This is a genomic window from Streptomyces sp. CA-251387 (assembly GCF_050936625.1).
Taxonomy (GTDB): Bacteria; Actinomycetota; Actinomycetes; order Streptomycetales; family Streptomycetaceae; genus Streptomyces.
The window spans coordinates 6,773,235-6,830,000 of record NZ_JBNJMJ010000001.1 but is presented as its reverse complement, the minus strand read 5'-3'; the positions used below and the strand labels follow the sequence as shown (position 1 = coordinate 6,830,000).

Genomic DNA, 56,766 nt, shown 5'->3' with positions numbered 1-56,766 from the left:
TGGGGGCCTGGGGGCCCGTAAGGGCGATCCCTTACAACACCCTTGTTCCGTACGGCACTTGCTCCGGGCTCTCCCAGGGTCCGAGCCCCTCCTCGCCGACGATCCGGCCGGGACCGCACCGCCCCCACGATGATCACGGACAGCCCGTCGACCTCAGGAGCAGCAGATGCCCGTACGCCCGCTTCCCGCCCTCCTCACCTCCGCGCTGGCGCTCACCCTCACCGCGCTGCCGCTGGCCGGGACGGCGTCCGCGCGCCCCGCGTCCTCGTCGTCGTGCAGCGCGCAGGCGATTGCGGCCGCCACCCAGGACGGCCCCGACGTCAAGGCCCTGTGCGCCGCACTGGAGGGGCTGCCCGACCAGGACGCGACGGCCGCGCTGATCCGCGTCGGCGGCAAGGGGAGCTGGCAGGGGGCGGCCGGAGTGCGTGACATGAGAACCGGGGCGCCGGTGCTGGAGAACGCCCGCTTCCGGGCCGGTTCGACGACGAAGATCGTGACCGCGGCGATCGTGCTGCAGCTCGCCGCCGAGAAGCGGATCTCCCTGGACGGCACGGTGCAGGAGTATCTGCCGGGTCTGCTCTCCGAGAAGTTCCAGCAGCCCATCACCGTACGGCAGTTGCTGAACTTCACGAGCGGTCTCCAGCCCGGCGCGTCCCTCGGCGAGGACGTCGACGACGGCTACGAGCACCGCTTCGAGACGCTGACCCCCGAGGAGGTGGTGGCCGCATCGGTCGCCAAGGGCCCCGACCCCGACCACGCCCCCGGCAAGCACCAGCGGTACGGCAACATCCACTACACCGTGCTGGGCATGCTGATCGAGAAGGTCACCGGCGACTCGTACGCCCACCAGGCGGCCGTACGGATCTTCCGCCCGCTCGGCATGCGGCACACGTCCTTCCCCAGCGGCCCGGACCCCCGTATCCACGGGCCGCACAACCGCGGGTACGACTGGATCGACGGCAAGCTGGTCGACGTGACCGAGTGGAACATGTCCGACCGGTTCGCGGCCGGCGACATGATCTCGACGACGGCGGACCTGGAACGGCTGCTGTTCGCCCTGTTCCGCGGCCGGGTCGTGCCCGAGCCGCAGCTGAAGGAGATGTTCACGGTCCCGGACATCGAGGGGGCCACCATGGGTGCCGCGCTGGAGCGGTACGAGCTGAATGGGAAGGTGATCTGGGGCAAGACCGGCGCCCGCCCCGGCTACCACACCGTGGTCGCCGCCACGCGCGACCTGTCCCGGACCGTCGTCTACTCCGTCAACTCCACCGACGCGAAGGGCGACGGCCTGGCCATCGTCCAGCGTTTCGCCTTCCCGGCGTTCAACCGCTGACGGCGACGGCGGCCGGCGGCGCCGACGGTGCTGTCAGCGCCTCCAGCCGCTTGATCTTCTTGCGTACGACGTACAGCGGAATCACTCCGAAGACGCCGAACGACATGTCGATCAGCGACCACCAGAAGGGGATGCCGCGGATCGGCCCGCAGATCAGGGCGAGCGGGACGATGCCCGCGCAGGCGATCATCCCGAACTCGACGACCCAGATGTTGCGGACCGGGTCACGGTAAGGGCCGTAGAAGGCGACCGCGATGACGAGGTGGGCGAAGGCCAGCCAGTCCGTGCCGTAGAGCAGGAACGGGTAGTCGGCGTCGGCGGTGTCGAGCCCGTGCCGGACGCGCTCGATCCAGTCCATCAGGCCGGGGAGGTGCTCCGGCACGGACAGGGCGCGCAACAGGTCCTCGGTCCAGCGCAGTTCGTGGACGAGAGGGAAAGCCGTGGCGCCGCTGAGCACCAGGCAGACGACGAAGAAGGCCAGCCAGACACGGATGCCCTTGAGCAGGGCGGCTCTGTCGCTCATGGGGGTAGCGTACGCCTGGAGTTGAACACGTTCAAAAGCGGATTCCGGTCAACGGCACCTCCGCGCTCCCGCCCGTGACGGAGCAGTCCTACGATGTCCGCCGGCGGACGGAGGAATCATGGGCCTGGACTTGAGCGGGCGGGCCTACCGGCAACAGCGGTGGGCGGCGCGGACGGCGTTGGCCGCGGGAGGGCTCGCGGTGCTCGTGCCGCTCGCCTACGGCGGTGTCGGCGGCGTCCTGCTGCTGGTGGCCGGCGCCGCGGGCCTGGGGCTCAGCGCGGTGGCGGTGTGGTGGACGCTGACCCTGCGCGGCCCGGTGCGCTGGGCGGCGGCCACTGTGGCCGTGGCGCTGCCGGCGGCGCTCGTCGCTCTGTTCGCGGCCACCCTCTTCTGGGCGCTGCTGGCGTCCGTGGCGCTGTGGACGGTGGCCGTCTGGAGCGGCCGGTACGCACTGCGGGGTACGGGCAGCGCGCGGGTGCGGGTGATGCGGGAGCGCAAGGCTGCGCCACCGAAGCGGGCGGTCCTGATCATGAACCCGCGCTCGGGCGGCGGGAAGGTGGACCGCTTCGCGCTCAAGGAGAAGGCCGAGCGGCTCGGCGCCCAGGTCGTCCTCCTGGACCCCGATCAGCCCCAGGACGTCACCGCTCTGGCCCGCAAGGCCGTGGCGGAGGGCGCGGACCTGCTGGGCGTCGCGGGCGGGGACGGCACGCAGGCGCGGGTCGCGGCCGTCGCCGCCGCCTACGACATCCCGTTCCTGGTGATCAGCGCCGGCACCCGCAACCACTTCGCCATGGACCTGGGCCTCGACCGCGACGATCCCGCTGCCTGTCTCGACGCGCTCGGCGACGGCGTGGAACTCCGAGTCGACCTCGGCTTCGCGAACGGCCGGCCCTTCGTCAACAACGCCTCCTTCGGGGCGTACGCGGCCATCGTGCAGAGCCCCGGCTACCGCGACGACAAGATCGGCACCAGCCTGGAGCTGCTGCCCGACCTGCTCACCCGGCAGCAGGGCCCGCGACTGACCGCCCGTGCGGCGGGCACGACGCTCGAGGCTCCGCATGCCGTGCTGGTCAGCAACAACCCCTACCGCACGGACGACCCGTTCGGGTTCGGCCGCCGCGACCGCCTCGATGCCGGCGTACTCGGCGTCCTGGGCGTCAGGGTGGACAGCGCCGCCGAGGCCGCGGCGCTGCTCCTCGACCCCGCGCCGGCCGGCCTCACCATTCTCACCGCGACCGAGGTGGTCATCGAGGCCGACCGCCCGGAGATCGAGGCGGGCATAGACGGCGAGGCCCTGGTACTCCCCGCCCCGGTCCACTGCCGCATCACCCCGGGCGCCCTGCGCGTCCGCGTCCCCCGCAAGCGCCCCGGCGTCCCGCCTCGCGCGCCACGCCTGGACTGGCGCCTGCTGCGCAAGCTGGCGGCGACGGTGGGGCGTACGGCGGTGCATCGGCGGGGGCCGTTCCTCTGAGGTGGTCGGTCCCTGAGCGGGCAGCGGCAGCGGTCGGACTTCTTGTCGATACGCCCTGACAAACCTATTGACATCACTCGGGGGGCGTTCACCCATCGGCTGCCGCAGACAACAACGTCTCCGCCGCACTCGGCGCCCTCAAACCGCCCGCCCGCCTCGCAAGACCGGTGAGGCCATTTGTCCGGGCCTCAAGGCCCCTGGCCGGCGCCCTGTTCGCCACTGGTAGAGCTCACCAACCACATGGCCGGCGGTGCCGAACTCGCAGCGCTCAAGCACGAGTTGAGTCAGGTGCGGGGGGTGGACGTCGAGGAGCTACCCGAAGAGGGCGACCTCACCGCACCCGTTGCGACCAGCGGCGAAGCGGCCTCCTGAAGGGCCCCTTCGGGTCCACGCACGGCAGCGACGTCCAGTTCACCTTCGGCAACTGGGGCCAGGGCGGCTTCAGCCTGCGTAGCTCGCTCCGGGGCTGCACAGCCACAGGACGGCCTGGGCGATCACGTCGCTGACCATCGAGGTGTCGATGGTGCCGGGGCAGACGGCGTTGACACGGATGCCGAACAGCAGGGTGCCGCGGCCGAGTTCGCGCATGCCGGGCAGGACGGCGTTGACCGCGGTGACGGGTGTGCTCCTGGGGTTCATCCCGGCCGTGCGGCAGGCGCAACTGCCCCCGGAGGTCGTGCTGTTGCTCTTCCTCCCCGTCCTGCTGTACTGGGAGAGCCTGACGACCTCCCTGCGGGACATCCGCACCACCCTGCGCGGCATCCTGCAGCTGAGCACCGTACTCGTCATCCTCACGGCCTGGGCCGCCGCCGCGGCCGGGCACCCCCTCGGGCTGCCGTGGGGACCGGCGTGGGTGCTCGGCGCGGCCATGGCGCCCACCGACGCGACGGCGGTCGGCGTCCTCGCCCGCGCCCTGCCGCGCCGCCAGGTCACCATCCTGCGCGCGGAAAGCCTGGTCAACGACGGCACGGCCCTGGTCGTCCACGGTCTCGCCGTCGGCATCACGGTCGGCGAGGAACACCTGAGCGTCCCGCACGTCGGCGGCCTGTTCCTGCTCGCCTACGGCGGTGGAGCGGCGGTCGGGGTGGCGGTCGCGTGGGTCAACATGAACCTGCGGCGCCGCCTGACCGATCCCCTGCTGGGCAACCTGGTCATGATCCTGGCGCCCTTCACCGCCTACCTGCTCGCCGAACTGGTCGAGGCCTCCGGCGTCCTCGCGGTGGTCGTCAGCGGCCTGATCATGTCCCAGGTCGCCCCGCGCATCATCCAGGCCGAACACCGCACGCAAGCACTGGCGTTCTGGCCGCTGGCCACCTTCATCATCAACGGGGCACTGTTCGTCCTGGTCGGGAACTCCAGTACGCCGTCCGCGACTTGAACCGTCCCGATCTCCAGGACGCGCTGATCGCGGTCGGTGTCCTCTGCGTGGTGCTCGTCGCCGTGCGCTTCGCGTTCCTGTGCGCCTCCACCTACCTGGTCCGCGCACTCGACCGCCGTCCGCGGCAACGCATGCTCCGCGTCGGTCACCGCACCCGGGTGGTCAGCGGGCTGGCCGGGTTCCGCGGCGCGGTCTCGCTCGCCATGGTGCTCTCGGTGCCGCAGACCCTGGACTCGGGTGAGCCGTTCCCCGACCGCAGCTTCATCGTCTTCGTCACCTCCGACGTCATCCTCGTGACGCTGGTGGTCCAAGGACTGCTGCTGCCGGTGGCGGTGCGCTGGGCGAAGCTGCCGCCCGACACCTCGGTCGACGAGGAACACGACCTCGCCGAGACCACCGCGATCGAAGAGGCGATCAAGGCGATGCCCCGGCTCGCCGCCGATCTGCGGAGCGATCCGAAGATCGTCGAGTGGCTGCGCCAGTACGAGGCCCACCTGGCGTCCGTCCGGGCCAGGAGCGCGGGCGCCCACGACGACCCGGCGGTGCTCCAGCACCAGGACTATCTCGCGCTGCGCCTGGCCCTCATCGCCGGCAAACGCGCCACTGTCGTCCGGCTCCGCGACGAGCGCCGGATCGACGACACCGTACTGCGCATCCTGCAGGCAGCCCTCGACAGCGAAGAGGTCCGCCTGTCCGGAGGCGCGGCGGTCGAATGACCTCTCGGCGAGCTCCGGATCGTACGCCGGGCATGCCACCGCGGTCCCGGACGGCAGTCGACCCGTCCGGGACCGCGGCGCCCTCAAGGGGCGAAGTACGACCTAGACGTCCAGGGACGTCATCACGTGCTTGATCCGCGTGTAGTCGTCGAACCCGTACGCCGAGAGGTCCTTGCCGTACCCGGACTTCTTGAACCCACCGTGCGGCATCTCCGCGACCAGCGGAATGTGCGTGTTGATCCACACGCACCCGAAGTCCAGCGCCTTGGACATCCGCATCGCCCGCCCGTGGTCCTTCGTCCACACCGACGACGCGAGCGCGTACTCGACACCGTTCGCCCACTCGACGGCCTGCGCCTCGTCGGAGAAGGACTGCACGGTGATGACCGGCCCGAAGACCTCCTTCTGGATGATCTCGTCGTCCTGCTTGACGCCGGAGACGACGGTCGGCGCGAAGAAGTACCCCTTGTCGCCGACCCGCTTGCCACCGGCCTCCACGCGCGCGTGCGCCGGCAGCCGCTCGATGAAGCCCTCGACCTGCTTGAGCTGGTTCGGGTTGTTGAGCGGGCCGAACAGCACGTCCTCGTCGTCCGGCTGCCCCGTCTTCGTGTCGGCGGCGGCCTTCGCGAGCGCGGCGACGAACTCGTCGTGGATGGCCTCGTGCACGAGGACGCGACAGGCGGCCGTACAGTCCTGCCCGGCGTTGAAGAAGCCCGCGACGGAGATGTCCTCGACGGCCTTGGCGATGTCGGTGTCCTCGAAGACGACGACCGGCGCCTTGCCGCCCAGCTCCAGGTGGACCCGCTTGAGGTCCTTGGACGCCGACTCGGCGACGGACATGCCCGCACGCACCGAGCCGGTGATGGAGGCCATCGCCGGGATCGGGTGCTCGACCATCAGGCGGCCGGTCTCGCGGTCACCGGTGATGACGTTGAAGACACCCTTGGGCAGGATCGAGCCGATGATGTCGGCGATCAGGACCGTCGACGCCGGCGTCGTGTCCGACGGCTTCAGCACGACGGTGTTGCCCGCCGCGATCGCCGGCGCGAACTTCCATACGGCCATCATCATCGGGTAGTTCCAGGGCGCGACCTGCGCGCAGACGCCGACCGGCTCACGGCGGATGATCGAGGTCATCCCCTCCATGTACTCACCGGCCGACCGGCCCTCCAGCATCCGCGCCGCGCCCGCGAAGAAGCGGATCTGGTCGACCATCGGCGGGATCTCCTCCGACCGGGTGAGCCCGACCGGCTTGCCGGTGTTCTCCACCTCGGCGGCGATGAGCTCCTCGGCCCGCTCCTCGAACGCGTCCGCGATCTTCAGGAGGGCCTTCTGGCGCTCGGCGGGCGTCGTGTCACGCCAGCCCGGGAAGGCCCGTGCGGCGGCCTCCATGGCGGCGTCCACGTCCGCCTGCCCGGACAGCGGCGCTGTCGCGTACGCCTCGCCCGTCGCGGGGTTGACCACCTCGGTGGTCCGTCCGTCGGCGGCGTCCCGGAACTCACCGTCGATGTAGTTGCGCAGACGACGCAGCTCGGTGCTCACTGCCGGCCTCCTGTCAGGTCTTCACTGCTGCTGGCTGTCAGTCCTGGTTGTCCAGTTACTGAGACACCCCACCCTAGTCGGCAGACCGACGTTTTCAACACCCCCGATCGCGCCAATGCTGCGAAATCCGCAAGTCTCAGTCACGTAAACAACGAATTTCATCGCTACGGCCTTGCGGAACTGTCGAGACGTCGTGCACAGTGACGTCGTGGCCAGTCGAAGCGCAGAGCACAGGGACTCCCGCGAGTCCAGGAACGGCGGTCCCCAGCTGGACGCCGTGTCCCTCGCCATCATCGAGCAACTCCAGGAGGACGGCCGCCGGCCGTACGCCGCCATCGGCAAGGCCGTCGGCCTGTCCGAGGCGGCCGTGCGCCAGCGCGTCCAGAAGCTGCTCGACCAGGGCGTCATGCAGATCGTCGCCGTCACGGACCCGCTCACCGTGGGCTTCCGGCGCCAGGCGATGGTCGGCGTCAACGTCGAGGGCGACGTGGAGTCCGTGGCCGACGCGCTGACGGCCATGTCCGAGTGCGAGTACGTGGTGATGACCGCGGGGTCCTTCGACCTGATGGTGGAGATCGTCTGCGAGGACGACGACCACCTCCTGGAGGTCATCAACAAACGCATCCGGGCCGTGCCCGGAGTGCGCTCCACCGAGAGCTTCGTCTACCTCAAGCTCAAGAAGCAGACCTACATGTGGGGAACCCGATAACCGTGAGGACCCGATAACCGTGAGCACCGACACCCCTCAGGACCTCAGCAGGACCGCGTACGACCACTTGTGGATGCACTTCACGCGGATGTCCTCGTACGAGAAGGCCCCCGTCCCCACCATCGTCCGGGGTGAGGGCACCTACATCTACGACGACAAGGGCAAGCGCTACCTCGACGGTCTGGCCGGCCTGTTCGTGGTCCAGGCCGGGCACGGCCGCGTCGAGCTGGCCGAGACCGCCTCCAAGCAGGCGCAGGAGCTGGCGTTCTTCCCGATCTGGTCCTACGCCCACCCGAAGGCGATCGAGCTCGCCGACCGCCTCGCGGACTACGCTCCGGGCGACCTCAACAAGGTCTTCTTCACCACCGGCGGCGGTGAGGCGGTGGAGACCGCCTGGAAGCTCGCCAAGCAGTACTTCAAGCTGGTCGGCAAGCCCACCAAGCACAAGGTCATCTCGCGTGCCGTCGCCTACCACGGCACCCCGCAGGGCGCCCTGTCCATCACGGGCCTGCCGGCCCTGAAGGCGCCGTTCGAGCCCCTCGTCCCGGGCGCCCACAAGGTCCCGAACACCAACATCTACCGCGCCCCGATCTTCGGCGACGATCCCGAGGCCTTCGGCCGCTGGGCCGCCGACCAGATCGAGCAGCAGATCCTCTTCGAGGGCCCCGACACGGTGGCGGCGGTCTTCCTGGAGCCGGTGCAGAACGCCGGCGGCTGCTTCCCGCCCCCGCCCGGTTACTTCCAGCGGGTCCGCGAGATCTGCGACCAGTACGACGTCCTGCTGGTCTCCGACGAGGTCATCTGCGCCTTCGGCCGCCTGGGCACGATGTTCGCCTGCGACAAGTTCGGCTACGTCCCGGACATGATCACCTGCGCCAAGGGCATGACCTCGGGCTACTCCCCCATCGGCGCCTGCGTCATCTCCGACCGCATCGCGGAGCCCTTCTACAAGGGCGACAACACCTTCCTGCACGGCTACACCTTCGGCGGTCACCCCGTGTCGGCCGCGGTGGGCCTGGCCAACCTCGACCTGTTCGAGCGCGAGGGCCTGAACCAGCACGTCCTCGACAACGAGGCCGCGTTCCGCGGCACGCTGGAGAAGCTGTACGACCTTCCGATCGTCGGCGACGTCCGCGGCAACGGCTTCTTCTACGGCATCGAGCTGGTGAAGGACAAGGCGACGAAGGAGTCCTTCAACGCCGAGGAGACCGAGCGCGTCCTGTACGGCTTCCTCTCCAAGAAGCTGTACGAGAACGGCCTGTACTGCCGTGCCGACGACCGTGGCGACCCGGTCGTCCAGCTCGCGCCGCCGCTGATCTCCAACCAGGAGACGTTCGACGAGATCGAGCAGATCCTGCGCGCGACGCTGTCGGAGGCGTGGACGAAGCTGTGACCCCCGGACCGTTCAGACGTCCGGCCCATTCCACGGAAGTTGATCTTCCGTCTGGATGATCAACACCGGCCCCGGTGCCGCCCGTTCGAGTGAGAAACGGTGGCCCGGGGCCGTGTGTTGTCCGGGGTCCGGGTGACGGCTGCCTAGCGTGCCTGTGACCGATCGGCCGAGCCTTCGTTCCCCCGCACGGGGGATCAGGTACGGGAAACGGATCAGAAGCGAGGTGTACGTCATGGTGGCCCCGCCGGACAACGACGTGCTCTGGGCACGCGCCCTGCACTTCACGTACAACGACGGCTCACCCGCGCTCAGCGGCGTCTCGCTCGGTGTCCAGGAGGGCGAGGTCATCGCCGTCATCGGCCCGCGCGGCAGCGGCAAGACGACCCTCCTGCGATGTCTGTCCGGGCTGCTTCCCGTGCGGCGCGGCGAGGTCTGGTTCAACAGCGTTCCGGTGCACAAGATGCTCCCGATGGCCCGCGAGCGGCTCCGCCGCGACCGCTTCAGCTGGATCGACCCGTGCCCGTCCCTCGTCCCCGAACTGAACGTCTGGGAGAACGCCGCCCTGCCCCTGATGCTGCGCGGCACCAGCCGCCGGCGCGCCAAGACGGCCGCGCTGGAGTGGCTGGAGCGCCTGGACGTCGGCGAGGTGGCCCGCAAGCGCCCGCACCAGCTGGTCCAGGCCGAACGCCAGCGCGTCTGCATCGCGCGGGCCCTGGCCCCCTCGCCCACAATCCTGTTCGCAGACGAGCCGACGGCACCCCTGCACCGCACCGACCGCACGCAGGTGCTGCGCACCCTCACGACGGCGGCCCGCTCGCACGGCATCACGGTCGTCCTGGCCACCTACGACGCGGATGCGGCGCCCCTCGCCGACCGCAGGGTCACGCTCCTCGACGGACGGCGCGTGAACACGGTGCACCTACCCCCGGTCGGGGAGACGGAAGGCCGGGCCGCGTGCTCGCTCTCCGTCTGACGCGTGGCGCCCAAGCGGCCGTACAGCTGCGCCGCCTCCTGGTGGCGACGGCGTCCGCGGGCACCGGCTTCCTGCTCCTGTGCGCCCTGGGCTACGCCCTGTCCCACCCGGACTCCACCGGCGCGTCCCTCCTGCGCCTGGCCTGGTGCGCACCCCCGCTGGCGGCGACCGTCCACTTCGCGGTGGCGGTCGCCCGCACGGACCCCGGCACCAAGCCCCGCCCCGGCCTCTCGGCGATCGGCCTGGGCCCGGCCCACCTGATGGCCATCTCCGCGACGACCACGGCCCTGTCCTGCACCCTCGGCTCGATGGCGGCCCTGCTGTTCTTCCTCCACCTCCGGGGCGACCTGACCGGCATGCCCTTCGACGGCGCGGCCGCCGAGTTCCTCGCCGCGGACACCCCCCTGCCGCTCCCGGCCACGCTGACCCTGCTGACACTGGTCCCGGTGATCGCGTCGGTGACGGTGGCATGGGCCCTGCGCCCGAAGGAGCAGTACGCCGAGACAAAGGCCGCGAGGCGAACGTACGGCCGCTTCGGCGGACACGGCAGATCGCTGACACGGGAGACGTTCGGGACGTACGGCAGGTTCGGGGCCCATTTGAGGAAGGGCGCACGCGGCCCCGCCGCGCCGTCTGCGGGCAGTCGTGCCGCTGGGGCGGCTCCCGACCCGAAGAGAGACGGCACCCCGCAAGCGCGGGCAAGCGAGCCAACCCCGACGCCGGCCCCCGCCCCTGGCGATCCGACAACGGACGGGACCGAAGCGGTAGCTGGCCCCGCCTCCGACACCGATCCGTACGTCGCTCTCCCTCCAGCCCCCCGCAAACCCCCCACCGGCCTCCCTTGGGGCATCACGGTGATCGCCGCAGGCCTGACCGTGGAGGCCTACGCCGTCCGCGCAGCGAACGGCACCGCCCTCGCCATGCCCTCCGCCCTCCCCACCGGCCCCGCCGGCGTCCTGGTCGGCTGGCTCCTCACCGCCCTCGGTCTCGCCCTGTCCGCCCCCGGCCTCACCCACCTCTGCGGCCGTCTCCTCCAGTCCGCCCGCCCCGGCGCGCTCCGCCTGCTGGCAGGCCGCGTGCTCATGGCGGAAGCAGTCCGCATCGGCCGCCCCCTCGGCATCGTCTGCGCCGCGTTCTCCGGCGCGTACGCCATGGCCACCCTCTCCGCGCCCGCCGCCACCTCCGCCTTCGGCCCCCTCACCACCGTCGGCGTCACCTTGGTCACCGGCTGCACCATGGCCACCCTCCTCACGGCCGCCGTGGAGTCCCGACAGGCCCGCTCCGACACCACGGCCGCCCTGCTCCGCCTCGGCGCCCCCACCTCGATCCTCCGCAGCGCGGCAGCCCTGCGCGTCGGCGTCCTGGTGGCCTTCTTCGGCCCGCTCACCCTCGTCGTGGCCGAGCTGGCGGCACTGCCCCTGGCCCGCTGAGGCCCCCAGGCAGCCCCCGTCAAAAACTCGGAGAAGAAAATCTCCGCCCGGCGATGAGTTCCGCCCGGCGCCCCGGTCTACCCCCTCGAACAGCAGCGAACCCGATGGGAGAGACCCCGATGACCGCGCCCACGTACCAGCAGATGATCTTCGTCAACCTGCCCGTGAACGACCTCGACGCCTCGAAGAAGTTCTTCACGGAGCTCGGTTACTCGATCAACCCGCAGTTCAGCGACGAGAACGCGGCCTCCGTCGTGATCAGCGACACCATCGTCGCGATGCTGCTCACCAAGCCGTTCTACGCGACCTTCACCGACAAGGAGATCGCGGACCCCACCAAGACCAGCGAGGTGCTGATCTGTCTGAGCGCCGAGAGCCGCGAGAAGGTCGACGAGCTGGTCGAGAAGGCCGTCGCCGCCGGCGGTACCGCCTCGTCCAAGATCCAGGACATGGGTTTCATGTACGGCCGCGCCTTCGACGACCTCGACGGCCACACCTGGGAGGTCGTGTGGATGGACCCGTCGGCCATCGAGGGCTGAGGTCCGGCGCGCGAAGGAGCAGGCGGGCCGCGCCCTGAAGGGGCGCGGGGCCGTATCGATCTGCGGCTCCGCCGCGCGGGCGCGACCAGCCACGACGGTGCCGCAGCCGAAAGACGGCATATCGCGGCACGTCCAGCGGAGCGCCCTAGCATGGGCGGGTGCAGACGATGCCCGCCCATGCGGCCCACCACAACGACCGTGAGATAGAGACGCTGGAGGAGTTCGACGCGACCGTCTCGGCCTACGGCACCCTGGCCGGATTCCGGGTCCAGGCCGTCGACCTGACGGACCGTACGCGCGAACTGCTCAGCTCGGACACGGCGGGCGCCGTCTTCCTCGGCTGCCCGATGCGCGAGGAAGCGGCCGCGAAGATCCGCACCGACGGCGCCCTGGTCTTCCCACCGGTCCCGGGTCTGCCCTTCGACCCGTACCGCGGCCTGGTCTACTCCCCCGACGAGCTCTTCGCGTCGCTGGCGAACGGTTACGAGGCCACGCCCGACGCCCGCGCCTATGCCTGGTTCCAGCAGACCAAGGCGGACGGCGACATATACGCCTCCATGCTCCGCGCGGTCCACGACGACTCCGTCTCGGACGCGCTCGACGAACTCCTGTCCGGCGCCCGGGTGGTGGGCGTGATGGGCGGCCACGCGATGCGCCGCGGCACGGAGGCGTACGAGGGTGCCGTGCGGCTCGGCCGGGAGCTGGCCCGCGCGGGCTTCACGGTGGCCACCGGCGGCGGACCGGGCGCGATGGAGGCGGCGAACCTCGGGGCGTACGCCGCCCCGTACGACGACGAGATGCTCGCCGACGCCCTCCAACTCCTGGCGAAGGCGCCCGGCTTCACCCCGTCCATCACCGAGTGGGCGACGGCCGCCTTCGAGGTGCGCGGCCGCTGGCCGAAGGGCGGCCGCTCCGTCGGCATCCCGACCTGGTTCTACGGCCATGAGCCGCCGAACCCCTTCGCCTCCCACATCGCCAAGTACTTCGCCAACGCCACCCGCGAGGACGGCCTCCTGGCCCGCTCGAACGCGGGTGTCGTCTTCCTGCCGGGCGCCGCCGGCACCGTACAGGAGATCTTCGACAACGCGACGCCGAACTACTACGAGTCGCGCGGTGAGCCCACCCCCATGGTCCTGGTCGACCGCACGCACTGGACGGAGAGACTGCCGGCGTGGCCCCTGCTCCAGTCGCTCGCACGGGACCGCTCGATGGAGTCCCGTATCGCCATGGTTGACCGGATCGAGGAGGCTCCGGCGGCGTTGAAACGTCTCGGTGGTTAATAAGAGGGCAAAGCCCAAGGGCTGTAGGCTGCCTACGCGTTGACACCGCTTATGTCGCGCTTATAAACCTGTGAGACTCCTGGGGTCGGTGATGTCACGTCACCGGCTCCGTTCAACCCCCCTCAGTGGTGCAACTCGTAAGGACAAACGTGTCCATAAACCGCCGTACTGTCGCGCGTTCCGTGCGCGCTCTGGGTGTTGCCTCCGCCTCGGCCGCGCTCGCGTTCGGTCTCGCGGGCAACGCGCTCGCGTGCGACATCAGTGAATTCTCCGCCGAAGCCAAGTGCGACGGCGACAAGGGCGTCATCACCGTCACCGACGTGGACCCCAGCGGGATCCCGGCGACCGTCAGCGTGTACCTGCAGAACAACGGCGCCGACCTGAAGAAGATCGGCGAGCAGGTGGTCAAGGGCTCGCGCGAAGGTGTCACCATCACCTTCGAGGAGAACTGGAAGCCGGACGCGGAGTACCGCGTCCACGTCAAGGCCGCCGGCTATGTCGACGAGGACATCAAGCCGAACCTGACGACGCCGTCCACGGCCTGCAAGAAGGAAGAGGAGGAGCCGCCGGCTCCCTCGGACGCCCCGACCCCGTCGGACTCCGCCTCGACCCCGGCCGAGGAGACCGACACCCCGGCCCCGACGCCTTCCGAGAGTGGGAGCACCGCTCCCGCGGACACCGAGAGCAACGCTCCCTCCCCGGCGGCCGGTGACTCCAACCTCGCCGAGACCGGTGCCAACTCCAACACCGGCCTGATCGCCGGCATCGCGGTCGCCCTGGTCGCGATCGGCGGCGGCGCGGTCTTCTTCGGCCTGCGCCGACGCGGGGCGAGCAGCGACCGCTGACGCACCCGCAGACCAACACCGCCGCGGCCCGTCCCCGTTCTCCGGGGGGCGGGCCGTGGCATGTCCGGTCGGCGTCAGGCGTCAGCCGAAGGTGGCCCGCTCCAACCAGAACTCCAGCAACTCCCGCTCGCCGAGGACCTCCAACTCGGGGCTGTCCAGCGGCAGTCGACGGTAGAAGGCGAGGAGTACGGCGGTGAGGGGCCCCCGGAGCGCGACCGTCGCCTTCTCATGACCGCGCCGCCAGGCGACGGCCTCCCCGGAGAGGTCGATCAACCTCCCCCACCCTTCGGGCGGGGGGACCCCCATCTCGCTTCGCTCGGCATGCACGTCAGGGGTGTTGTCGGTGGCGTGCAGATGGATACTGCTCCCCGGCCGGCGCAGCTCCCTCGCCGGATCGTCCGGCAGCGTCCGCTGGGCCCACTCCACGATCTCCAGCCACTCGTCGATCGCGTCGGCGGCCACATCGGCCGCGACCTCGTACGACAGTCCGGCGGCGAGGGTGGCGTCCGCACGGTGGACGGTGATCTCGTGCGTCATACGGCGGGCCCAGAAACCGGCGTTGAGGATCCCGGCCCACCCCCACACCTTCGCGTCCGGTCCCGCCTCCCGCAGCGTGCCGACGATCATCTCGCCGGTCTCCGCGAGCCAGGCGTCCAGCGCGGCGGCGTCGCCCTCGCCGTCGGGGCCGCCGACCCCGGGAACCCGCTCCTCCGGGATCTCCTCCTCGGCGCGTGTCCGCACCATCAGCTCCACCCAGCGCAGGGCGCCGCCCATGTGCCGTACGAGCTCTTCCAGCGACCAGTCGGGGCAGGTGGGCACGGTGGCCGAGAGGTCCGCCCCGGAGGTCACCACCGCCCTCAACTGCCGTACCTGGTGGGCGATCTCGTCGCAGTACCGGTCATGCGCAAGCAGGGTCATAGGGTGCACCCTAGGGGTGCACCCCTCAGCCGAGCACCACGATTTCGGCCGCCTCGAACTCCACCCCGACCTCGTCCCCCACCTCCGGAGCCGCCCGCAGCGCACACGCCGCTTCCAGGCGCGGGGCGTCCTCCGGCTGGAGGTGCACGGCGACATGGGTGCCCTTGAACGTCCGCGCGGCGACCGTGCACCGCAACCCGGCGTCGGCGGCCACGAGCCGCACCCCGGCCGGCCGTACGAGCAGCGTCCGCGTACCCTGCGCCGCGCCCTCACCCACCGGCACCTTCCCCCACGGCGTGTCCGCGGCCTCCCCCACGACCGTCCCCTCGACCACGTTGTCGAACCCGAGAAACCGCGCCACGAACTCGTCCACCGGCCGCTGCCACACCTCGAGCGGCGTCCCGGTCTGCGCGATCCGCCCGTCCCGCATCACCACGACCCGGTCGGCCAGCGCGAAGGCCTCGCCCTGGTCGTGCGTCACGGCCAGCACCGTCGTGCCCAACCGCCCGAACAGCTCCCGGAGTTCGACCACGAGCCGCTCCCGCAGCGAGCGGTCGAGTTGCCCCAGCGGCTCGTCCAGCATCAGCAGCCGCGGCCGGGGCGCAAGCGCACGGGCCAGCGCGACCCGCTGCTGCTCCCCGCCGGACAGGGAGGCCACAGCACGGCGAGCAGCCCCCGGCAGACCGACCAGGTCGAGCAACTCCCGTACCCGCTCGGCCTGTTCACCCCTCGATGCACCGTGCATCCGCGCCCCGAAGGCCACATTGCCGCCGACGTCCCGCTGTGGGAACAGCTGATGGTCCTGGAACATCAGCCCGACCCCCCGCTTGTGCGCGGGCACCCCGGCCTGATCCCGCCCGTCGAGCAACACCCGCCCGCCATCGAGGGGTTGCAGCCCGGCCACCACTCGCAGCAGCGTCGACTTGCCGCTGCCGCTGGGCCCGAGCACACACACGATCTCGTGCTCGGCGACATCGAGGTCGACCGCGTCCAGCGCGGCCCGCCCGCCGAACCGTACGGTCGCGCCCTCAAGGCTCAGCAGACCCGGCTTCCTGCTCAGCACCATCTAGAACTCCCCCGTCCGATCCGTACGAAGCCGCTCCAGCACCAGCAGCGCCACCGCGCACACCACCATCAGTACCGTCGAAAGAGCCATCGCCTGGCCGTAGTTGAGCTCGCCGGCCCGCCCCAGCAGCCGCGCCACGGCGACCGGCAGCGTCGGATTGTCGGGCCGCGCGATGAACACGGTGGCCCCGAACTCCCCCAGCGACACCGCGAAGGCGAACCCGGCCGCGATCAGCAGCGCCCGTCGCACCATCGGCAGATCCACCTCACGCCAGACCCGCCACGGCGACGCCCCGAGCACCGACGCCGCCTCCCGCAACCGCTGGTCCACGGCCCGCAGCACCGGCAGCATGGTCCGTACGACGAAGGGCACCCCGACCAGCGCCTGGGCCAGCGGCACGAGAATCCACGTGCTGCGCAGATCGAGGGGCGGCTCGTCCAGGGCGATCAGGAACCCGAAGCCGACGGTCACCGCGGACACCCCGAGCGGCAGCATCAACAGCGCGTCGAAGCCGCGTACGAACCCGCCCGCGTCCCGCCTGGTCAGCGCGGCCGCGGCCAGACCGCCGATCAGCACGGCGATGAGGGTGGCGACGACGGCGTACTGCAGGGAATTGCCGATCGCCTCGATGGGCGCGACGAGGAAGACACCACCGTCGGCGCTGGTCAGCGCCCGGTAGTAGCCGAAGTCCGGCGCGTCCAGCGACCGCTGCACCAGCACCGCCAGCGGCAGCAGCACGAGGACGACGATGACAGCCAGGACACCGGCCAGCAGCGCCCACTGGCCCGCCCCGCGCGGCCGCCGCGCGGTCACGGACGCGTCCACCAGGCGCAGGGTGCTCTCCCGCCGCCGTACCGTCCAGGCGTGCACGGCGAGGATCGCGCCGACGGCCAGGAACTGGATGATCGTCAGGACGGCGGCCGTGGACAGGTCGAAGATCTCTGAGGTCTGCCGGTAGATCTCCACTTCGAGGGTGGAGAAGGTCGGCCCGCCGAGGATCTGGACGACACCGAAGGAGGTGAAGGTGAACAGGAAGACCATGAGCGCGGCGGCGGCCACGGCGGGGGCGAGGGCCGGGAGGGTGACCGTCCGCCAGGCATGGAAGCGGGACGCCCCCAGCATCCGCGCGGCCTCCTCCTGCCGCGGGTCCAGCTGGGACCAGAGCCCGCCGACGGTCCGTACGACGACGGCGTAGTTGAAGAAGACGTGCGCGAGGAGGATCGCCCACACGGTGGTGTCCAGCCGTACGCCCCACAGCTCGTCGAGGAGCCCGCCGCGGCCGACGAGCGCGAGGAACGCCGTACCGACGACGACCGTCGGCAGCACGAAGGGGACGGTCACCACGGCCCGCAGGATCTGCTTGCCGGGCAAGTCGAAGCGGGCGAAGACATAGGCGCCCGGCAGCGCGATCAGCAGGGTCAGCGCGGTGGAGGCGAGCGCCTGCCAGGTGGTGAACCACAGGACGTGCCGGATGTCGGACTGCCCGAGCACGTCCGCGAGTCGCCCGAACTGCCATACCCCGTCGACCTTCAGACCGCGCGCGACGATCGCGGCGACGGGCCAGGCGAAGAAGACCGCGAAGAACGCGACGGGCACGGCGATGAGGCCGAGCCGCACCGCCGCGCTCCGCTTGCGTCCCTTGCGGAAGGAGCCCTTGCGCGGGGTTACTTCAGTACGAGCGACGTCCACGACTTGACCCAGTCGTCACGGTTGTCGGCGATCTTCGCCGGGTCCATGGTCTCGGGGTCCTTGGCCTGCGGGCCGTACTTCACGAACTCCGGCGGCACCTGGGCGGCCTCCCGCACCGGGTAGACGAACATGTTGAGCGGCATGTCGTCCTGGAACGTCTTGGTGAGCATGAAGTCCAGGAGCGCCTTGCCGCCCTCGGCGTTCTTCGCGTTGCTCAGCAGGCCCGCGTACTCGACCTGGCGGAAGCAGGTGCCGGTCGCGACGCCGGTGGGCGCGGTGGTCGGCTTCGGGTCGCCGTAGATCACCTCGGCGGGCGGGGAGGAAGCGTACGACACGACGAGCGGCCGGTCGGCCTTGGCCTTCTTGCCGCCGGCGGAACCGGAGAACTCCTCGTTGTAGGCCTGCTCCCAGCCGTCGACGACCTTGACGCCGTTGGCCTTCAGCTTCTTCCAGTAGTCCTGCCAGCCGTCGCCGCCGTACTTCGCGGCGGTGCCGAGCAGGAAGCCGAGTCCGGGCGAGGAGGTGGAGGCGTTCTCGGTGACGAGGAGGTTCTTGTACTCGGGCTTGATCAGGTCGTCGAAGGAGGTGGGCGGGGTCAGCTTGTGCTCGCTGAAGTAGGCCTTGTCGTAGTTGACGCAGATGTCGCCGGTGTCGATCGGCGTGACGCGGTGCTTGTCCTGGTCGACCCGGTACTCGGGCAGGATCAGGTCGGAGCCCTTCGGCTCGTACGACTGGAACAGGTCGTTGTCGAGCGCCCGCGACAGCAGGGTGTTGTCGACGCCGAAGAAGACGTCGCCCTGCGGGTTGTCCTTGGTGAGGATCGCCTTGTTGACGGCCTGCCCGGCGTCGCCGTCCTCCAGAACCTTGACCTTGTAACCGGACTGCTTCTCGAAGGCGGCGAGGACGCTCTTCGAGACGGCCCACGAGTCGTGGCTGACGAGCGTGACGTTCTTGCTCTTGGACTCGGCGTTGTCGCTGCCCGCATCGGACGAACCGCACGCGGACAGCGTGACGAGGCCGAGCCCGACGGCCACGGCCGCGAACTTCTTGGTGGTGCTCACGAAATTCCTCCTGGGGTGGACCAGGAAGAGACGCGGCCCTGCCCAGAAGTCCTTCTCGGCTCCTGGGCAGGGCGCAACAGCTTGAGTGATGACCGAACTTCCTACCCAGAATGACCTGGGCGAGGTTCAGAGGGTCTGCGGCCGGTGCCGCACTCTCAGCGCTGTGGCGCTCCCCTGTCGGAATATGCAGATGTACGTACGGGTGTACGCGCTCAGATTACCGCTCGGTGGCCGCGAGCTGACCGCAGGCCCCGTCGATCTCCTGACCACGGGTGTCCCGGATCGTCACCGGTACACCATGGGCGGCGATGGCCTCGACGAACGCCTTCTCGTCCTCCGGGCGGGAGGCGGTCCACTTCGACCCGGGCGTCGGGTTCAGCGGAATCAGGTTCACATGCACCGGCTTGCCCTTGAGCAGCCGCCCGAGCCGGTCACCGCGCCAGGCCTGGTCGTTGATGTCCCGGATGAGGGCGTACTCGATGGACAGCCGACGCCCGGACTTCTCGACGTACTCGAACCCGGCGTCGAGCACCTCTCGCACCTTCCACCGCGTGTTCACGGGGACGAGGGTGTCGCGCAGCTCGTCGTCGGGCGCGTGCAGCGAGATCGCGAGCCGGCACTTGAAGCCCTCGTCGGCGAACCGGTGGATGGCCGGGACGAGGCCGACCGTCGAGACGGTGATCCCGCGCTGCGACAGCCCCAGCCCGTCCGGCTCGGGATCGGTGAGCCGTCGGATGGCCCCCACGACCCGGTTGTAGTTGGCGAGCGGCTCACCCATGCCCATGAAGACGATGTTGGACAGCCTCGCCGGCCCACCCGGGACCTCTCCGTCCCGCAGCGCCCGCATCCCGTCCACGATCTGGTGGACGATCTCGGCGGTCGACAGATTCCGGTCCAGCCCCGCCTGCCCGGTTGCACAGAACGGGCAGTTCATGCCACACCCCGCCTGCGAGCTGATGCACATGGTCACCCGGTCCGGGTACCGCATCAGCACCGACTCGACGAGCGTCCCGTCGAACAGCCGCCACAGCGTCTTGCGCGTGTCGCCCTGGTCGGTCGACAGATGCCGTACGACGGTCATGAGCTCCGGGAAGAGCTCCTCCCGCAGCTTGGCGCGCGAACCGGCGGGGATGTCGGTCCACTGCTCCGGCTCGTGCGCGTACCGCGCGAAGTAGTGCTGCGAGAGCTGCTTGGCACGAAACGGCTTCTCGCCGATCGCGGCGACGGCGTCCTTGCGCTCGGCGGGCGTGAGGTCGGCAAGGTGCCGCGGCGGCTTCTTGGCTCCGCGCGGGGCGACGAAAGTGAGTTCTCCGGGCTTAGGCATGGCCCGTCCAGTGTCGCAGATCGATTCCTGTGACCTGCGGCGGTTGCCTGGCAGGGTGGCCGTTGGCGGTCGTTATTGGCCGTCTTAGGCCACCCTCAGACGGCCCACGGACGGCCCGGCAATGGCCGTGTGACCTGGTACATCGCCGGGTGCGAGAGTCTCACGGTCCCGCCCGGGGTCAGCGACAGCAGCGGATTCACAGAGTGTCTTCGATGCTGCACCCGTTCCAGCTGTGACCTGCACGGCTACACATAAAGGTCTAGATAGGGGGGAACCATCGTCCGTGTCTCGTCCGCGCTGAGTGCCACTGACTCCATGGGTTGCGTTGGTGCAGAGGCGGCGTTGGCCTAGTACCTCTTACGGACCGCCCCGTCGCGCTGGGAGAGTGCAACATCCGTAGAGCCACCCACAGCCTTTCGTTCTGAAGTCTGATCTAGCGGTAGCCCCCATTTACGCGTGCTGATGGCAGCTGCTCCACTAGTGCCCATGGAGCCGCAGACTGCAGCACTCAGCGCCATCCCACCGACCCTGCGGGCGATCATCGAACGGCTCGGGGGCGGACCGAAGAACTACGCCCGGGTTGGCAGCGGCGAGGCGATGGATGCGATGATCCGCGACTTCAACAACCTGGTGGCCTACCGCAGCGCAGCATTGATCCCGGAAGAGATTGCAGCACTCGATGGGGTGATCGAAGGGGCCGTGCGTACTTTCTACACCTCATGCCGGCGCGAGGTGTGGTGGACAGCAAGGGGGCTCGCCCAGACCAAGTGGTGGGACCGGCAAACGTTTGAGCACCTAGAGGCGGCCCGACGTGCCACCGGCATGACACCACCATCCTGGCGCCTGCTCCGGAAACGACGCGACGACAGCGACCTTCGGATCGTCGCTACGTTATGCGTCTACGGGGACCTGCCAACGGACCGCTGGCGGCGTTGGTGGCTTGACATGCTGCGCCCGTACGTCTCGATGATCAACATCGTGACCTTCCCCGTCTCAATTCCGATCGCCTGGATCTGGCGTGCGCTGAGGCTACGTGCGCGTTCAAGGCAAACAGTCAAGGCCTTTCGGGATCGTCAGAGGGGCCGACGCACAGCGCGGGTGCCTTGGGCATGGTCGATGACCAGTGTCTACGGATTCCGACCCTCGAGCTGGGACTATGAGGACCTCAAAGAACTTGTCGAATCCCAAGAGGACAAGTTGTTCGGTCCTGCCACCCCTCCGCAGTTCACTGTTGCTCCTCCCGGCTGGTATCCAGATCCAGGACAGACATCTGAAGGCCCCCTCTTGGAGCGCTGGTGGGACGGGACGGCGTGGACGGAGCACAGGCGGCAGGGTGACATGTACCAGGGCTGGCCGCCGCACGCGCCAGGCGTTGCGGCGTAGGCCGCCGCGGCCCGCGTCAGGAGCGAATGTACGGGACGCGCGTGGGCTTAGGCTGGTGCTGCTCGGGGTAATCGCGGAGGTCTGGCATGCCCCGAACCATCTGGTCTGGCGCCATCTCGTTCGGCCTGGTCACTTCTCTGAACCAGCGTGGCTCGTTGCACCGCTGTGTTCTGGAAGCCAACAGCGGGAATCACCTCATGCGGCTTCGTCGGCACGGAGGCAGGGCCGCGGATTCGAAGGAACCTTGTCGCCGGTCGACTGGACAGCCGCGAATGTTCGCCAGCCAGGCGACACCGACCGCGTTCGCTGCCGCGGCTGGGCAGGCCGGTGATGGTAGGCGGGCGTGTTCATGGAGCCTCTTCCTTGGCTCTGGCTTGCCAGTACGCAGCGCATTCCCGGGTGGCGCGGGTGTCGGGGTGGTCCGGGCCCATGGTGCGGAGGCAGTCTTCCAGCAGCTGAGTAAATGCGATCGCTGCCGCGTTAGCGTCGCCTGCCATGCCTTGGTGGTAGGCGAGGTGGCCTTGTGCGGCGAGGGTGTGGGGGTGGTCCGGGCCCAGGAGGCGCATAAGCCCGGCTGCCAGTTCTGATGTGGCGGCCGCGGCGCCTTCTGGGTCGCCAGCCTTGGCCCGGGACGACGCCAGCTGGTCCCAGGCTGTGATTGAGTCGGGATGGTCGGGCCCCAGTACCCGCACGCGAGCCGTCAGCAGCCTCTTCCACGCTGTTGCGGCGCCGGAGTGATCTCCGGCTTCGTCACGCCAGTGGGCGAGGATGCCCATCGTCGTGAGGGTGTCGGGGTGGTCCGGGCCGAGCACGCGCAGACAGGCCACCAGGAGTTCCTCCTGTATGGCTGCCGCGCCGGCTGGATCTCCGGCCGTACCCGTCTTATAGGCGAGGCGGGCCCGGGCTTGCAGAGTATTGGGATGGTCCGTTTCCGTGACGTGTGTGCGTTCTTCCAACAGCCTTGCAGTGCTGTCGTTTGCGTACACGGCGTCAGCGAAGCGAATGGCCTCCCGCGGGTAAAACCTTGCCAACGCCGGTAGAGGCGAATGCCACGCCCCCACCGCGAATGCCATGCCCAAGAAGTGACCAGCCTGCGGTGGACCGACTACCTGTGCCACATGGATGAGCGCCCACGTCTGATCCACTGGGTCGGTGAGGGTGCGGGCGATCTGCTCGGCCCGCTCATGGTCACCGGCCGCGGCCACCGCCCTAGCCACCCCGGTCAGCGCCCCCACTTGCTGGTACGGGTCGGTGAGGGTCCGGGCGATCTGCTCAGCCTCTGCGGCCAGCCCGGCAGCTCGCTCATGGTCACCGGCCTGAGCCGCCGCCCCAGCCACCCCGGCCAGCGCCCCCACCTGTTCGTACGGGCGGGGGAGGGTGCGGACGATCTGCTCGGCCCGCTCATGGTCACCGGCCTCAGCCACCGCCCTTGCCACCCCGGCCAGTGCCTGCGCCTGGCCATGCGGTTCGGTGACGGTGCGGGCGATGTGCTCGGCCTGCTCATGGTCACCGGCCTCAGCCACCGCCTTAGCCACGTCGGCCAGTGCCTCCGCCTGGCCATGCGGGTTGGGGACGGTGCGGGCGATCTGCTCGGCCAACTCGTGGTCACCGGCTGCAGCCACCGCCCTAGCCACCTCGATCTCCGCGCTCCCGTACCCCTGCTCCAGGGGGTCGGTGATGGTGCGGGCGATCTGCACGGCGTCTGCGGCCAGCTCGATAGCCCGCTCAGGGTCACCGGCCTCGGCCACCGCCCTAGCCACCCTGGCCAGCGCCTGCGCCTGGTACTCGGGGCCGGTGAAGGTGCGGGCGATCTGCTCGGCCCGCTCAGGGGCACCGGCCTCAGCCACCGCCCCAGCCACCGTGATCACCTCGTACCCCTGTCGCGCAATGTTGGTGATGGTGCGGGCGATCTGTTCGGCGTCTGCGGCGAGACCTGCAGCCCGCTCAGGGGCACCGGCCTCAGCCACCGCCCCAGCCACCGCGATCAACGCCCGCGCCTGCTCCTGTGGGTGGGTGATGGTGCGAGCGATCTGCTCGGCCCGCTCATGGTCACCAACCACGGCCACGGCCCCAGCCACCTCGGCCGTCGTCTGCGCGATTCCGTCCGGCTCGTCCCTCATCCGCGGGATATCGTCCGGCACGATGATGGTGCGGGCGATCTGTTCGGCGTCTGCGACGAGACCTGCAGCCCGCTCAGGGGCACCGGCCTCAGCCACCGCGATCAACGCCCGGACCTGCTGCCACGGGTCGGTGATGGTGCGGGCGATCTGCTCGGCCCGGTTATGGTCACCGGCCGCGGCCACCGCCCTAGCCACCCCGGCCAACGCCCATTCCTCGTGCAATTTGGTGTGGGTGCGGGCGATCTGCTCGGCCCGATCATGGTCACCGGCCGCGGCCACCGCCCTAGCCACCCCGGCCAGCACCCACGCCTGGTCCGAGTCGGTGAGGGTGCGGGCGAACTGCTCGACGTCTGTGGCCAGCCTGGCGGCCCGCTCATGGTCACCGGCCTCAGCCACCACCTCAGCCACCTCAGCCAGCGCCAGCCCCTGCTGCCACGGCACGGGGGCGGTGCGGGCGACCTGCTCTGCGTCTGCGGCCAGCCCGACAGCCCACTCATGGTCACCGGCCTCAGCCACCGCCCCTGCCACCACGGCCAGCGCCTTCGCCTGATCGGCCGGTTCGGTGATGCTGCGGGCGATCTGTTCGGCGTCTGCGGCCAGCCCGGCAGCCCGGTCATGGTCACCGGCCTCAGCGACCGCCCTTGCCACCCCGATCATCGCCCGCGCCTGCTCCCGCGGGTCGGTGAGGCCTCGGGCAATCTGCTCGGCCCGGTTGGGTTGGCCAAGGCTGGCCCACAGGGCGGGGAGCTTGGTGGGGACGTGGGCGTTGCGGGATTCGAGTTGTCCGCGGTGGTGGGACAGCCTGGCCAGGGCGTACAGGTCCGGTTCCGGGCAGTCCAGGAGTAGGTCTTGGCAGGTTTTGATCTCGGTGAGGGCGGCGGTGTCGCCACCGGACAGGTCGAGCATCCGGTCGTGGCGTGCCGGGTCGATGGCCAGGGCGGTCAGGCGGTTGGTGTCGCCGGCGGTGGCCAGCACGCGAGGGTAGCCAGTCAGCAGGTATTCGGGGGTGTGCGGCGGCCACGGCGGCCGACCGTCGGTGGGTGTGCGGTAGTCCTCGGCCCAGGTGTGCAACCGCTCCCGGTAGTGGGCCAGGCGGTCATGGCCGAGGTAGTGGCAGGCGGCGTTGTGTAGTTCCTCGTGGCCGAGCAGGTAGACCTGTCGTCCGTCGTCCGGTGCCCAGCCGGCGAGACGGCGGGTGAAGGTGCGCCCGGCCACGGTGTGCAATATCTCCTCAATGGTCACCAGATCCGCGCCTGTCAGCTCACGCAGGTCGGGGCCGGAGAGGCCGCCCCGGGCGGCGGTGAGCAAGCCCAGCAGATCCTGCTCGATGGGGCTGCCGTCGAGCAGACGCTTGAGTTCGGACTGGCCGAGTCGTTGCAGATCCCGGGCCTGCGGGGAGTCGCTGAGCAGGTGGATGATGCCCGGGTCACGTAGTGGGTGCCAGTCGGGCACGTCGTCGGGGATCGGGGGGTTGGGCCGTCCGGCGACGATGATCCGCATCCCGGCCGGAGGCCGGCTGGGCAGCAGTCCGGCGATGCTGTGTGCCTTCGGCCCGGTTGTCACGCCGCGGTCTTCGTCCAGCCCGTCAACGACCAGCACCAGCCGGCCACCTGCCTGCTGACTCACGGCCGCGGCCTGGGCGAGCAGATCCATCATTGCCGCTTCCCGGGCTGCTTCATCGCTGCTGGCCGGGAGTTCCTGGTGGAGCAGTGCACACAGCTGCTCTGTCAGTGCGGTGGTGAAGGCCTCCCGTGTGTCCTGCGAGGCCAGCCGGGCAGTGATGAAGAACGACACGAGCCACACTCCGCCGGCGGCGGGCGGGGCAGGCGGGTTGAGCACGAACGTGGACAGCAGCGCGGACTTGCCCGCCCACGGCCCGGCCTGCCACCACACGTAGGGACCGCGACGCTCATCCAGGCAGAAACCTGCCAGCTCGGCCAGCTCAGCCTCTCGGCCCAGCAACTGCGGTGGGGCGATCCGCTCCACCTGCCGCTGGTACACCGAGCGCACCGGCCGCGACGCAGACCCACCGTATTTGTAAACCGTCACGTTCCCGAAGACACGCCCGAAACTGGTACCGCCACGCTCCGCGTGGATGTGCCCAGGTGGCTGGTGGGCTGGAGCGGCTGGCCACTGCGCCGTCGCGGCCGTGCCACCGGATGCTCCGGGTACGGTCAGGGGCGTGACCGCCCCGGCTCGGAAGGGTCCGGCCGCTCTCCGTCCGCAGAACCGCGGTCCATATGCACACTCCCGCCGACCTGCCCGAAAGCGAACCCGTCACCGCTTGCCTGGGCGTGGGCGTCTCCGGTGAACACCGCCGACCCGGCGCCGGTCACCACTGAAATGCCGCTAGCCTGCTCAGCGGCACGCAGTTGGGCCACCGCCTCGGTGACAGCCTGGCCAAACTCGTCGTCTTTGAGCGCTGCGGCAGTGACCGCCAACTCCACCTGCTGACGGGTCAACTCGCTGACTTCCCCCTCATCGGTGGCGGCCTCCTCGGCCAGATCATCCAGGGCGGGGTGCGCGCCGAGCTTGGCGGCCACTACCGCCCGCAGCTTGCCCAGCCCCGCATCGATAGACGGATCGACCAGGCCATCGGCCACTCGATGGACCTTGCTCACCGCCCACGCAATCAAATATCCGGTCACTACTCCGGCTTCGATCACCATGCGGCCTGCCCCTTTCCCCGTGAAACGGCTATCGCGCTACATCCTCCCCACCAAAGACGATCATTCCTAACTATCACGTAAGCGGACCACTACCTCTAAACTGATACATTTCATCGACTGGCACAACACGAACCCGATCAGCCCGGGACGTCGTCGTGAGCCTCCGCCAACCGGTCGGCATCTATGAGTCGGCGGTCTCCACCAGCCGGCCTACCTCCGGCAGTACAAACCCGTCAGCCTCTTTCCGAACCACCATGTCCGAGCACGGCCCGGAAGATAGCAGAGAGAGTGCCTGACCTGCTGGTTTACGGTCGCTGGTTCAGTCAACGTGACGGTGCCGATCAACGTGGTCAGCGCCACCGAGGACCACAGCATCCGCTTCCACCAGTACCACCTGGAGGACATGGGCCGTGTCCGGGTGCGCAAGTACTGCGAGGTCGAGGACCGGGAGGTCACCAGCGATGAGATCGGCAAGGGCTACGAGCTGACCAAAACCCAGGCCATCCCGATCAACGACGAGGATCTCCGGGAGCTCCCGCTGCCGACCGCCAAGGCGATCGAGATCGAGGCATTCGTGCCGCTGGCATCCATCGACCCCATCCGCATCGGCGAGGGCTACTACCTCCAACCTTCCCAGCCGGTCGCGGCCAAGCCCTACAAGCTGCTCGTTCAGGCCCTGTCGCGTTCGGCGAAGGTCGCAGTCGCCAAGTACGCCTGGTCCGGGCGGGAGCGCCTCGGGCTGCTGCGGGTAAAGGACGACGTGATCGTGCTGCACGCCATGCGTTGGCCGGACGAAATCCGCGACCCCTCCGAGCTGCTGCCCCCGCCTGTGGAGCTGACCGAGGACGAGATCGAGGGCGCCCTGGCACTCATGGACAACATGAGCCGCGACGACCTGGAGGGGCCGGAGTTCCGCGACACCTACACCGACGCGCTGGCGCAGATCATCGAGGCGAAGCGTGAGGACAAGCCCTTGCCCGAGGCACCCGAGGCGGAAGAGACGGGGGGCAAGGTGTTCGACCTGATGGCCGCCCTGAACGAGTCCGTGGCCAGGGCGAAGGCCTCCCGGGGCGAACAGTCGGCGGAAGTCGAGCTGCCGAAGAAGCAGACAGCAGCCAAGAAGACCACGGCGAAGAAGCAGCCGACCAAGAAGGAGACCGCGGCGAAGAAGACGTCGGGGCGACGGCCGCGCAGCGCCTAGTCCACGAAGCCGAGCGCCGCGTCCGGTCGGCAGTGCGGGCATGGATCCACCCGGTCCGCGAGCGCTCGGAGCGCCTGCTCGCGCGCTACACCCTTCGACCGCTTGCCCGCCATGTGGCAGCCGCCCACGTGCACGTAGACCGGTGGCACATCCCGGCTCAGGCTCTGCTCGATCAGCCAGTCCGGGGCCGGGGGCCGCGCCGCCCGGCCGCGCCGGCTCTCGGCTTCCCGCCGCTCCTCCTCGGCGATCCACCGTCGGGTGCGTTCCAGGTCCCGTAGCTGCACGCGCTCCAGAAAGCGGAGCAGGGCGAGTCTCGGCAGGACTGGATCGTTCACACGTTTGCCGGGCCGGGGGGCAAGTTCGAGTCGGCGCGTGAGCACGGCATGCACGCCCTGAGACACTTCTTGTCCGCGTACAAGTGAACGTGCACCACCTCGTACGGATGAGAGTGCACCGTTCTTGATGCGGTGAGGGGCATGGGCCGCGAGTCTGCTGCTGTCGGTTCGGGTGGCAGAGGGGCGGCTGACGGTGGTCTTGGATCCGCATCGCTGGCTGGAGCTTCGGCGGTTTCGCGGTTTGTATGAGTCCGGCGCGATGAGCCTGCGGGAGATCGCGAAGGAGACCGGACTGAACCGCCGCACGGTCGCGAAGTACCTGTCGGGTGAGGTGGCGGCTGCGCCGCCGCAGCGGGAGCCGAACGGGCAGCCGCGGCGGCGGGTGGTGGACGAGGTTGCCCCGCTGATCGACGCGATGCTGCGGGCGGAGATCCTGCTCAAGGGGGCGGTGATCCACGAGCGCCTGGTCCAGGAGTACGGGGTCGCGATCAACTACCAGCGGGTGAAGCTCTACCTGCAGGAGGCCAGGCCCAGGATCGCCGAGGAACTCGGGATCAGCCCGGGTGAACTGGCCGGTCTGCACCGCCGGTTCGAGGTGGTCCCTGGCGCTCAGGCCCAGGTGGACTGGGGTGATGAGGGCAAGGTCCTCGCTCATGTCGGCATTCCGAAGGTCTACTCGTTCCACATGACGTTGTCGTACTCGCGCGACCCGTTCTGCTGCTTCACCGCCAGCCAGGACCTGGCGACCTTCTTCGACTGCCACCGACAGGCGTTCGCGCACTTCGGCGGGGTGCCGATGACGATCGTCTACGACCGCACCAAGACCGTCGTGCGCCGGCACGTCGCCCCGGGCGAGGCGGTCCCGCTGCATCCGGAGGCGGTCGCGTTCGCCGGGCACTACGACTTCGACATCGATGTGCTGGCTGCCTACCGGCCGCAGGGCAAGGGCCGCGTCGAGCGGCAGGTCGGCATCGTCCGCGATCACGTGCTGGCCGGGCGGGCGTTTGCGTCCATCGAGGAGATGAACGCCGCTTTCGCAGCCTGGGTGCCGCTGCGGCGGGCGAAGGTGCATGGCACTCATGGCGAGGTCATCGGCCATCGGGCGGTGCGCGACCACATGGCCCTGCGTCCGCTGCCCGAGACTCCGTATGTGGTCGCCCAGCGGCAACTGCGGCATGTGGGCAAGGACTGCCTGGTCGCCTTCGACGCGAACCTTTACTCGGTGCCCGCCCGCAGGGTCCGCCCCCGTCAGCTGGTCGAGATCCGGGCCACGAAGTCCCAGGTCACGCTGCACTCCACGGTCCCCGGCTCGGACGGTGAGACTCTGCTGGCCGCCCATCCGCGGGCTGTTGGCCGCGGCGCCCGCATCGTCGACGACAGGCACTGGGACGGTCTGCCCACCGGCGCCGGCCGCCGCGTCACCACCGGCGACAGCCCGGCTTCGCCCCGCCGGGACCCCTCGCCCGAGCCGCAGGCCAGCCCGCTACAGGCCCTGCTGAACCGGGCCGCTGCCGCCCGCGTCGAGGTCGGCCGCCGTCCGCTGTCGGTCTATGACGAGCTGACCGGCACCCGACCCTTCACCTCCAACACTCCGACAAAGGAAGCCCGTTGAGCGAGCTGACCGGCACCCGCATCCGCACCACGGCCGTCAAGCTCGGCCTGCCTCACCTGGCCGACGCCCTGAACCAGTACATCCAGCGGGCTGACGAGGCCAAGATGGGCTATCTCGACTTCCTGGACCTGGTGCTGTCCGAGGAACTCGCCGTCAAGGACGACCGGCGCTTTCGGCAGGGCCTGCGGCTGTCGAAGCTGCCACACCACAAAACGCTGGACGACTACGACTTCTCCTTCCAGCCCGAGCTCGACCCCCGCAAGGTCAAGGATCTCGCCAGCCTCTCCTTCGTCGAGGAGAAGGCCAACGTTGCCCTGCTCGGCCCGCCCGGCGTCGGCAAGACGCACATCGCCGTCGCCCTGGCCGTCGCGGCCTGCCGGGCCGGCTACTCGATCTACTTCACCAGCCTCGACGACATGGTCCGCAACCTCAAGGCCGCCGAAGCGGCAGGTCGGCTGACCAGCAAGCTCGGCACTTATCTGCGGCCGGGCGTTCTCGTGGTCGATGAGGTGGGATACCAGCCACTCGAGCGAGCCGAGGCGAACCTGGTGTTCCAGGTGATCTCCAAGCGTTACGAGAAGGGCTCGATCATCCTGACCTCGAACAAGACCTTCAGCGAATGGGGCCAGGTCTTCGGGGACGAGGTCCTCGCCACCGCCATCCTCGACCGACTCCTGCACCACTGCGAGGTCGTTCCCATCAACGGCAACAGCTACCGGCTCAAGAACCGGCTCCAGGCCATCGAGCGAGACACCGACGTGGCCTGAGTGGTGCACATATCCCCGTACTTGGTGGTGCATTCACACGAGTACGGGGACACTTCTACGCGTCCGTCCTGCTGGACGCCGGGGAGAGCATCAAGGCCGTCAGCCAGTATCTGGGGCACACCGACCCGGCGCTGACGCTGAGGGTGTACGCACACCTCATGCCAACGAGCCAGGAGCGCACGCGGAAGGCCGGGAATTCAATGCTTCGTCTCAGGTAGCACCCTGCGCAACGGCATCGTCATCGCCACTTCCGTCCGACTCCGGCAGGGTGGCGATGGCGGTGGCGAGAGCCTGCATGGCATCTTCTGGACGAGTCTGGATCTCGGGGTAGCGGGTCAAGGCGTGCATCTCAAGTTGCGTCAAATTGCGAACCAGCACTACTTGGCGACCAGCAAGAACATACTTGACGATGAACACCGAACCGACTTGGAGGCAGACACGTTCAGTCGTCTCCAGCGCGGTCAACAAGTTAGAAACAGCTTCGCTCTCCTTGACGTTGACCTCAGCTTGGCGGAGGTCAAGTTGCGCTAGTTCAAGCCCACGCTCGACTTTCATGAGCCGACTCTTCAACTCGTCGATGCCCACTTGAGCAACAGCACGCGACCTTCTGAAGATGGAGCCGCGACGTACCTCTGGCTCCCCTATCTCCTCATAGCCCAACACACTCGCAAGTTCCTGAACGCGCTGGATGATAGTGGAGATCGCGCCCTCGTCATCAGAATCGATATACATCGAGACTGGAACCTCGGTACTCGCAACGCCGGTTTCATCCCCGCCATATCCAGGCAACTCGAACGTATCCTCTGCCACTTCCACGAATGCTAGAAACCCGCCGCGCCCTAGCGGTGTGACGCGTTCAGCGCGATATGGATGGGCCGCAGACTGAACGATGGCACTGAGGAAATCCGGGTCGAGATACCTCGCCGTCAACTGCTGGTTGTAATGAGCAAGTCGATCCCGGATCTCTGCGAGCGAGGTCCGGAGATCTTCCATCACTGCCGGGGTGAGCTTCGGATCCTTGGACGACAGGATGGCTTCGAGGCGGTACGCCTCATGAACGATCTCATCCACCACGATCACGCGGTTCGGCTCCATGCCACGACCCTAGCGACATGACATGTAGATCACATCAAAATCAACCAAAGTGCCCGCCTCAAGCAACTGACGAATCACCAGGGTGACTTGGCCACGGCCCAGAGACGGCCCAGCAGCCCGGAGCAGGTCGTCTCGATGCGCCAAACATGCAGGTAGGGACCTTGTCGCGCCCGGATCGCTGCCAGTTCTCCGGGCTTAGGCATGGCTCAACCAGTGTCGCAGATCCATTCGTGTGACTTGCGGCCCCAGCCATCCACTCCGGTCGTCAGTGGTCATCTCCGCGGTCAGAGATCGACATTAACGATCTCCGGCCGCCTGGGCGCACCTGCCTGGGGCAGACTTCTGGGCCCTGGTTCGGCCACGTCCGTAGTGACGTGTGCATGAGCGATGTCTGAGAGGACCGGTGCGACGGTAGATGGGGCAGCGCACGCTTGCTCGGCTTCTGGGGCTGCAGTGTCTTGTGGTGGCGGTGGCTGCCTCGATCGGCTCCACTGCGGGCTGCTCTGCCATGTCCGCTCATGAATCCGGTGCGGACGCACCGCGTGCTCCGCTGGGTGCACCGCCGGCTGACTCACCCACCCCGGGTCCCGACGGCCCACCGGGGGGACGCGTAAAGGGCGGCAGGAACAGCCCGCCGGGTCCGCCCGGGGAGAGTGCCGGTCCGCCGGGGACTGGTTCGACGTCTCCTTCGAAGCCGACCGGCGCGTCGACCTCGCCTCCGCCTCTCGGCGGAGACCCGGTCGATCCCGTGCCGGAGCCGACGCGCGCTCCGCGCCCGGAACCCGTCTTCACGCTGGTGCCGGGCCCGGATCCGACACCCTGTCGGCCCGCCCCATGTGCCGGTGGCGGCTGTGCCGGTGACTCGTCCTCCAGCGCATCCACGTCCCCCGGCCCGTCGTCCGGAGCGCCCGCGTCCCCGAGCCCGTCGTCCGGCGCATCCGCCTCTCCGGGCCCTTCACCCAACAGCAGCCCGCGCCCGTGCGGCTCCACGTCCACGGCATCACCCGAGACGGAGCCGAGGCCCGCCTCGACATCATGAGCAGTACTCGTTCTTTTCCCGCTCCTCGCACCACCCGCGCGTCCGCGCCAGACGGCGAAGGGCATCCGGGGCGTGCCGGTGCCCGGCGACGTCGTAGGCGCGTCCTGCGGCGCGACGCGCGCCCTCGTGGCGGTGTGGGCCGTGCGGGCACCGAGTCGCCCAGCGCCCGGCAACCGGCCGCCGGTCACCCCGCCGATCTGGCAACGCTCTTGTCGCTCATCGCGGCGCTGCTGTTCTACGCCGGCGCGGTGCGCACCCGGGCGTACTTCGAGTACTTCCACATCGACGTGCTGGCTCTGGGCCTGAGCTTCCCGGAGTTCGTCATGCGCAGCCTGCGGCTGGTGACCGCCCCGGTGGTGCTGACCGGTGTGGTGGCCGTCGTCGTGCTGCGTGACCCGCACCTGCTGAGCCGGTCGGTCCTGCCTCTTCTGCCGCCCCGCGTGGTCGGTTGGTGCCGACGAGTCATGCGGCGGGCGGCCCGTTTCCATCTGCTCGTGCTGTGCGTGGCCGTGGTCATGTTGTTCAGCTGGGGCAGGATTCAGCCGCACCCATGGCTGGTGCCCGTTCTCCTGGCAACCGGCATCCTCTTGGGGCAGTCCCCCGCCGCGAACGAAGGCCGCCGCCCGACCGGCATCCGCGCACGCGGCGCACCGCTCACGGCGGCATGCCTGTGCCTGCTCTGGGCCGTCGCCCTGGCGGCGCAGCAGGCAGGCCTGCGCGATGCCGAGCACAGCGCAGATCATCTGGTCGGCGGCACGGCGATCGTCGTCTTCAGCACCGACCAGCTGAGCATGACGGGCCGCGGGCTGCAGATGAAGGATCTCGGCAAGCAGATGCACTACCGCTACCGGTACACCGGACTGCGCCTCGTCATCGAGCGCGGCGGTCGCTATCACGCCGTCGCCGTGGGCTGGCAGCACGACACCGACTCGACGTATGTCATCCGAGAGACCGACGACCTGCGCGTCGAACTCATGCCGGGCGCCCGATGACGGCGGGGCGCCCGAGAGGCTCAGTCGGTCGAGCGCTCCAGCCTCTCCTTGAGGAGTTGCTCGTCGCGCGGCAGTTCCTTGCGGACCTGGGGGCGGACGACGAGGGGCACCAGGACCCTGCCGAGGCCGTGCCCTTCGAAGTCGAGCTCGATCGTCACGCGGGAGCGCCGCCCGTCGTCGAGCGGCTCGATCTCACCGTGGGCCCGTGGCCTGACGGGGCCCTCGATGCCGTGCAGACCCCAGCTGTGCGGTGGGTCGAGCTCGGTGAACTCCACGGTCATCGGAATCTCGCGGGTGCCGATGCGCCGGGTGACCCGGACCCGGGAGCCGGTGTGCGTGGGTCCCTCGTCGAGCAGGTCCGCCGAGACGGCGCTCAATTGCCATTCCGGCAGGTGGGAGGGGTCCGTGACATACGCGTAGACCTCGTCCGGAGACCGGTCGATGTCGATGACTTCTCGGATGGCGGTCATGTTGACCCCCTTTGAGGTGCCTTCAGGGCGTACACGGGAATCGTCCCACCAGGCGGCCCGGGACACCATCGCACAGCAAGCCGAGGAGCCCCCACTCGGCAGGAGTGGAGGCTCCCAGTGTGCCCAGGGACCGCTCAGCCAGACCCCACGAAGAGCACCAGCAGCAGCCACACCACAGGCGCCGTGGGCAACAACGAATCCAAGCGGTCCATGATCCCGCCATGACCCGGCAGCAGCGTGCCCATGTCCTTGATGCCCAGGTCCCGTTTGATCATCGACTCGCCGAGGTCGCCGAGCGTGGCACTGGCCGCGACCGCGAGGCCCAGCAGCAGTCCCTGCCACCAGGTGCCGTCGTCGATCAGGAACTCCATGCACAGCGCGCCGGCCACCATCGCGAAGCTGACCGCGCCGAGCAGGCCCTCGCGGGTCTTGCCGGGGCTGATGCGCGGGGCGAGTTTGTGCTTGCCGAAGCGCCAGCCGACGGCGTACGCGCCGGTGTCGCTGACGACCGTCAGGAGCAGGAACGTCAGGACCCGCCACGCACCGTCGCCGGCGGTGAGCATCATCGCGACGAACGTCGCCAGGAACGGCACGTAGAACGCCGCGAAGACGCCCGCGGTGACGTCCTTGAGGTAGTTCTCCGGTGGCTCCGTCATCCGCCAGACCAGTACGGCCAGCGCGGTCAGCGCCATCGCCACCCAGGCACCCTCGGCACCCCGGACGTACCCGGCGACGACCATGGCCGCCCCGCCGAGCGCGAGCGGGACGAGCGGCGCCTTGATGCCCTTGCGCTCCTCGAGCCGCTTGGTCAGCTCCCACAGGCCCACGACCACGGCGACCGCGATCACGCCGACGAACACGGCCTTGACGACGAACAGCGACGCGACGATCACCACGCCCAGTCCGACGCCGACCCCTATGGCAGCACTCAGATCGCGCCCCGCGCTCTTCTTCTGCGGCTGGGGCGCCGGCTGCGGCGCGTCGGGCATGGGCTCCGGATTCTGCGGCGCCGCCTCGGAGGGCCGCGCCTGCGGCGTGTCGTAAGGCCGCGGGTGCGGCGGCTGTTCGCGGAACAAGGGGCCGCTCAGCCGAGCGGCCCCCCGGTCGTCATCCTGGTCTCCGCCATACGCGGGTCCCTCGGGCACGATGGGCATGGGGCGAGTCTGCTGCGCCTCAGGCGCATCGTACGCGGGACCCGCCGGGGCAGCCCCCTGGACAGGTCCACGCTCGGTGGCCCCCCAGTACCCGGCTTGCCCGGCTTGTGGCGGCGCCCCCCAGGAAGAGTCGTTCATCAGACCTCGAGCAGCTCCGCTTCCTTGTGCTTCAGGAGCTCGTCCACCTGGGCGACGTACTTGTGCGTGGTGTCATCGAGCTCCTTCTCCGCACGGCGGCCCTCGTCCTCACCGATCTCGCCGTCCTTGATCAGCTTGTCGATGGCGTCCTTGGCCTTGCGGCGGACGGAGCGGATGGACACCTTGGCGTCCTCGCCCTTGCCCTTGGCGACCTTGATGTACTCGCGGCGGCGCTCCTCGGTGAGCTCGGGGAACACCACCCGGATGATGTTGCCGTCGTTGCTCGGGTTGACGCCCAGGTCGGAGTCCCGGATCGCCTGCTCGATGTTGCGCAGCGCGGTCTTGTCGAACGGCGTCACGACAGCCATGCGCGGCTCCGGCACGGAGAACGAAGCCAGCTGGTTGATCGGCGTCGGCGCGCCGTAGTAGTCGGCCACGATCTTGTTGAACATCGCCGGGTGCGCACGGCCGGTGCGGATCGCGGCGAAGTCCTCCTTGGCGACCACGACGGCCTTCTCCATCTTCTCCTCGGCCTCGAGGAGGGTCTCTTCGATCACCACTTGCTCCTGCGTGTCTTGAGTAAAGGCCCGGCTGCGGTTCCTGGGTGGGGGCGGCGGCCGGCTGCGTCGCGTCTTCTTCCTGCACGGTTCCCGACCGGCAGGACATTGTCCATCCCCCGGTCAGGGTCCGTCCCGTCCGTCCCCGGACGGGGTCGTTCTGGGGCGTCAGCCCTGGCTGCCCTGCTCACCCACAAGCGTGCCGATCTTCTCACCATTGACGGCGCGGGCGATATTGCCCTCCGCCAGCAGCTCGAAGACGAGGATCGGGAGCTTGTTGTCGCGGCACAGGGTGATCGCCGTGGCGTCGGCGACCTTGAGGTCGCGGGTGATGACCTCGCCGTAGCCGAGGGAGTCGAACTTGACCGCGTCGGGGTTGGTCTTGGGGTCGGAGTCGTAGACCCCGTCCACACCGTTCTTGCCCATGAGCAGCGCCTCGGCGTCGATCTCCAGGGCGCGCTGGGCGGCGGTGGTGTCGGTGGAGAAGTACGGCATGCCCATACCGGCGCCGAAGATGACCACACGGCCCTTCTCCAGGTGCCGTACGGCGCGCAGCGGGATGTACGGCTCGGCGACCTGGCCCATGGTGATGGCGGTCTGGACCCGGCTGTCGATGCCCTCCTTCTCCAGGAAGTCCTGGAGGGCGAGGCAGTTCATCACGGTGCCGAGCATGCCCATGTAGTCGGAGCGGGCCCGGTCCATGCCGCGCTGCTGGAGTTCGGCACCGCGGAAGAAGTTGCCACCGCCGATGACGACCGCGATCTGCGCCCCGTCGCGTACGACGGCGGCGATCTCGCGGGCGATCTTGTGCACCACGTCCGGGTCGACGCCGAGGCCGCCGCCACCGGCGAAGGCCTCTCCGGACAGCTTCAGCAGAAACCGGCCGCGTACTTTGCCGTCGTCGCTCTTCTGGGCCTTGGTGGTCATCGAGATCCCGCCTTTGTTACGTGATGCACATACGAAGAAGGCCATTGCCGGTAGGGGCGTGTTTCGCATCCCATGCGCGGCAATGGCCTCCTCGTCAGATCTGCTGTCGTCCGTCACGCGCGCGTACGTGGTGACGGCGTCCGCGGACGACTGCCCTCGACCCTATCGGGGTCGGGCGCCGATCGCGGTACGGACTCAGATGCCGACCTTGATGCGCGTGAAGCGCTTCAGGGTGACACCGGCCTCGTCCAGAACCTTCTGGACGGACTTCTTGTTGTCGAGCGCGTACGGCTGGCCGAGCAGCGTGGCGTCCTTGAAGAAGCCGTTGAGGCGACCCTCGACGATCTTGGCGATCGCGGCCTCGGGCTTGCCCTCGGCGCGGGTGGTCTCCTCGGCGATACGGCGCTCGGACTCGACGACCTCGGCCGGGACGTCCTCCTTGGAGAGGTACTTCGGCGCGAAGGCGGCGATGTGCTGGGCGATGCCCTTGGCGACCTCGGCGTTCGGCTTGTCGAGCTCGACGAGGACACCGATCTGCGGGGGCAGGTCGGGCATCGTGCGGTGCATGTAGGCGAGCACGAAGCCGTCGGCGAACTGCGCGAAGCGGTCCAGGACGATCTTCTCGCCCAGGTTCGCGTTGGCCTCGTCCACGAACGCCTGGACGGTCTTGCCGGGCTCGATCTCGGAGGCGAGCAGGGCCTCGAGGTCGGCCGGGGAGGTCTTGGCGACGTGCTCGGCGATCGCGGTGGCGACGGCCTGGAACTTGTCACCCTTGGCGACGAAGTCCGTCTCGCACTTCAGCTCGACGAGGACACCGGAGGAGTTGTCGTCGGCGATGATCGAGACCACGGCGCCGTTCTCGGCGGAGCGGCCCTCGCGCTTGGCGACGCCCTTCTGGCCCTTGATACGGAGCGCCTCGACGGCCTTCTCGACGCTGCCGTCGGCCTCGTCCAGCGCCTTCTTGCAGTCCATCATGCCGGCGCCGGTGAGCTCGCGGAGCTTCTTGACGTCGGCGGCGGTGTAGTTCGCCATGAGTCTGTGAATCTTTCTCGAAGTCTGGAAGATCGGCGATCTTCGGGGTCTACGGCCCCCATGTAGTCAGGGCCGCTGACACTCCGTCGACCTACGGGTGAACGGCGGGAGCGGACTTCACCGCGCCGGAGGCGCTATGGATGCAGTACCGCTCCCGCCGTCAACTCTGACGCTGACGGATCAGGCCTGCTCGGCGTCCGCGGCCGGAGCCTCGGCAGCCGGAGCCTCAGCCGCGGGGGCCTCGGCAGCGGGGGCCTCGGCAGCGGCCTCGGCGGGCTTCTCGGCCTCGTCGGCCTTCTTCTCGCCCTCGAGCAGGTCGCGCTCCCACTCGGCGAGCGGCTCGCCCGCGGCCTTCTCGCCCTTGCCCTCGGTGGCGACACCGCTGCGGGCGATGAGGCCCTCGGCGACGGCGTCGGCGATGACGCGGGTGAGCAGGGTGACGGAGCGGATCGCGTCGTCGTTGCCCGGGATCTTGTAGTCGACCTCGTCGGGGTCGCAGTTGGTGTCGAGGATGGCGACAACCGGAATGTTCAGCTTCCGGGCCTCACCAACGGCGATGTGCTCCTTCTTGGTGTCCACGATCCAGACGGCGCTGGGCACCTTCTGCATCTCGCGGATACCACCGAGGGTCTTCTCCAGCTTGGCCTTCTCGCGCGAGAGCACGAGAAGCTCCTTCTTGGTCAGACCGGACGCGGCGACGTCCTCGAAGTCGATCTGCTCGAGCTCCTTGAGGCGCTGCAGACGCTTGTAGACGGTGGAGAAGTTGGTGAGCATGCCGCCCAGCCAGCGCTGGTTGACGTAGGGCATGCCGACGCGGGTGGCCTGCTCGGCGATGGCCTCCTGCGCCTGCTTCTTCGTGCCGACGAACATGACCGTGCCGCCGTGGGCGACGGTCTCCTTGACGAACTCGTAGGCGCGGTCGATGTACGACAGCGACTGGAGCAGGTCGATGATGTAGATGCCGTTGCGCTCGGTGAAGATGAAGCGCTTCATCTTCGGGTTCCAACGACGGGTCTGGTGACCGAAGTGGACGCCGCTCTCCAGCAGCTCCCGCATCGTGACGACGGCCATGGCCGTATCTCCTTGAATGTTCTCGGTTGTGCCGCGGGGGCCGGACGGCTCCCGCGCCTGACGCCCACATGCGCCGTGCCACGAAGGACCGAGAGGCGCTGACACGGGCCGTTTCCGGTGGCCGCGTCGGGGCGTGCGAAGTCGACCCGGTGACCCGGATCGCCAGAAGAAGTGTACGGGACCGGCGAGGCAGCGGGTGACGCCACCGTCCACAACCCGGGAGTTATCCACAGATCCCGGCCAAGATCGGCGGAGGTGCCGGACGGTTCTCGCATGCGAGCGAAGCGATGGGCAAGGACGGCGAGGACGGGCGGGCGGCTGGTGTTGCTGCTGCTCCTGACGGCGGCCGCCCTGCTGACACCGGCCCCACGACTGACCCCGACCGCCACGAGCGTGGCTGCCGCGCCGGCCCCGGACCCCACCGTGCCGACGGTCGGCCGGGCATGGCCCGTGGGGTCCCGTCCTCCGGTCCTGCGCGGCTGGGAACCCCCGGCGACACCGTACGGCCGGGGCCACCGGGGCGTGGACCTGGCCGCCCCAGCCGGGGCGGCGGTACGGGCGGTGGCGGCGGGGCGGGTTTCGTTCGCGGGCCGGGTCGCGGGGAAGGGGGTCGTGTCGGTGGAGCTGCCGGGGACGGGGAATCCGCCGTTGCGGACGACGTACGAGCCGGTGCGGGCCTCGGTGAAGAAGGGGGATGAGGTGGAGGCGGGTGAGGTGGTGGGGACGGTGGAAGCGACGGGCTCGCACTGCACGGCCGCGTGTGTGCACTGGGGCCTGCGGAGAGGCGAGTCCTATGTGGACCCGCTGTCGCTACTCCCGCCGTGGCTACTGCGCCGCGGCCCATCCAGGTTGCTGCCGGTACTGGGAGTGCCGTTGCCGTCATAGCCGGCCCAGCGCGGACAGTCGGCGTAGCTGCGGGCAGTCGGCGTAGCTGGGGGCAGTCGTGCCTCCCTCAGTGCCTTGAGGGCCTGGGAGGTACCCCCTGGGCGGCAGGGGCGGGCGCAGCCGCACCCCGCTGGCGCCGGGTTGCGCGGCGCCCCGGCCCTGGCGTCAACGCCGGGTGCCGATCAGCGCCAGGCAGCGCAGACCGGCCCTTCCCGACGTCAGCCCCGAACGCCCCGCAACGCCATGGCCACGGCCGCATCCGTAATCGCCGCCGGCTCCTCCGCAGCCCCCAGCTCGATCCGCCGCACAGCCGCGTCCACGACGCCCTGCAGCAGCATCGCCGCCAGCCGGGGCTCCGCGTGCCCCATCTCCCGCAGCGCCTCGACGATCATCGCGACCAGCCCACCGTGCGCGGCCCGGATCTTCTCCCGGGCCCCGGCATCCAGCTCACTCGCGGAAATCGCCACCACAGCCCGGTGGCGCCGATCCCCGACGAGCGCGAGCTGCCGCCGCACATACGCCTCGACCTTGCCCTCGGCCGTGGCCTCCTGCTCCATCGCCGCCGAAACCTCCGCAGCCCACACAGGAAAGTCGGCCTCGCACAGCTCCTCGACCACCGCAGCCCGCGACCGGAAGTACTCGTACACGGACGACCGCGCAAGCCCCGTCCGCTCGGCGAGAGCCGGGAAGGTCAGCGCCTCTGTCCCGCCCTCGGACAACAGGGAACGAGCCGCGTCCAGCAGGGCGGCTCGCTGCATCGACCGGTGCTCGGCCACGGAGGCCGCTCGAATCCTTGGCACGCCAACCACTTTACGGACGCGCAACCGCGGACGGGAGTCTCTCCACGGATCCCCCCACACGTCCGGCCAGGTCAACGCCCCAAGGGACCGGGGCAAACGCCCGCAGGGACGGGGTCAACGCCCGCAGGGGTCGGTCAACGCCCGAAGCCGGCCAGCTTCGCCCGCAGCTGCAGCACCGACTTGGTGTGGATCTGACTGACCCGGCTCTCGGTCACCCCCAGCACGTTCCCGATCTCGGCCAGGGTGAGCCCCTCGTAGTAGTACAGCGTCACCACGGTCTTCTCCCGCTCGGGCAGCGTGTTGATCGCCCGCGCCAGAAACCGCCGCAGCTCGCGGTCCTCGGCCACCTCCACCGGATTGTCCGCGGCGGTGTCCTCCAGCGTGTCCATGACGCTCAGCCCGTCGCCGCCCTCGCCCCCGACATGCAGCAACTCCTCCAGCGCCACCACGTTCGCCAGCGACAACTGGCTGAAGACGGCATGGAGTTCGTCCACCGCGATGCCCATCTCGACGGCCACCTCCGCCTCCGTCGGCGTCCGCCGCAGCCGCGCCTCCAGCGTCGCGTACGCCCGCTCCACGTTCCGCGCCTTCTGCCGCACGGATCTCGGGATCCAGTCCAGCGCCCTGAGCTCGTCGATCATCGCGCCCCGGATCCGCGTGATCGCGTACGTCTCGAACTTGATCTCCCGGTCGATGTCGAACTTCTCGATCGCGTCGATCAGCCCGAACACCCCCGACGACACGAAGTCCGCCTGCTCCACGTTGGGCGGCAGACCGACGCTCACGCGGCCCGCCACGTACTTGACGAGCGGCGAGTAGTGCAGGATCAGCTGCTCGCGCAGACGCTCGTCTCCCGTCGCCTTGTACGACCGCCACAGCTCGTCGAGTGTCGAGGGAGCGGGCGGCCGCACGCTGCCACCGTCACGGGCGGATGGGGGGATCGCCGCCCGGTCGGACCCGGAGGTGTGCTGGGGCATTCGTTGCCTTGTGCCGTTCTGCCGTGAAGTGGGGCTGCCTGGGGGAGCTGCCCGGTCTGACGTGGTTCTGGTGCCGTTCGGGGGTCGAGGTGTCGTTCTGCGCCGGAATTCACGTGAGCGTAGCGTGACTGCGGTGTCGCGGTGCGCGAAGGACGGAGCACAAGCTGTACGCAGATACGTTCCGCTGGACGCCCCGCCGGGGCATGGCGATCGCTCTACGTGATCACCCGAACACCCCAACTGGGGGAATTCTCAAGGGCGTCCGTGTTCCCCCGTACGGCCGAACACGCTCGGTCAGCATGGGCTCCGACCGGCGCGCACGGAGATCATCGCCTGGCGTGTCAACTTCCAGCCGTCGCCGTGTCGTTCGACGTAACCAAGTGAGCGAAGTTCGTACAGTCTCGCGATCGCGTCGTCCTCGGTGGTCTGCGCACCGCGCGCGACCTCGTCCGCCCGCGCCGCACGGCGGCCGGGCAGCGCTGCCAGGACTCGGCGCGCCGCCGGCTCCAGCAGGTCGCGCGGCAGGACGGGCCCGCGCCGCTCGGGTGCCAGCTCACCCATGTCGCCCACGAGTTCGACGACCTCCGCGGCGTCGGTGACCAGTACGGCGTCCGAGCGCAGGAGTTCGTGCACGCCCGCGGAGAGACCGCTGGTGGCCGGCCCAGGCACCCCCATCGTGTGACGCCCGAGCCGCTGTGCCGCCCTAGCGGTGACGAGTGAGCCGCTGCGATGGGCGGCCTCGACGACGACCGTGCCCCGGGTCAGCGCCGCGATCACCCGGTTGCGCACGATGAATCTGCTGGGCGTCGGGTGATCGCCCGGTGGCAGCTCCCCGATCACGAGCCCCTGTTCCGCGATCCTGTTGATCAACTGGGTGTGCCCGCGCGGATAGGGCCGGTCGACCCCGCAGGCGAGCACGGCGACGGTGGCCCCACCGGCGCCGAGGGCGCCCCGGTGAGCGGCGCCGTCGACCCCGTAGGCGCCGCCGGACACGACGACCCAACCCCGCTCGGCAAGCCCACCGGAGAGCGTGGCCGCCATGTGCGCGCCGTACTCGGTGCAGGCCCGCGCCCCGACGACGGCCACGGACCGCAACGCCCACATCCGCAGACTGGGCCGCCCCCGCACCCACAGCCCGACGGGCCGGGCATCGCCCAGATCATCGAGCTGTCCTGGCCACTCGACGTCCCCCCGACACACGAACCGCACCCCGGCGTCCCGGGCGACGGCGAGATCCCGCCCGGGCTCGGCCCGCAGTGCCCGGGCCCGCAACCCGTCCCACCGCTTGTAACTCACCCCCGGCAGGGGCTCCTCCCCTTCCCGTAACCGCCGCACCACCTCTCCCACGCCGTACTCCCGCACCCACCGCCCGGCGACCTCGTCCCCGGGCTCGACGACCCGACTGAGAAAGACCCGGCCGAGGCGCTCGTGTTCCGAATCCTCACCGCCGTTCACGTCAGCGCCCCGATGGCCATGGGCACGCCCCGCGGCACGCCGGTGCGCAGTTGCAGGGCCAGGGCGACGTCCATCGCGTCGGGCCGGTCGTGACCGACGAGGTCGGCGACGGTCCAGGCGACGCGGAGGACGCGGTCGAGTCCCCGGGCGGTCAGTACGCCGCGTTCCAGGTTCCGTTCCGCCTCCTCCATCGCGCCGACCGCGGCGTACCAGCGACTTCGCAGCTCACGTCCGGGGATCTCACTGTTGGTCCGCCACGGAGTACCGGCGAGCCTGGCCGACGCCCGCTCGCGGGCCGCGCGCACCCGGGCGGCGACCACCGCGGTGGACTCACCCCTGGCCCCGCGCTCGGTCAGCTGGGCGCGCGTGACACGGTCCACCTCGACCCGGAGGTCGACCCGGTCGAGCAGCGGCCCGGACAGCCGGGCCTGATAGCGGCGGATGGCCGAGGGCGGGCACTCGCACAGGTCGTCCGTCTGCGAGAAACGGCCGCAGGGACAGGGGTTGGCCGCGAGCACCATCAGGAACTTCGCCGGGAAGCGCACGACGCCCGCGCTGCGTGCGATGACGACGTGCCCGGCTTCCAGTGGTTGTCGCAGGGCGTCGAGGGCCTGGCTGTTGAACTCCGGTGTCTCGTCCAGAAAGAGCACACCTCGGTGGGAGAGTGACACCGCGCCGGGCCGCGCGATGCCGGGACCTCCGCCGACGAGTGCCTGCATCGTGGCCGAGTGATGCGGGGCGCAGTAGGGGGCCACATCGATCAGGGGCTTGCCCGGAGGCAGCAGACCGGCCACCGAGTGCACCGCCGTGACCTCCAGGGACTCCTCCCTGCTGAGCCGGGGCAGGATCGACGGCAACCGCTCGGCCAGCATCGTCTTGCCGGCACCGGGCGGCCCCTCCAAAAACAGGTGATGCCCACCCGCCGCGGCGACCTCCACCGCCGTACGCGCCGAGATCTGGCCCACCACGTCGGCAAGGTCGTGCCCGTGGTCGGGCTGGGCGGCGCCCATGCTGTGCATGCCCGTGGCCGCGCCCGTTCCCGGCACGCGCAGACCCGCGAGCAGCGGATCCGGGCGGCCCTGTTCCTCGGGTTCCTCGTCGGGCACGGGTTCGTCCGCGAGGACGGCGATCAGCTGGCGCAGGCTGCGCACGCCCAGTACGGACACGCCCGGCACCAGCGAGGCTTCGGCGGCGGCGCACTCCGGGACGACCACCTGTTCATAGCCGGCGTCTGCAGCGGCCAGCACCGCGGGCAGGATGCCGCGCACAGGACGCACCCGTCCGTCCAGGCCGAGCTCTCCGATCATCACGATGTCGGCGAGGACTCGCGGATCGATCCGCTCGGCGGCACCAAGGACGGCGCAGGCGACGGCCAGGTCGAAGCCACTGCCCGCCTTGGGCACCGATGCCGGGCTGAGTCCGACGGTGAGCTTCTTCTGGGGCCACTCACCGCCCGAGTTCACCACGGCCGCCCGCACACGGTCGCGGCTCTCCGTCAGACTCTTGTCCGGCAACCCCACCAACGTGAACGCCGCCACCCCCGGCTCCAGGTCCGCCTGGACCTCGACCACAACCCCCTCGACCCCCACCAGGGCCACCGAGCACGTACGAGCGAACCCCATGTCAGGCCACCCCCGAGCGTGCTCGACCACTGGCGCGCCGCGGGCGGGCAGGACGACGCCCACCAGATCGATACGGACGCCTCCGGGTGGAGCCCCTCCGTGAGCGTGGATCCACCGTTCCGCGAGGCCGCGCAGTCGCTGCGCCTTCTCGGGCGTGACCGCGGCCATCGGATGCTCGTAGCCGCTGGTCCTGCGGGTCTTCACCTCACAGACGACCAGTACGTCGCCGTCCTGGGCGACAATGTCGATCTCTCCGGTCCTGCCACAGCGCCAGTTGCGCTCCAGAACCGTCATCCCGGCCTCGACCAGGCATCGCGCGGCGAGATTTTCGCCGTACCTGCCCAGTGCGCTGCGTGCGTTGCCCCTGCTCGTGCTCGTGCTCATGTCGGCACCACCTCCGGCGCCAACATTGAGGCCAGCTCAGCGAGCTATTGGATCTTGGTGGACAAGTTCGCGATTGTGGATAACCTGCTCACCCGTGCAAGTGAACATCACCCGCTCGGGAGCTCCAGGTCACTCTTGTTCAGCTCCTCGATGTTCACGTCCTTGAACGTGAGGACCCGGACCTGCTTCACGAACCGCGCCGGCCGGTACATGTCCCACACCCAGGCGTCTGCCATGGACACCTCGAAGAACACTTCACCCTGGACCGAGTGCACCTGCATCTCGTAGTCGTTGGTCAGATAGAAACGCCGCTCGGTCTCGATCACGTACTTGAACAGACCGACGACATCGCGGTACTCCCGATAGAGCTTGAGCTCCATCTCGGTCTCGTACTTCTCGAGGTCTTCGGCGCTCATGGCGTGTTCCCCTTCAGCCGTGCGATCCCACCATTGTGCGCCAGTCCCGTCAGCACCTAGACAATTTCGTAGTCAAGGGTCACGGGCCCGGCGGGGGGACCCTCGTCGAGCAGCGTGCGCAGCAGCTCGGCGAGTCTGGTCGGATACACCGTCTCATGTGCCCGGGCAAGTTCCTGGCACGTCCACCAGCGCGCTCCGGCGACACTGCGCCGCTCCAGCTCGGTGAGCCCCACGGCCCGGGTCGCCGTCTGCGTCGTGCGGGCCAGGTAGTACCACTCGTCCTGGTCCCAGCGCCGCCCCGCGAACGGGAAGGAGCACCTCCGCCGCCACAGCACGGGACCGAGTTCGACCTCCGTGATGCCCGTCTCCTCGGCGAGTTCCCGCAGTGCGGCCTCCTCGCGCGTTTCGTCGCCCTCGACGCCCCCGCCGGGCGTGAACCACCAGTCGTCGGCCGAGTCCTCCGGCTCGTGGCCGTGCAGCAGCAGAATGCGGTCCCGCGGGTCGAGCAGCACCACGCGCGCGACCTTGCGCAGCCCACCGTCGTACGAGTCGCCGTACGGGCTCTCCCCCGTGCCTGTGCCGCCGTACGAGCCGTTCTCCGCGCCTTTCCCGCCGTGCGAGTCGGTCGCCGGACCCGTCTCGCAGTACGGCCCCTGCCCGACGCCCGTCGTCTCAGCGGGCACCCGCGGGCTCCGTCCGGGCCGTCGAGCGCTTGCCCAACCTGTTCGCGACGGGTCCGTACGCCCCGCCGGCCAGCACCAGCACACCGCCCACCACGACCAGCGCGACGATCGTCCGCAGCGGCCCCTGCGACGACAGCGCGCCGAGGGACTCGAAGCCCGTGGGACGCTCCAGCATGCCGTCCATGGGCCAGACGACGGCCTCCACCCGGGCCGACACGGCGCTGCGCGCCACGGTGCCCCTGGCGGCGTCCGTCAGGTGGGCGGTGGAGTCCAGGGAGCCGCTCCGCTCGTCACCGAGCAGGAAGAGCCTGCCCTTCGGCACCGTCACCTCCGGGAAGTTCTGGAACTCGGCCAGGCCGTCCTTCGCCACATACGGCTCGTCGATCTTCTTGCCGTTGACGGTCAGCTTGCCGTCCGTGCAGCAGGCGACCGTGTCCCCGCCGACGGCGACCACACGCTTGACCACGGGCGCGTTGCTCACCCAGGTCTTGTCGGTGAAGACGACGACGTCACCGCGGCGCACCTCACCGCCGTCGACGCGCTGGGCCAGGACCCTGTCACCCGCTCCGATGGTCGGCGCCATCGAACTGGTGGGTACGGTATACGGCCGGTAGACCACCGCTCCCCAGGCGAATCCGCCCAGGAACAGCGCCAGGCCCAGCGCCACGGCCAGCCCGGACAACCGCTGTCCGGTCCGGCTGCCCGCCGGGCCCCTGCTCGCGCCACCGTCACGCGGCACCGTACGTGTCGTGCTCTCGCCACCCATGGGTCCGCACCCTACCCGGCGGTACCGACACCGGGCAGCCCCTCCCGAGCGCCCGACCTCACACGCTCGGCAAAGCTTTCCCAAGCCGTTTTCCGAAGCCGCTTCCCCAAGCCTTCACGGAGGCGCCCCTGCGAGCCTTCACGCGGCCGATACTGCCGGCCTTCACCTGGCCGGGCCCGCCGGCCTTCACGGCTCAGCGGGTCTCGGCCGCCTTGCTCCGCTGCCGACGCCACAGCACCAGCGGCACCGCGCCGGCCAGTGCGAGTCCCTGCGGTGCGACCGTCAGCGCGGCGGACCGGGCGCTCAGGTTCTGCTCGAAGGTCTCCGGGACGGGCAGGTTGTCCCAGCGGTTGATCGGCCAGGCGATCACGATGGCGCGGCCGACGACCTTGTCGACGGGGACCATGCCGTGGTTCTTGTCGGACTGGTTGTAGCGCGAGTCGCGGGAGTTCTGCCGGTGGTCGCCCATGACCCAGATGTAGCCCTCGGGGACCTTCACCTTGAACTGGCCGCCCTGGTCGTCCTGGCTGCAGGGGGTGTTCCCCGGGTAGACGTAGGACGCCTCGCTCAGCGCCTTGCCGTTGACCTTCAACGGGCCGGTGCCCTTGCACTCGACCGTGTCGCCGCCGACGCCGATCACGCGCTTGATGAGGTCCTTCTCCTCCGCGGACGGCATCAGGCCGATCCAGCTGAGGAAGGTCTGCAGGGCGTTCGGGTCGGGGGTCGGCTCGCCCGCCAGCCAGTTGTCGGGGTCGTGGAAGACGACGACCTCGCCACGCTCGGGCTCGGAACCGAACCAGGGGGTGAGCTTGTCGACCAGGACGCGGTCGCCCTGCTGGAGGGTGTTCTGCATCGAGTCGGAGGGAATCGAGAACGCCTGTACCAGGAACGTCTTGATCAGCAGCGCGAGGACGAGCGCGATACCGATCAGGATCGGCAGCTCCTTCCAGAAGGAGCGCTGCTTCTTCGGCTTGGGCGCCGCTCCGCCCGATCCCTGACCGTCGGCCGGGGGCTGCCCGCCCGACCCTTCGCCGTCGCCGGCCGCCCCGGGGTGGTCATTCCCGGAGGTCACGGCGCCGTCCGCGGCCGGGTCGGCTGCTTCCACGGGGTGTCCGCGGTGCTCCTCGCCGTCGTGCCCGGACCGTGCGCCAACCGCCACATCCCCCACGCCAACTCCTTACTCTGTGCCGCTGCCTGCCCCATGCGCGGCGCAGGCCCACCACTCCCATAACGAGCGGGAGTTCCGCAGGGCTCGGGAGCTGGATCGTTCCGTTCGATTCGTCGGGAGCAACCCTATGCGACAGCTGGGCCGAGGCGGTCGACCCGGTCGCCGAGTCGGACACCGAGGCGTAGGTTCTCGGTTCGTCCAGGGAGGTCCAGTGGCCGAGCGGCCACGCGATCCACATGGCCCGGCCGACGACCTCGTCCTCGGAGACGGTGCCGCCGTAGTCCTGGTCCTGGTGCGAGCGGGAGTCCGCGGAGTTGGCCCGGTGGTCGCCCATCACCCACAGCCGTCCCTGCGGAACGGTGATGTCGAACTGCGAGTTGGAGGGGGCGTTGCCGGGATAGAGATAGTCCTCGTTCAGGGGAACGCCGTTGACGGTGACCCGTCCTTGCGTGTCACAGCACTTGACGCGGTCGCCACCGACGCCGACGACGCGTTTGATGAGGTCCTTCTCGTTGTCGGACGGCAGCAGGCCGATGAAGGTGAGCGCCTGCTTGACCTGCTTGACGACGACGGGATCCTCCTTCTTCACCGTCGTCTGCTCGTCCCGGAGCCAGCCGCCGGGGTCCTTGAAGACGACGACGTCCCCGCGCTGCGGCTTGGAGCCGAACCAGGGGGTGAGCTTGTCGACCAGGACGCGGTCGCCGATCTGGATCGTCTGCTCCATGGAGCCGGAAGGGATCACGAAGGCCTGGACGAGGAAGGTCTTCAGGACGAGCGCTATGAGGACCGCGACGCCGACGAGGAGGGGTATCTCCTTCATCGCGGAGCGCCTGCGGCGCCGTTTGACCTTGCGCTGGAGCTTGCGCCGCTCCGCGCGCGTACGACCGCCGGCGGGACTCGCGGCGCGCCGGGCACCGGTGGGGAGCAGATTGTCGGCGGGATTGCTGGGCACGCCGCGGGGCTTGCCACGGTTACCCATGAGCACCCGCCCCTTCGGCCTCGGCAGCCGCAGGCACGCGCGCGTAGGCGTCGGGACGGTGCAGGCGGGTCCAATGGGCGGTCGGCCATACGATCCAGTCGGCGCGGCCGATGACGTCGTCGACCGGGATCATGCCGCCGCCGGGCGAGCCAAGATGGTCGCGGGAGTCGCTGGAATCGCTGCGGTGGTCGCCGAGGAGGAACAGGGTGCCGTCGGGCACGACGACGTCGAAACGCACCGTGGACGCACTGTCGCCGGGGTACAGGAACGTCGACTCGTCGACCGACCGGCCGTTCACCTGGATCCTCCCCTCCTTGTCACAGCAGACCACATGGTCTCCCCCCACACCCACAACGCGTTTGATGTAGTCCGCATCCCCGAAGTACCCGGTTCCGTCGAACACGACAACATCGCCGCGCTGCGGCTCGGCACCGAAACGGTACGCCAACATATTTACGAGAACGCGGTCGCCGATCCTCAATCCGGACTCCATGGATCCGCTCGGGATCTGGAACGGCCGCAGGACGAACGTGTTGAGCAACAGCAGGAGCACCAGGAAAACCAGCAGGGTCAGGCTGATCCGCCCGCCCGGGAGCCACTGCGTGATCCGCGACACCAACGCGAAACGCGACCGTTCCTCCTGCCCCCCTGGGTCCGAGGTCTCCTCGGAGTCGGAAGGGCGGGAGGAGCGGTCGCGCTCCGTCGGCTGTGCTTCGGTGTCCATCGGGGCCAGATGTTATCCGGCCCCGCTTTGGACCCCGCGGGGGCGAGCCCCCGGAAGCGCTCAGTTCTCGCGCTTCTCCTTGATCTTCGCCGCCTTGCCACGCAGCTCGCGCAGGTAGTACAGCTTGGCGCGGCGGACGTCACCCTTGGTGACGAGCTCGATCTTCTCGACGATCGGGGTGTGCACCGGGAAGGTGCGCTCGACGCCGACGGAGAAGGAGACCTTGCGGACCGTGAAGGTCTCGCGCACGCCGGCGCCCTGACGGCGGATCACAACGCCCTTGAACTGCTGCACACGGGAGCGGTTGCCCTCGATGACGCGGACGTGGACGTTGACGGTGTCGCCCGGGCGGAAGGCCGGGACGTCGCTGCGCAGCGACGCGGCGTCGACGGTGTCGAGCAGGTGAGACATTTCGTCTGCTTTCTTCGCTGATGCCACAGGTCATCAACGGGAACTAGATGTTCTGGATGAGAGCCGTGCGCGTCGGGGCGGGCGTCGTGTCCCCCTGTGGCAGGGGCGCACGCCGGACGGCGCACAACAGCGACCTATTCTTCCACGCCCTCGGTCCTGCGCCAAAATCGGCCGAACCGCTCCCCCTCCGGGTCGGGCATCCAGCCCAGGATCGAGAGCATCTCGCGGTCCTTCTTGTCGAAGACCTTGGGGTCGCAGCGCTCGATGAGGTCGGGCCGGTTGACCGTGGTACGCCTGAGCGCCTCGTCGCGGCGCCAGCGGGCGATCTTGCCGTGATGGCCGCTGAGCAGCACGTCCGGGATGTCCCGGCCGCGCCACAGGGGCGGCTTGGTGTAGACGGGGCCCTCCAGGAGGTTGGCCATGGCGCCGGGCGCGAAGGAGTCGTCGCGGTGCGACTCGGCGTTTCCCAGCACGCCGGGCAGCAGACGCGCCACGGCCTCCGTGATGACCAGTACGGCGGCCTCTCCGCCGGCGAGGACGTAGTCGCCGATGGACACCTCATGGACGGGCATACGGGTCGCGTACTCGTCGATGACGCGGCGGTCGATGCCCTCGTAGCGGGCCGGCGTGAAGATCAGCCAGGGCCGCTCGGAGAGCTCGACGGCGAGTTCCTGGGTGAAGGGGCGGCCGCTGGGGGTGGGGACGATCAGGGAGGGGGCGCGGGCGCCCGTCTCGTAGCCGTCCGCCAGGATCGAGTCCAGCGCGTCGCCCCAGGGCTCGGTCTTCATGACCATTCCGGGGCCGCCGCCGTACGGCGTGTCGTCGACCGTGTTGTGGCGGTCGTACGTCCACTCCCGCAGGTCGTGCACGTGCACGTTCAGCTGTCCACGCGCGCGTGCCTTGCCGACGAGGGAGACGTTCAGCGGCTCCAGGTACTCGGGGAAGATCGTGACGACGTCGAGCCGCATCAGCTCTCGGCCTCCGTGTCGCGGGAGGAGGCGATCTCGGCCCGGTCGTCGATGAGGCCCGGCGGCGGGGTGATGACCGCCCGCTGCTCCTCCAGGTCGATCTCGCTGACGATCTCCTCGACGAACGGGATCATGACCTCGCTGCCGTCGGGCCGCTCCACGATGAAGAGGTCCTGGGACGGCAGGTGCGAGATCTCGGTGATACGGCCGATCTCGACGCCGTCGGCGGTCACGACGTCCAGGTCGATGAGCTGGTGGTCGTAGTACTCGTCCTCTTCCTCGGGCAGCTCGTCCGGGTCGACCTCGGCGATCAGGAGGGTGTTCCGCAGGGCCTCGGCGGCGGTGCGGTCCTTGACCCCCTCGAAGCGCAGGAGGAGGCGGCTGCTGTGGACGCGGCCGGACTCGATGGTGAGCGGGCCGACGGAGGCCGGGTCGGTGGCCAGGACGGCGCCGGGGGCGAGCCGCAGTTCCGGCTCGTCGGTACGGACCTCGACGGTGACCTCGCCCTTGATGCCGTGGGCGCGGCCGATCCGTGCGACTACCAGCTGCACTGTGCTTGCTCTCCTGTCAGACGACTGGCCGCATGAGTCGGCCATACGACTCGGCCATACGACTACGGGCCGGGGACGGCCCAGTGGCCCTCCCCGGCCCGAGCCGGTGCTGCGTTCGGCGTCAGCGGACGTGGTCCACGTCGACGAGGTCGACGCGGACACCGCGGCCGCCGATGGCGCCCACGACGGTGCGCAGAGCGCGTGCGGTGCGGCCGTTGCGGCCGATCACCTTGCCGAGGTCGTCGGGGTGGACCCGGACCTCCAGCACACGCCCGCGACGCAGGTTGCGCGAGGCGACCTGCACATCGTCAGGGTTGTCGACGATGCCCTTCACGAGGTGCTCGAGAGCCTCCTCGAGCATGCTCAGGCCTCGGCCGACTCGGACTCGGCGGCAGCCTCGTCCTTCTTCTCCGCCTTCTTCTTCTGGGTGATCGCCTCACCCTTGCCCTCGTCGTCGCCGCTGAGGGCCTCGAACGACGGGCGCGCCTTCTTCGGCTCGGCGGTCAGCAGCGGCGCCGGGGCGGGCTCGCCCTTGAACTTCTGCCAGTCACCGGTCTTCTTCAGGATGGCGAGCACGGGCTCGGTCGGCTGGGCGCCGACGGAGAGCCAGTACGCCACGCGCTCGGCGTCGACCTCCATGACCGACGGGTTGTACGTCGGGTGGTACTTGCCGATCTCCTCGATCGCACGGCCGTCACGACGGGTGCGGGAGTCGGCGACGACGATGCGGTAGTGAGGCGAACGGATCTTGCCCAGACGCTTCAGCTTGATCTTGACTGCCACGGGAGTGGGTTCTCCTGGATTTGACGTGGTTGGGCACGGCGAGAATGCCGCGTGGGGTTGCGGTACCCGAGTGCCCGATGGACGCGTCAGCCGGAGGAGAGAGGGGTCCTGTGCGGCTGTCGAGTACAGCTAGCCATTGTGCCACACCCTGCGGGTCGCTTTTGGCCGAGGGGGCGGTGAGGGTGCTTGGGCATGGCTGAGAGGCACCCGGCGTTTCGGGTGCCGTGAGGGTGGGTCGCGCAGCCCGGCGCTGTTCGGGTGCCGCCTGTGCCCACCCGTGCCGCCCCAGCGGCACGACTGCCCGCAGGCTGGGCGGGTCAAGCGGCACCCCCGGCGCGCCACGCCTACCGACGTGCCACGCGTACCGACGCGCCATGCGTTCCCGCGTTCCGACGCCCCATGGCGTCCCGGCGCCCCCGCGTCCTGACCGGCAGCCACGAGATGCCGGTACTGGACGCCGCGCCGTTACGCCGCTCCCACGACCTCCGGGATCCGGAACGGCTTCCCGCAGCCGCCGCACACGATCGGTGCCTGGGCCAGGACCGACGGGACGACCCGGACGTTACGGCCGCAGTCGCACACCGCCTTGACGCGGACGCCCCCTCCGGAGGAGCCGTGACGGGCGGCCGGGCCCCGGAAGGTCCTGCTGGTGTCGGCGGAGGTGGCTGCCGTGTGGGCCTTCAGGGCGCGCTGGAGGCGTTCGATGGTCGGGCGGTAGCGGCGCTTGGCCTCGGGGTTGAGCGTGACCAGGGAGAAGCCGCTGCTGGGGTGCGGTTCCTCGGGGTGGTCCAGGCCCATCTCCTCGGCGATGGCGAGGAATCTGCGGTTGTGGTAGCGGCCGGCGCGGGAGGTGTCGCGGACACCGCGCGCGGCGGCGATGCCATGGACTGCCTCGTGAAGCAGTCGCTCGAAGGAGAGCTCGTGACCGCACGCGGACGACGACTCCCCGATCAGGGACTCTGGCGCGGCGAGATCCGGCAGCTCGGGGTGGTACCGCTGAATGTCGGCCCACGCCTGTGCCAGCTCTGCGGCGAGAACAGGTGGTGTCTGTGTCGTGCTCACGTAATGACAACGAGCCGGAGTGCCGCTGTGTTCCGATTCCGGGCCATCCCAAATAATTTGCACGTACCCGTCAGTTGCGAATGATGCGCCACGACGAGGGCGGGTGCGCAGATCTGCGGAGAAGCCTCACAGCTCGTACCAAGCCGGTGCGTAGCCTGACGTACGCCCCGACGCGTAGATCGCGTCCACACGCCGGGACCGCTGTGGTCCGCAAGAGCGCAAGAGGCGTTTCGGCCGCTCTCGCTCCCCAGAGGCGTCATCTCAGTAAGCGCGCGCGACGACCGCGACGTTACCGGGCGCGTCGTCGGCGTCCGGCACCGACCCGTCCTCGGCGACCAGACACCGTACGGTCACGGCGTGCTCGGCCAGCTTGGCCTCGCCTTCTTCGCCGAGCGTCGCCCACGGGATACGCGCCCAGCCGCCGGCGACGGCGGCCTCGACGGCCTGCTCGATCGTCGAGACGTCGGTGGTCCGGGACTCGCGCCGCTGGCGGGCCTGCGTCAGCAGCAGGGCCTGATCCTCTTCGAGGACGGTGGGCAGCAGTCGCACGAGAGACTCGACGGCCACCGGCTCCTTGCCGCCCGGGATGCGGCGGGCCAGCATCGCGGTGCCGTTCTCCAGGTCACGCGGCCCGACCTCGATACGGACGGGCACGCCCTTGAGCTCCCAGTCGACCGCGCGGCGGCCGAAGGGCGTGTCGGTGCGGTCGTCGACATGGACGCGGATGCCGGCCGCCGTCAGCTGATCGCCGATCTCGCGGACCTTGGCCAGAACCGCTTCGTCGCCCTTGATCGCGAGGACGACGGCCTGGATCTGTGCGAGGCGCGGCGGGACCCTGAGGCCGTTGTCGTCGCCGTGCATCATCACGAGGGCGCCGATCATGCGGGTGGTCGAGCCCCAGGACGTCTGCCAGACCAGTTCCTGGGTGCCGTCCTTCGACAAGTACGAGGTGTTGAAGGCCTTGGCGAAGTTCTGGCCCAGCTCATGGCTGGTGGCCATCTGCAGGGCATTGCCGTCGCCCATCATCCCTTCCAGCGTGAGGGTGTTGACGGCACCGGCGAAGCGCTCCTTGACGGTCTTGCGGCCGGGGACGACGTCCATGGCGAGGACGTTCACCATGAAGTCCTCGTAGACCTCGCGGTGGATGTGCGCGGCGAAGTCGCGGGCGTCCTCGTAGGTGGCGTGCGCGGTGTGCCCCTCCTGCCACAGGAATTCCGTCGTCCGGAGGAACAGGCGCGGCCTGAGCTCCCAACGGACCACGTTCGCCCACTGGTTGATCAGAAGGGGCAGGTCGCGGTAGCTCTGCACCCACTTCGAGAAGTAGTCGTTGATGATCATCTCGGAGGTGGGGCGGACGACCGCCGGCTCCTCCAGCTCCTTGCCGCCACCGTGCGTGACGACCGCGAGCTCCGGCGCGAAGCCCTCGACGTGGTCCGCCTCGCGCGTGAGGTACGACTGCGGGATCAGCAGTGGGAAGTACGCGTTCTGGGTGCCGGTCGCCTTGATGCGGGCGTCCATCTCGGCCTGCATCCGCTCCCACAGCCCGTACCCGTACGGTCGGATGACCATGGTGCCCCGCACCGGACCGTTGTCGGCCAGCTCCGCCTTGTTGATCAGGTCCTGGTACCAGCGCGGGAAGTCGTCCGCTCGTGGCGTGAGTACGGGTGCCTTTGCCATGGCGCGATGGTACGGGCCCACGTTGCCGGAATGTGAAATCTCGCCAGCGGCACATGCAACTCTCAAGCCGCGGCCGCTTTCCACTGGACGGCAGGTCGAGGGCGGAGTTTCCTGGCATACGGGGGGATGTGAGCGCATGTCACGGGGGCCAAGGAATCGGGCACAGCGGCAACTCTCGGCGGATTGGGGCGCTTTAGATGACACCTACGCTCGTGCGGCAGCACCCACCTCACGCGGGCACTGCGCCCCGCGTGGACCTGTGTGCACGCGCGCGTGACTGGTCCGAGATCCAGGAGCGGATGCTGGTTCCGCTCTACGAGGCCGTCTACGAGCGACTGGAAGTGGGCCCCGGCACCCGGCTGCTGGGCCTCGGCTGCGGGAGCGGGCTCGCCCTGGTGATGGCTGCATCCAGAGGCGCGGCCGTCACCGGTGTCGAGTCAGCCTCCCCGGAACGACTGGCTCTCGCACGGCGGCGTTTGCTGCCCGAGGCGTGGGACACGCGCGCGCGTGCCGCCACCCGGCTCGTCGACGGCTCACCTCGCGATGCGGCCGACGCGGCGGCGCCGGCGTACACCCTGGTCACCGCGTTCGAGCCCATCGGGTGCCTCGCGGGCGACTCCGAGGGGCTCGGTGGGACGCTCGCGGCGGCGACGCCGATGGCCGAGCGCGGGGCCCCCGTGGTGCTCGCCGGCTGGGGTCCGCCGGAGCGCTGTGCCACGTCGTCGGTGCTGCGGGTCGCCACCAAGTTGGCCGATCCCCTGCGCAGCGCGGGGAGTTGGCGTCCGGCGCTGCGCGACGACCTGGAGGAGGTCGCCCAGCGCGCGGGCCTGCGGCCCGACGGTTCCGGGCGGGTGGCCTGCCCCTTCGGGTACGCGGACGTCGACAGCGCCGTACGGGGACTGCTGTCGACGGGGCTCTTCGATGCGGCGATCTCCGCGACCGACCAGGCCCAGGTGGACAAGGAGGTGACGGAGGCGCTGCATCCGCACCAGCGGCGGGACGGGACGGTGTGGATGCCGAACGTCTTCCGGTACCTGATCGCCCGCGTGCCCTGAGGGGGACGTCGCCTACGGGGCCGCGTCCTTCGTCAGCCGAGTGATCCCCGCGATCCGGTACGCGTCGGCCTCCTCCAGCGTCTCGTTCTCCAGCAGCGCCTCGGCCAGGGCGTTCAACTGGCCTCGGTGGTCGGTGAGTTTGCGGCAGGCCTCCTCGTAGCACTCGTCGACGATCCGGCGCATCTCGGCGTCGATCACGTCGAGGGTCTGCGGGGCGGCCGCGAGCCCGTACGCCTGCTGGGAGTCGCTCGGCAGGGCGGACAGCCGGCCGACCCGCTCGCTCATGCCCCACCGGGCGACCATCCCGCGCGCGATGTTGCTGACCTGTTCGAGGTCGTTCTCGGCGCCCGTGGTGACGACCCCGTAGACCACCTGTTCTGCGGCCATGCCGCCCAGCGCGCCGATGATGCGGCCGCGCAAATAGCCCTCCGAGTGCGCGTACCGTTCCACCTCGGGGGTCGACATCGTCACGCCGAGCGCCCGGCCGCGCGGCACGATGGTGATCTTGCGTACCGGGTCGGCGCCCGGCTGCAGCATGCCGAGGAGGGCGTGCCCGCTCTCGTGGTACGCGGTGCGCCGGCGGTCCTCCTCGGGCATCACGAGGGTGCGCTCGGCGCCGAGCTGCACCTTCTCAAGGGCCTCGGACAG

Annotated in this window: 53 protein-coding genes and 3 pseudogenes (1 of these 56 cut by a window edge); 20 read left to right on the top strand and 36 right to left on the bottom strand. The window is 69.5% G+C overall.

Annotation, left to right across the window (positions count from 1 at the left end; all coding sequences use genetic code 11):
- Nucleotides 1-166: 166 nt before the first annotated feature.
- Nucleotides 167-1,333 carry a serine hydrolase domain-containing protein gene (locus tag ACQEV2_RS30725; protein ID WP_433048543.1) on the top strand — a complete coding sequence of 389 codons (1,167 nt, stop codon included), beginning with the start codon at nt 167-169 and terminating at the stop codon, nt 1,331-1,333.
- Here the strand turns inward: ACQEV2_RS30725 and ACQEV2_RS30720 are convergent.
- Nucleotides 1,323-1,856, bottom strand: coding sequence for a hypothetical protein (locus ACQEV2_RS30720; protein ID WP_433048540.1), 534 nt, complete (start codon nt 1,854-1,856; stop codon nt 1,323-1,325). The two genes, ACQEV2_RS30725 and ACQEV2_RS30720, sit on opposite strands and share 11 nt — an antisense overlap.
- 118 nt (nt 1,857-1,974) lie before the next feature.
- Here ACQEV2_RS30720 and ACQEV2_RS30715 point away from each other — a divergent pair, with 118 nt between their 5' ends.
- Both ACQEV2_RS30715 and ACQEV2_RS30710 read left to right on the top strand, forming a co-directional pair.
- Entirely contained in the window at nt 1,975-3,327 is a 1,353-nt protein-coding gene (locus ACQEV2_RS30715; RefSeq protein ID WP_433048537.1) for a diacylglycerol/lipid kinase family protein, read from the top strand.
- 219 nt (nt 3,328-3,546) lie between these two features.
- Nucleotides 3,547-3,699 (top strand): annotated as a pseudogene (locus ACQEV2_RS30710) (ABC transporter ATP-binding protein); the annotation flags it as partial.
- Nucleotides 3,700-3,768: 69 nt separating this feature from the next.
- Here ACQEV2_RS30710 and ACQEV2_RS30705 read toward each other — a convergent pair.
- Nucleotides 3,769-3,882: pseudogene (locus ACQEV2_RS30705) on the bottom strand (oxidoreductase); the annotation flags it as partial.
- Nucleotides 3,883-3,913: 31 nt separating this feature from the next.
- Here ACQEV2_RS30705 and ACQEV2_RS30700 point away from each other — a divergent pair.
- Complete coding sequence (locus ACQEV2_RS30700) at nt 3,914-4,705, top strand: cation:proton antiporter domain-containing protein (protein ID WP_433048534.1); 792 nt, start codon at nt 3,914-3,916, stop codon at nt 4,703-4,705.
- Nucleotides 4,702-5,421 (top strand): cation:proton antiporter domain-containing protein, encoded by a 720-nt coding sequence (locus ACQEV2_RS30695; protein ID WP_433048531.1) that lies wholly within the window; start codon nt 4,702-4,704, stop codon nt 5,419-5,421. The genes ACQEV2_RS30700 and ACQEV2_RS30695 overlap by 4 nt, the downstream gene beginning before the upstream one ends.
- Before the next feature lie 102 nt (nt 5,422-5,523).
- Here the strand turns inward: ACQEV2_RS30695 and ACQEV2_RS30690 are convergent, their stop codons facing one another.
- Nucleotides 5,524-6,963, bottom strand: coding sequence for a gamma-aminobutyraldehyde dehydrogenase (locus tag ACQEV2_RS30690; RefSeq protein ID WP_433048528.1), 1,440 nt, complete (start codon nt 6,961-6,963; stop codon nt 5,524-5,526).
- Nucleotides 6,964-7,156: 193 nt separating this feature from the next.
- On the opposite strand from ACQEV2_RS30690, the gene ACQEV2_RS30685 reads away from it, so the two are divergent.
- The 7 genes from ACQEV2_RS30685 (at nt 7,157) to ACQEV2_RS30655 (ending at nt 14,132) form a co-directional block, all read left to right on the top strand.
- Nucleotides 7,157-7,672 carry an Lrp/AsnC family transcriptional regulator gene (locus ACQEV2_RS30685; RefSeq protein WP_398823138.1) on the top strand — a complete coding sequence of 172 codons (516 nt, stop codon included), beginning with the start codon at nt 7,157-7,159 and terminating at the stop codon, nt 7,670-7,672.
- Nucleotides 7,673-7,691: 19 nt separating this feature from the next.
- Nucleotides 7,692-9,065, top strand: coding sequence for an aspartate aminotransferase family protein (locus ACQEV2_RS30680; protein ID WP_433048525.1), 1,374 nt, complete (start codon nt 7,692-7,694; stop codon nt 9,063-9,065).
- A gap of 232 nt (nt 9,066-9,297) precedes the next feature.
- The gene (locus ACQEV2_RS30675; protein WP_433048522.1) at nt 9,298-10,038 is read left to right on the top strand and encodes an ABC transporter ATP-binding protein; all 741 of its coding nucleotides are present in this window, start codon (nt 9,298-9,300) and stop codon (nt 10,036-10,038) included.
- Nucleotides 10,020-11,468, top strand: a complete 1,449-nt coding sequence (locus ACQEV2_RS30670) for a hypothetical protein (RefSeq protein ID WP_433048519.1) — start codon at nt 10,020-10,022, stop codon at nt 11,466-11,468. The genes ACQEV2_RS30675 and ACQEV2_RS30670 overlap by 19 nt, the downstream gene beginning before the upstream one ends.
- 119 nt (nt 11,469-11,587) lie before the next feature.
- Nucleotides 11,588-12,007, top strand: a complete 420-nt coding sequence (locus ACQEV2_RS30665; RefSeq protein ID WP_433048516.1) for a VOC family protein — start codon at nt 11,588-11,590, stop codon at nt 12,005-12,007.
- Between the two features lie 158 nt (nt 12,008-12,165).
- Entirely contained in the window at nt 12,166-13,287 is a 1,122-nt protein-coding gene (locus ACQEV2_RS30660; protein WP_433048513.1) for an LOG family protein, read from the top strand.
- Between the two features lie 182 nt (nt 13,288-13,469).
- On the top strand, nt 13,470-14,132 hold the full coding sequence (locus ACQEV2_RS30655) for an LAETG motif-containing sortase-dependent surface protein (RefSeq protein WP_433048510.1): 663 nt from the start codon (nt 13,470-13,472) through the stop codon (nt 14,130-14,132).
- A gap of 81 nt (nt 14,133-14,213) precedes the next feature.
- On the opposite strand, the gene ACQEV2_RS30650 is transcribed toward ACQEV2_RS30655, so the two are convergent.
- The 5 genes from ACQEV2_RS30650 to rlmN form a co-directional block, all read right to left on the bottom strand.
- Nucleotides 14,214-15,050 (bottom strand): maleylpyruvate isomerase N-terminal domain-containing protein, encoded by an 837-nt coding sequence (locus tag ACQEV2_RS30650; protein ID WP_433048507.1) that lies wholly within the window; start codon nt 15,048-15,050, stop codon nt 14,214-14,216.
- Nucleotides 15,051-15,075: 25 nt separating this feature from the next.
- Nucleotides 15,076-16,116 carry an ABC transporter ATP-binding protein gene (locus tag ACQEV2_RS30645; protein WP_433048504.1) on the bottom strand — a complete coding sequence of 347 codons (1,041 nt, stop codon included), beginning with the start codon at nt 16,114-16,116 and terminating at the stop codon, nt 15,076-15,078.
- Nucleotides 16,117-17,805, bottom strand: coding sequence for an ABC transporter permease (locus ACQEV2_RS30640; protein WP_433048501.1), 1,689 nt, complete (start codon nt 17,803-17,805; stop codon nt 16,117-16,119). It lies immediately after the preceding gene.
- Nucleotides 17,781-18,866: a thiamine ABC transporter substrate-binding protein gene (locus ACQEV2_RS30635; RefSeq protein ID WP_433048498.1), complete on the bottom strand. Its 1,086-nt coding sequence runs from the start codon at nt 18,864-18,866 to the stop codon at nt 17,781-17,783. Before ACQEV2_RS30635 ends, ACQEV2_RS30640 begins: the two co-directional genes overlap by 25 nt.
- Nucleotides 18,867-19,083: 217 nt before the next feature.
- Nucleotides 19,084-20,190 (bottom strand): 23S rRNA (adenine(2503)-C(2))-methyltransferase RlmN, encoded by a 1,107-nt coding sequence (gene rlmN / locus ACQEV2_RS30630; protein ID WP_433048495.1) that lies wholly within the window; start codon nt 20,188-20,190, stop codon nt 19,084-19,086.
- Nucleotides 20,191-20,676: 486 nt separating this feature from the next.
- On the opposite strand from rlmN, the gene ACQEV2_RS30625 reads away from it, so the two are divergent.
- Nucleotides 20,677-21,573 (top strand): DUF2510 domain-containing protein, encoded by an 897-nt coding sequence (locus ACQEV2_RS30625; protein WP_433048492.1) that lies wholly within the window; start codon nt 20,677-20,679, stop codon nt 21,571-21,573.
- Nucleotides 21,574-21,920: 347 nt separating this feature from the next.
- Here the strand turns inward: ACQEV2_RS30625 and ACQEV2_RS30620 are convergent, their stop codons facing one another.
- A complete protein-coding gene (locus ACQEV2_RS30620) occupies nt 21,921-25,679 on the bottom strand; it encodes a tetratricopeptide repeat protein (RefSeq protein WP_433048489.1) in 3,759 nt (1,252 codons plus the stop codon).
- Between the two features lie 188 nt (nt 25,680-25,867).
- Nucleotides 25,868-26,362 carry a hypothetical protein gene (locus ACQEV2_RS30615; protein ID WP_433048486.1) on the bottom strand — a complete coding sequence of 165 codons (495 nt, stop codon included), beginning with the start codon at nt 26,360-26,362 and terminating at the stop codon, nt 25,868-25,870.
- 334 nt (nt 26,363-26,696) lie between these two features.
- Between ACQEV2_RS30615 and ACQEV2_RS30610 the strand changes: the two genes are divergently transcribed.
- Nucleotides 26,697-27,563 (top strand): Ku protein, encoded by an 867-nt coding sequence (locus ACQEV2_RS30610; protein WP_433054892.1) that lies wholly within the window; start codon nt 26,697-26,699, stop codon nt 27,561-27,563.
- Here ACQEV2_RS30610 and ACQEV2_RS30605 read toward each other — a convergent pair.
- Entirely contained in the window at nt 27,560-27,898 is a 339-nt protein-coding gene (locus ACQEV2_RS30605; RefSeq protein WP_433048483.1) for a DUF6233 domain-containing protein, read from the bottom strand. The two genes, ACQEV2_RS30610 and ACQEV2_RS30605, sit on opposite strands and share 4 nt — an antisense overlap.
- A 259-nt stretch (nt 27,899-28,157) precedes the next feature.
- On the opposite strand from ACQEV2_RS30605, the gene istA reads away from it, so the two are divergent.
- From istA to ACQEV2_RS30590, 3 genes and pseudogenes are all read left to right on the top strand, one after another.
- Complete coding sequence (gene istA / locus ACQEV2_RS30600) at nt 28,158-29,510, top strand: IS21 family transposase (protein WP_433034770.1); 1,353 nt, start codon at nt 28,158-28,160, stop codon at nt 29,508-29,510.
- Entirely contained in the window at nt 29,507-30,277 is a 771-nt protein-coding gene (gene istB, locus ACQEV2_RS30595; protein ID WP_391335784.1) for an IS21-like element helper ATPase IstB, read from the top strand. Before istA ends, istB begins: the two co-directional genes overlap by 4 nt.
- 50 nt (nt 30,278-30,327) lie before the next feature.
- Nucleotides 30,328-30,495 (top strand): annotated as a pseudogene (locus tag ACQEV2_RS30590) (site-specific integrase); the annotation flags it as partial.
- On the opposite strand, the gene ACQEV2_RS30585 reads toward ACQEV2_RS30590, so the two are convergent.
- Nucleotides 30,488-31,372, bottom strand: coding sequence for a hypothetical protein (locus tag ACQEV2_RS30585; protein ID WP_433048480.1), 885 nt, complete (start codon nt 31,370-31,372; stop codon nt 30,488-30,490). The pseudogene ACQEV2_RS30590 and the gene ACQEV2_RS30585 overlap by 8 nt on opposite strands.
- A 1,173-nt stretch (nt 31,373-32,545) precedes the next feature.
- Between ACQEV2_RS30585 and ACQEV2_RS30580 the strand changes: the two genes are divergently transcribed.
- Nucleotides 32,546-33,403 carry a hypothetical protein gene (locus tag ACQEV2_RS30580; RefSeq protein ID WP_433048478.1) on the top strand — a complete coding sequence of 286 codons (858 nt, stop codon included), beginning with the start codon at nt 32,546-32,548 and terminating at the stop codon, nt 33,401-33,403.
- Between the two features lie 20 nt (nt 33,404-33,423).
- Here ACQEV2_RS30580 and ACQEV2_RS30575 read toward each other — a convergent pair whose 3' ends face one another.
- From ACQEV2_RS30575 to rpsB, 6 genes are all read right to left on the bottom strand, one after another.
- A complete protein-coding gene (locus tag ACQEV2_RS30575) occupies nt 33,424-33,873 on the bottom strand; it encodes an SRPBCC family protein (RefSeq protein ID WP_433048475.1) in 450 nt (149 codons plus the stop codon).
- Nucleotides 33,874-34,007: 134 nt separating this feature from the next.
- Nucleotides 34,008-35,165, bottom strand: a complete 1,158-nt coding sequence (locus ACQEV2_RS30570; protein WP_433048472.1) for a phosphatidate cytidylyltransferase — start codon at nt 35,163-35,165, stop codon at nt 34,008-34,010.
- Nucleotides 35,165-35,722 (bottom strand): ribosome recycling factor, encoded by a 558-nt coding sequence (gene frr, locus ACQEV2_RS30565; protein WP_031485072.1) that lies wholly within the window; start codon nt 35,720-35,722, stop codon nt 35,165-35,167. Before frr ends, ACQEV2_RS30570 begins: the two co-directional genes overlap by 1 nt.
- A 168-nt stretch (nt 35,723-35,890) precedes the next feature.
- Entirely contained in the window at nt 35,891-36,649 is a 759-nt protein-coding gene (gene pyrH / locus ACQEV2_RS30560) for a UMP kinase (RefSeq protein WP_433048469.1), read from the bottom strand.
- Between the two features lie 195 nt (nt 36,650-36,844).
- Nucleotides 36,845-37,681, bottom strand: a complete 837-nt coding sequence (gene tsf / locus ACQEV2_RS30555; RefSeq protein WP_433048466.1) for a translation elongation factor Ts — start codon at nt 37,679-37,681, stop codon at nt 36,845-36,847.
- Nucleotides 37,682-37,861: 180 nt separating this feature from the next.
- A complete protein-coding gene (rpsB, locus tag ACQEV2_RS30550) occupies nt 37,862-38,752 on the bottom strand; it encodes a 30S ribosomal protein S2 (protein ID WP_433048463.1) in 891 nt (296 codons plus the stop codon).
- 273 nt (nt 38,753-39,025) lie between these two features.
- Here rpsB and ACQEV2_RS30545 point away from each other — a divergent pair, with 273 nt between their 5' ends.
- The gene (locus tag ACQEV2_RS30545) at nt 39,026-39,637 is read left to right on the top strand and encodes a M23 family metallopeptidase (protein ID WP_433048461.1); all 612 of its coding nucleotides are present in this window, start codon (nt 39,026-39,028) and stop codon (nt 39,635-39,637) included.
- A gap of 218 nt (nt 39,638-39,855) precedes the next feature.
- Here the strand turns inward: ACQEV2_RS30545 and ACQEV2_RS30540 are convergent, their stop codons facing one another.
- The 17 genes from ACQEV2_RS30540 to proS all read right to left on the bottom strand — a co-directional run bounded on the left by ACQEV2_RS30540 (nt 39,856) and on the right by proS (nt 55,063).
- Complete coding sequence (locus tag ACQEV2_RS30540; protein ID WP_433054889.1) at nt 39,856-40,413, bottom strand: TetR/AcrR family transcriptional regulator; 558 nt, start codon at nt 40,411-40,413, stop codon at nt 39,856-39,858.
- Between the two features lie 158 nt (nt 40,414-40,571).
- Entirely contained in the window at nt 40,572-41,414 is an 843-nt protein-coding gene (gene whiG / locus ACQEV2_RS30535) for an RNA polymerase sigma factor WhiG (RefSeq protein ID WP_433048458.1), read from the bottom strand.
- A gap of 294 nt (nt 41,415-41,708) precedes the next feature.
- On the bottom strand, nt 41,709-42,869 hold the full coding sequence (gene dprA, locus ACQEV2_RS30530) for a DNA-processing protein DprA (protein ID WP_433048455.1): 1,161 nt from the start codon (nt 42,867-42,869) through the stop codon (nt 41,709-41,711).
- Nucleotides 42,866-44,875, bottom strand: a complete 2,010-nt coding sequence (locus ACQEV2_RS30525) for a YraN family protein (RefSeq protein WP_433048452.1) — start codon at nt 44,873-44,875, stop codon at nt 42,866-42,868. The genes dprA and ACQEV2_RS30525 overlap by 4 nt, the downstream gene beginning before the upstream one ends.
- A gap of 107 nt (nt 44,876-44,982) precedes the next feature.
- Complete coding sequence (locus tag ACQEV2_RS30520; RefSeq protein ID WP_003993268.1) at nt 44,983-45,291, bottom strand: DUF2469 domain-containing protein; 309 nt, start codon at nt 45,289-45,291, stop codon at nt 44,983-44,985.
- Between the two features lie 56 nt (nt 45,292-45,347).
- Nucleotides 45,348-45,824, bottom strand: a complete 477-nt coding sequence (locus ACQEV2_RS30515; RefSeq protein WP_433054886.1) for an NUDIX hydrolase — start codon at nt 45,822-45,824, stop codon at nt 45,348-45,350.
- A 139-nt stretch (nt 45,825-45,963) separates the two neighbouring features.
- Nucleotides 45,964-46,740, bottom strand: coding sequence for a signal peptidase I (lepB, locus tag ACQEV2_RS30510; protein ID WP_433048449.1), 777 nt, complete (start codon nt 46,738-46,740; stop codon nt 45,964-45,966).
- 193 nt (nt 46,741-46,933) lie between these two features.
- Entirely contained in the window at nt 46,934-47,908 is a 975-nt protein-coding gene (lepB, locus tag ACQEV2_RS30505; protein ID WP_433048446.1) for a signal peptidase I, read from the bottom strand.
- Complete coding sequence (lepB, locus tag ACQEV2_RS30500; RefSeq protein ID WP_433048443.1) at nt 47,796-48,887, bottom strand: signal peptidase I; 1,092 nt, start codon at nt 48,885-48,887, stop codon at nt 47,796-47,798. Before lepB (ACQEV2_RS30500) ends, lepB (ACQEV2_RS30505) begins: the two co-directional genes overlap by 113 nt.
- On the bottom strand, nt 48,880-49,611 hold the full coding sequence (gene lepB / locus ACQEV2_RS30495; RefSeq protein WP_433048440.1) for a signal peptidase I: 732 nt from the start codon (nt 49,609-49,611) through the stop codon (nt 48,880-48,882). Before lepB (ACQEV2_RS30495) ends, lepB (ACQEV2_RS30500) begins: the two co-directional genes overlap by 8 nt.
- Before the next feature lie 60 nt (nt 49,612-49,671).
- Entirely contained in the window at nt 49,672-50,022 is a 351-nt protein-coding gene (rplS, locus tag ACQEV2_RS30490) for a 50S ribosomal protein L19 (protein ID WP_093910095.1), read from the bottom strand.
- Between the two features lie 134 nt (nt 50,023-50,156).
- Complete coding sequence (gene trmD, locus ACQEV2_RS30485; protein WP_433048437.1) at nt 50,157-50,990, bottom strand: tRNA (guanosine(37)-N1)-methyltransferase TrmD; 834 nt, start codon at nt 50,988-50,990, stop codon at nt 50,157-50,159.
- Nucleotides 50,990-51,541: a ribosome maturation factor RimM gene (gene rimM / locus ACQEV2_RS30480; protein WP_433048434.1), complete on the bottom strand. Its 552-nt coding sequence runs from the start codon at nt 51,539-51,541 to the stop codon at nt 50,990-50,992. Before rimM ends, trmD begins: the two co-directional genes overlap by 1 nt.
- 121 nt (nt 51,542-51,662) lie before the next feature.
- On the bottom strand, nt 51,663-51,902 hold the full coding sequence (locus tag ACQEV2_RS30475; RefSeq protein ID WP_003973401.1) for an RNA-binding protein: 240 nt from the start codon (nt 51,900-51,902) through the stop codon (nt 51,663-51,665).
- Nucleotides 51,903-51,904: 2 nt separating this feature from the next.
- Nucleotides 51,905-52,324: a 30S ribosomal protein S16 gene (gene rpsP / locus ACQEV2_RS30470; RefSeq protein ID WP_433048431.1), complete on the bottom strand. Its 420-nt coding sequence runs from the start codon at nt 52,322-52,324 to the stop codon at nt 51,905-51,907.
- A 465-nt stretch (nt 52,325-52,789) separates the two neighbouring features.
- Nucleotides 52,790-53,386 carry a hypothetical protein gene (locus tag ACQEV2_RS30465; protein ID WP_433048428.1) on the bottom strand — a complete coding sequence of 199 codons (597 nt, stop codon included), beginning with the start codon at nt 53,384-53,386 and terminating at the stop codon, nt 52,790-52,792.
- A gap of 261 nt (nt 53,387-53,647) precedes the next feature.
- Nucleotides 53,648-55,063 (bottom strand): proline--tRNA ligase, encoded by a 1,416-nt coding sequence (gene proS / locus ACQEV2_RS30460; protein WP_433048425.1) that lies wholly within the window; start codon nt 55,061-55,063, stop codon nt 53,648-53,650.
- Between the two features lie 197 nt (nt 55,064-55,260).
- Here proS and ACQEV2_RS30455 point away from each other — a divergent pair, with 197 nt between their 5' ends.
- The gene (locus tag ACQEV2_RS30455) at nt 55,261-56,118 is read left to right on the top strand and encodes an SAM-dependent methyltransferase (protein WP_433048422.1); all 858 of its coding nucleotides are present in this window, start codon (nt 55,261-55,263) and stop codon (nt 56,116-56,118) included.
- A gap of 12 nt (nt 56,119-56,130) precedes the next feature.
- On the opposite strand, the gene ftsH is transcribed toward ACQEV2_RS30455, so the two are convergent.
- Nucleotides 56,131-56,766: the final stretch of an ATP-dependent zinc metalloprotease FtsH gene (gene ftsH, locus ACQEV2_RS30450; protein WP_433048419.1), read on the bottom strand. It continues 1,302 nt past the right edge of the window; 636 of the gene's 1,938 nt are visible here — the last part of the coding sequence; its start codon lies off the right edge, out of view; the stop codon is at nt 56,131-56,133.

Coding starts and splice junctions, on each gene's coding strand:
- ACQEV2_RS30725 (WP_433048543.1), top strand. CDS start 167: ATGCCCGTACGCCCGCTTCCCGCCCTCCTCACCTCCGCGCTGGCGCTC.
- ACQEV2_RS30720 (WP_433048540.1), bottom strand. CDS start 1,856: ATGAGCGACAGAGCCGCCCTGCTCAAGGGCATCCGTGTCTGGCTGGCC.
- ACQEV2_RS30715 (WP_433048537.1), top strand. CDS start 1,975: ATGGGCCTGGACTTGAGCGGGCGGGCCTACCGGCAACAGCGGTGGGCG.
- ACQEV2_RS30700 (WP_433048534.1), top strand. CDS start 3,914: ATGCCGGGCAGGACGGCGTTGACCGCGGTGACGGGTGTGCTCCTGGGG.
- ACQEV2_RS30675 (WP_433048522.1), top strand. CDS start 9,298: ATGGTGGCCCCGCCGGACAACGACGTGCTCTGGGCACGCGCCCTGCAC.
- ACQEV2_RS30665 (WP_433048516.1), top strand. CDS start 11,588: ATGACCGCGCCCACGTACCAGCAGATGATCTTCGTCAACCTGCCCGTG.
- ACQEV2_RS30650 (WP_433048507.1), bottom strand. CDS start 15,050: ATGACCCTGCTTGCGCATGACCGGTACTGCGACGAGATCGCCCACCAG.
- ACQEV2_RS30645 (WP_433048504.1), bottom strand. CDS start 16,116: ATGGTGCTGAGCAGGAAGCCGGGTCTGCTGAGCCTTGAGGGCGCGACC.
- rlmN (WP_433048495.1), bottom strand. CDS start 20,190: ATGCCTAAGCCCGGAGAACTCACTTTCGTCGCCCCGCGCGGAGCCAAG.
- ACQEV2_RS30625 (WP_433048492.1), top strand. CDS start 20,677: ATGGAGCCGCAGACTGCAGCACTCAGCGCCATCCCACCGACCCTGCGG.
- ACQEV2_RS30615 (WP_433048486.1), bottom strand. CDS start 26,362: ATGGTGATCGAAGCCGGAGTAGTGACCGGATATTTGATTGCGTGGGCG.
- istA (WP_433034770.1), top strand. CDS start 28,158: ATGAGCCTGCGGGAGATCGCGAAGGAGACCGGACTGAACCGCCGCACG.
- ACQEV2_RS30585 (WP_433048480.1), bottom strand. CDS start 31,372: ATGGAGCCGAACCGCGTGATCGTGGTGGATGAGATCGTTCATGAGGCG.
- ACQEV2_RS30575 (WP_433048475.1), bottom strand. CDS start 33,873: ATGACCGCCATCCGAGAAGTCATCGACATCGACCGGTCTCCGGACGAG.
- ACQEV2_RS30570 (WP_433048472.1), bottom strand. CDS start 35,165: ATGAACGACTCTTCCTGGGGGGCGCCGCCACAAGCCGGGCAAGCCGGG.
- pyrH (WP_433048469.1), bottom strand. CDS start 36,649: ATGACCACCAAGGCCCAGAAGAGCGACGACGGCAAAGTACGCGGCCGG.
- tsf (WP_433048466.1), bottom strand. CDS start 37,681: ATGGCGAACTACACCGCCGCCGACGTCAAGAAGCTCCGCGAGCTCACC.
- rpsB (WP_433048463.1), bottom strand. CDS start 38,752: ATGGCCGTCGTCACGATGCGGGAGCTGCTGGAGAGCGGCGTCCACTTC.
- ACQEV2_RS30545 (WP_433048461.1), top strand. CDS start 39,026: ATGCGAGCGAAGCGATGGGCAAGGACGGCGAGGACGGGCGGGCGGCTG.
- whiG (WP_433048458.1), bottom strand. CDS start 41,414: ATGCCCCAGCACACCTCCGGGTCCGACCGGGCGGCGATCCCCCCATCC.
- ACQEV2_RS30525 (WP_433048452.1), bottom strand. CDS start 44,875: ATGAGCACGAGCACGAGCAGGGGCAACGCACGCAGCGCACTGGGCAGG.
- ACQEV2_RS30520 (WP_003993268.1), bottom strand. CDS start 45,291: ATGAGCGCCGAAGACCTCGAGAAGTACGAGACCGAGATGGAGCTCAAG.
- lepB (WP_433048449.1), bottom strand. CDS start 46,740: ATGGGTGGCGAGAGCACGACACGTACGGTGCCGCGTGACGGTGGCGCG.
- lepB (WP_433048443.1), bottom strand. CDS start 48,887: ATGGGTAACCGTGGCAAGCCCCGCGGCGTGCCCAGCAATCCCGCCGAC.
- lepB (WP_433048440.1), bottom strand. CDS start 49,611: ATGGACACCGAAGCACAGCCGACGGAGCGCGACCGCTCCTCCCGCCCT.
- rplS (WP_093910095.1), bottom strand. CDS start 50,022: ATGTCTCACCTGCTCGACACCGTCGACGCCGCGTCGCTGCGCAGCGAC.
- trmD (WP_433048437.1), bottom strand. CDS start 50,990: ATGCGGCTCGACGTCGTCACGATCTTCCCCGAGTACCTGGAGCCGCTG.
- ACQEV2_RS30475 (WP_003973401.1), bottom strand. CDS start 51,902: ATGCTCGAGGAGGCTCTCGAGCACCTCGTGAAGGGCATCGTCGACAAC.
- proS (WP_433048425.1), bottom strand. CDS start 55,063: ATGGCAAAGGCACCCGTACTCACGCCACGAGCGGACGACTTCCCGCGC.
- ACQEV2_RS30455 (WP_433048422.1), top strand. CDS start 55,261: ATGACACCTACGCTCGTGCGGCAGCACCCACCTCACGCGGGCACTGCG.